Below are 57671 nucleotides of genomic sequence, written 5' to 3'. Positions count from 1 at the left end.
CAGATTGCAATAGTTTTTCTGTTTCTAAAATAGCTTCAGTCTCAGATAAATCAAGTTTAGGCATATTATAAAAATCTATAGCATCCCAATACTTTTTCACTACTAGTTTTTGAGTTTTAAAATTAAGTTCAGCATAATGTCCAGCTTTCAGTTTGAAGGTGTTTTTAAAAATACTATAAGGTTCAGGAATATATCCTAACTGCAAAAATCTAGCAACACTATCTAAATCTATTTCTTTCTTAAAACACTGATGTTCATGAAAACTTTTCAATTCACTCGCAAACATAATTAACCCATCATTAGAGTAATAATAAAAAGGTTTTACTCCAGCACGATCTCTTAATAAGATTAACTTTTCATATTTTTTATCATAAATAACTATTGAAAACATACCATTAAACTTATCAACTGCTTTTATACCCCACTTATGATAAGCTTTTAATAATACCTCTGTATCACTATATGAATCAAAAACGTAACCATCTTTTTTAAGTTCCTCTGCAACCTCATTAAAATTATATACTTCACCATTAAAAATAATTTCCAAATCCTGGAAACTCATAGGTTGATGTCCATGAGCAGAGAGATCTAATATAGAAAGCCTTCTATGTCCTAGACCCAAATTAGTAATTTCACTTTTATAAAAACTATATCCGCTATCATCAGGTCCTCTATGATGAAGAGCATCCGTCATTTTAACTAATGTTTCAAAATCTGACCTTTTACTAAAGTCACAAAAACCAGCAATACCACACATCACAAATTCCCTAAAATACTAAAATATGACAACATTAATACTAGGATCGAAATAAATAATAAATATTTAAAGCTATAACCAAAATGATGTAATTTTTCAGAATACTTCATATGAATATAAGTTCTTATTATACCTGCTACTAATGTTCCTAGTATTACACCAGCCAACCCAATCTTCAATCCTAAAATAACACTTAATATAAAGTTAATAATCAAACTTAAAAATGTAACATAAGCTATAATATGTGTTTTTCTTTTAACAGTGAAACCAAACCCTCCACATTGGGTACCATTAACAAATAGAACAGAAGTAACCGCTATTGGCAATAAATATGCAGATAACAAATACTTTTTCCCTGTAAAGATTAAAATAAGATAATCAGATAAGAAATAACAAGATAAGAATAATAATGGAATTAAACTAATATATGAGTGAAACAGACTCCTAATTAATCTCACTCCTTTTTCACTTGTATAATTGTTATACATCACAGGCAAAAATCCTCCCGTTATCGTTGTTAGAATAAACTGGGGTATTTGCGCAAACCTCATTAAGGCTGCATATAAACCTAATTCATACTTTCCAAAAAACATGAGAATCACTACTCTATCTGACATTTGCATCAAATTATTACCTATATAATTTGGAACAAAAGGTAGAGACAATTTGAATAGGTCCTTTAATAAAACTTTTGAATTATCTAATATCTTGAAAGCTCTTATATATTCTTTTGATATGATAAGAGCTATTAAACTGCCTAAAAAGCCACCTATTATCAAACCATAAATATATGAAGTTACTTCTTTCTTAAAAAACAATAATATAACACCAATGACTGCCCCTGAAATATATGTAAATAGATTTAAAAAAGCCGCACTTCTAGCCTTTGTTTGCCACCTTAAAAAATTGAACGTATGATATGTAATTATACAAAATAATACATAGATACCTATCAGTAACCACATCTGCTGATTTAATGAAAAAAACTTATCAGAGAAAAAAAATACACTATTTACACCAAGCATTAATACTAATAAAAATAGTATACTAATAATAAGAGTAGAAACATAATAAAATGAAAGTCTGAGGAAATCATTTTTTGATTCTGCCATTAGTATTGCAATACCACTATCAATTCCTAAAGTAACTAAAATCTGAATAAACCCTGAAATAACTAAAAATAAATCGTAATTAGCAAAATCTTCAATACTTACATTTCTAGCTAATAAAGGTATAACTAAAAACCCTAAAGCTTTACTCCCTAAATTTGCTATCATATAATATTTACTATCACTAAGACCTTTCTTCAATAGATCATTAGCAAAAATATTTCTAATCTTATTTTTCAAATAAACTCCTCACTTCAATATCATTTTGAGTAAGTTTTCTGTTCTTAACTAATAATTTAATAAGCTTTACATACTTTTTAGCCAAACCCACTCCTAAATTCTCTTCAAACCACTCTTTTGAAACTTGACTCATTTTTTTATACTTTTGCGGACTGCTTTCATAATCAAGAAAAATCTTTAAGATATCATTATCTGATAATGCGTGTATCATAGGGGAATTAAAGAATTTATGCTCAGGGTTTTCAATAGCTTCAATACAATTATTAAGATTTAAAGTTCCAGCAGCTAGTGATTCATAACATACTCCTCCTATATCTGTTTTACTCTCCCTGAAAGCATTTGAAGAAAAAGTAGCCTTTGATAAACCATACATAGTATTCTTGCGATCCATAACAGGCATCCATACGACATATTTACTTATATCGAGTTTGTTAACCAATTTTTTTGAACTTTCCACATCAGGACCATATTCAAATAAAACCAATATTGGATTTGAAAAAGCTGTAATTTTAATAAACCTGGCAAATGCTTTAATTAATTTATCATTCCTTTTTGCTCCACCATACTTACTAAAGTCGTCCAACTCATCAATATTACTACACCAATATTGCCTAGAGTGATTAAAAACTATAAAATCATACTTATCTAAAAAAGACCAAATCTTCATATTCTCATCTGAGTCTAAATCTTCCTTACTATAAAGCATAGGAATACCTAGGTTAAGTGCCCGCAAATTTAAATCTATTAATGCATTTCTATAAAGTTCATATCCATTATCAGTTATCAATACTCTACTATTTTCATATGCCTTAATTTGATATCTCGCCTGAGAAAATAAAAATAAACTTCTTATAAAAGATAAAGATAATGAAAATTTGATCTTCTTAAATGGTATCATATACAAATCTGAACCATAAGGAATTATAATATCTGACTTTAGCCCAGCCCTTTCTAAATAAGCACTACTAAGACCACATGAAATTATAAGATCATAATCTGCAAATTCATCAATTATCTTTTCTTTTTCAAAAAAGAGCCAGTTTTTATTATTAATATCAACTGGAAATTTTTTAATCCAGTTTATTTTCTTTACATCATAAAATGTATCAGACTGAGAACTAAAATGATTCATAGAAGAATTTGGAATTTCATATACAACTGCATTTAACCCTGAGTCTCTTAAATATCTTGCAAAAGCAAAAAAATTATTATTCATATTGTCTATTAATGCAATTTTCATTTCTCTTTTGGAACATAAAGTTCCGCTTCTCCATCTATCACTATTTTATTTTTTACTTTACAAGTTGTTCTAAAAAACACTCTTCTTTTATCTAAATCTACTTTTGTAACTGTTACAGTTGCCACTACTGTATCTCCAAGATATACAGGTCTTTTGAACTGTAAACTTTGAGCAACATACACACAACCTTCCCCTGGTATTTTAGTACCAAATAATGCTGAGAAAAATGAAGCGGAAAGCATCCCATGAGCTATTCGTTTTTTAAATCTTGAGTTCCCAGCATACTCTTCATCCATATGCACAGGATTTCTATCGCCAGAGATTCCTGCAAAAGCTTTTACATCTGCATCGGTGATCGTCTGACTATAGCTAACCTCCATTCCCTCTTGAATCTCTTCTATAAGTATTTTATTCACCATTTAAAACCTTTAATTTTTTAATATAATCTCTTTTCTCAAAAGCTTCAAAAGGTACAATAGTACTTCTATCATTCACATCACTTCTTACAATAGCACCCATTCCAATGACGGCATTATGACCTATTGAAATGCCATCAATTATTGATACATTTGGTCCTATATAAACATCATCACCTATAGATGTACTTCCACTGATTTCTGCTTTTGCTACAATTAAACAATTTTTACCAATTTTTACATTATGAGAAATATGACATAAATTATCAATTTTTGTATTCTCACCTATGACAGTATCTGACAAAGCTCCTTTATCTATACAACTATTTGAGCCTATCTCGACATTATCTTTTATTATTACTTTTCCAATATGAGGAAATTGTATATATTTCCCATCTAAATCTTTGATATATCCAAATCCTTCCTGACCTATTTTAGCACCTGCATTAATAATTACATTTGAACCAATAACAGTATTTGGATAAATTACACAATTAGGATAAATATAAGTATTATCTCCTATGATGCAATTTTTGCCAATTACTACATTATCTCCTATGTTTATATTTTTCCCTAATTTAGCTGTTTTATCTATCGATGCTTTTTCACTTATTGTATTCAGCACCTTATCTGAAAAAAAGCTATTAACTACATAAACTATTGCTAGCTGTGGATTTATTGTATAAATAAGACTCTTTTCATTTGATACATCTTTAAAATCAATTGGAACTAAAACAATACTACTTTTTAACAATGATAAATCATAGCTGGATTTTCTTATAAAATTTATGGATGTGTTCGTAGTATTCTCCAAATCTGTAAGCATATTACAATTACTTATGACTTTATTATCTCTTACATATAAATTCTTATCTATAAGTAATTCGATTATCTTTGATGATTCAATCGTTATATTATTCATAGATGTAGCCCTCATACCAACTTTCAGGATGTGTTAAAATGTGTAATACTTTTGGTTTATCTTCAATTATATGCTCGCTAGGTGTTCTTCTATCATTTCCTAGCAACCTGCCATTTTCATAAGCTTTCCATCTCGTCCACTCACTATCACTGACATATCTGCAATTATTCCATAGTTGTTTATCATAAGCTTCATATAATAGTCCAAAATCGCTATAACTATGAGTTTTCCAGAAATCAAGATTATTATAGTGTGTCATATCACCATGTGACGCTGTACCGTAAACTTTTATATCAAATAAAGTTTCAAACAACTTTATTTCTTGTTTTAATAACTTTACTTTATTTATATTGCAATATCCTCCTATATCCTCTAATTCTGTATGAAGTCCTATTTCACATCCAATAGAGATCAATTCTTGCATTATTTTAATATTCCCAATAGATAATAAGTTATAATTTGGTGCATGTAGCCTTACATATACACTAGCTTTCAGATTCAATTCTTTAAATATTTTATAAATAGTTTTAAGTCGATCTATCTTAACGTCTACATCTATCCTATTTACAACTATTTTTTTATTTTTATCATATTCTTCACTAAAAAATTCCTTTAGTGTTATAACTTGATAATCACTATCTAATGCTGTTTGAAAAATTTTTTTATAATAATCAAAAGTAAAATCACTCATTATTTTATACTCTCTTCTAATTCTTTCCTATCAGGAAAGTTAACTAAAACACCCATTCCTTTCTTTTGATAAACAACCATACTACCAACAGCACATGCTGAAGCATTACCTCTTTTTACAACTTCACCTATGTGTTCAACTTTTCCACATCCACCATTTGCTATTACTGGTACTTGTACACTTTCTGTTATGCTCTTAATAAGTTTTACATCATACCCCTCCCAGCTTCCTTCTCTCTCTACTGATGTAATCAGAAGTTCCCCAACTCCAGCATTTTCAAGTCTTTTTGCCCATTCAATAATGCCAACATTTTGTTTTTTTTTCCCATGACAAGAATAAACTTTTTCATTTCCAAAAAAAGATTTCTTCACATCGATTGAACCTACTATACTTTGATTTCCAAAGTATTGAGCAATATCTTTTATAAGTTTTAGGTTATTAAAAGCATTGGAATTAATCACAACTTTCTCAAAACCTATTTCAAAGATTTTCTTAGCATCTTTTAAACTTTTAATATTACCACCATAACTAAGTGGCATAAAACATTCATTGGCGATATCCGCCAATATTTTAAAATTAATCGGTCTATTTTCTTTTGAAGCAAATATATCTAAAAACATTAACTCATCAACTTCTAGTTCATTAAATATCCTAACTGTATTAATAGGGTCACCAATATAATTATATTCTTTAAACTTAACTGTCTTCACAAGACTTTCATTTTTTAATAATAAAGAAGGAATTACTCTAGTTCTTAACATATTATATCCTTGAGAAATTCTCAAATAACTTCATACCAAATTTATGGCTCTTTTCAGGGTGGAACTGTGCACCAAAAATATTTTCTTTTTGAATTGCACAATCAAACTCACAACCGTAATTCGCCTTTAAAATTGAGTTATTTTCATTTTTTACTTTGACAAAATAAGAATGTACGAAATAAAACCTAGTCTCATCAAATTCTTCGAAACCATGAGTAAGCAAACTATCATTAGATTGCTCAACCACATTCCAGCCCATATGTGGAACTCTATATTTTTTATCAATTTTATTTTTAAAACTAATTGTTTCTGCATCTATCCAACCAAGTCCAGATAAACTACCCTCCTCACTAGAGTTTGTCAAAAGTTGCATTCCTAAACAGATACCAAGGACGGGAATTTGTTCTTTCAAGGCTTTTTCATTCAACACTTCCTTTAGATCGCTTTCATTAATCTTTTTCATCGCAGTATCGAAAGATCCAACACCAGGAAGTAGTATTCTCGACGCATTTTTAATCTTGTCAAGATCATTCTCTATTACTGATTCAACACCTATATATTTAAACATGTTTTTTATTGAGCCTAAATTTCCCATTCCATAATCAACTATTGTAATCATTTTTTATCATCCTTTTTTATAGGAAAACAATATTTAAGATAAAAACTCATAGGTACTAAATTTGCCTTTGCTAATATTTTAAATAACGGTCTAAGAGATTCGAATCTTTTTTTATAGGTTGGATATTCAAACCAACTTTTAGGTTTTCTTGACATCACTATCTTATATTCTTCATCAGTTAGATCAAGCCTCTTTTTAAAATACTCTAATAAATCTTTTTCTACCTTAGGTTCTTTAGAGTACTCATCCCATGCTTCAAGCCTGTCTTTTTTACCATTTCTTACTAATGCAGATAATGTATTATTTCTAAAATCTGTATTAAATTTATGAGGAGCATAAATACCATGAAAGAAAGCAGTCATCCTATTCTCTAAATGATGCCCACCATAATACTTCCAATCATATTCCTTTTCTAAGAAAGATCTTGCTTCTTCTTTATTATAATTTATATACCAAAAAGGTCTAATTTTTTTTATTTGAGCAAACATACTCCAAAATAAAAATCTATTAAAAGTCATTAAAGGGTAAGATTTCATAGGCAACTTACCAAACTTTCTATGAATAAATTTGATATATCTGCCATCAAAGTAGTTTCTTCCTACTGGTGTAATACCTTCAGTAATAAATGAATGTCCCTCCAACACATATTTCACTTTGTATTTCCATGCAGCCCTATACATTACTTCTGCAAGAGCTAAATCAGTCGCAGCTTCTATTTCTGCCACATCTGCATAAAAAAAAGATTTAAAAATGTCATCAGACTCTTTATTATCGATTACATGAGTATATAAATCAACATCAAGAGCTGTTAATACTTTACGGATATTCTCTGTTGCAATTGCTGTATTCCAAGTATTATCATAATGAACTGCAAGTGGTCTTAGGCCCCATTTTTTAGCAAGATGAATCATGTAAGAAGAATCTGTTCCTCCACTTACCCCAATAATACAGTCATATTTTTTATTCTCACCTGCTTTTTTTATTTTATCAACAATTTTAAAAAACTCTTTCTCCCCTTTTTCTTGTCCAGTCCCATACTCATCAGATAATCTATCTACTTGATGACAGTAGTTGCATACGCCTTCCTTATCAAACTTTATAGATGCAACTCTTTCATCATAAATGCATCTAGAGCAAACTTGTATATTATCTATCTTCAATTACTCCTCCTTTTATTTCTATAGGAGTACCAAATGCTTTTGAATTAGCTGGAATATCTTTATTCACTAAACTGTTTGCTCCAATAATTGAACCTCTTCCTATTTTTATACCTTTTTGAATAATTACGTTTGGTCCAATATAACAATTATCTTCAATAACTGTTTTAGCATATTTGTAGTTTTTTACTCCACCACTTATTGCCCAACTTAAACTATCATGTGAATATATCTGCACTCCTGCAGAAATAGAACAATTAGAGCCAACCTCTAAGCAGCCACTACCATCCAAAATAACATTAGGCCCGATCCAAGTATTTTCTCCAACTGTTACATCACCGATAACCACTGCACTGTCATAAATACTACTCCCCTTTCCAAACCCTAGATATCGAGCCTTCTCCCATCTATCACTAATATATTCACAAAATGGTAATACCCTATTAAATTTAAGCTTAATAATCTCCCTCTTTTTAAAGAAAAATTTTAACATTTTCTTATGCATAAATACTACTCCACTCTTCGAAATTCAAAAGGCTCCAAATAAATAGTCTTCTATTCTCTTCACCACTTAAATGTTCGTTTATAAGTTTTTGGGTAGCATCTTTATCCATATATTTATAAATATTTGCATCATTGTTTAATAGTTTAGCTTTTACAAACTCTATACTTTCTCCTTTGAACCAACTACTATCAGGAGAACTAAACCCTTGTTTTACTGCTTTGTGTATGTCTTCTGGTATATGCTTACTCATAGCTTTTCGCAAGATTAGTTTGCCATCACTTGTTTTTTGCATTTTACCTATTTCATTTTCATTCATCTTGATTACCTTATGTAGATCACCTAATTTATATTTTGCAGGTATTTTTTGAGCAAAATCCACCAAATCATTATCAAGAAATGGTACTCTTGTCTCAAGACTATGAGCCATGGAAAGTTTATCTTCAACAACTAGAAGTCCATGAAGAAATGTCTTTGCTTCAAAATATAATGAATGATTTATATACTCTTCTGGTGTTTGATTTTTTACAGGTATTTTAAATACATTAGCAAAAATATCTCTTGTCCATACATTTTGTGTATCTCCTATAATAGGAGCAAATACACTATGTATCTCTTTATTTGGAATTAATCTTTTCCAAAAGCTATAATATTTATCTATATAATTATCAAAACTATCATTATTTACAGCCCTATAATATCTCCATGGATAGCCCGCAAATAGCTCATCTCCACCAGCACCGCTGAGCACCACCTTGACAAACTTACTTGCAAGTTTAGCAGCATAGTAATTTGGATAACTCTGACCTACTCTAGGCTCCTCTAAATGATAAGCAAATTTAGTCATACATCTTTCCATATCACCAGATTTAAGTACCATCTCATAATGCTCTGTCTTAAATTTATATGACATGTATTCCGCTTTTGCTCTCTCATCAAAGCTTCTTTCTAAACCACTAGCACTACTCAAGTCAAATCCAACAGTAAAGGTATTAATATATGGCAATTTACTCGCCGCTATTGCAGATATAGAACCACTATCCATTCCACCACTTAGATAACTACCAACCGGTACATCTGCTACTAGCTGACGATTAACTGCTTGACTAAATAATCTATCTAACTCTTCTACATACGCTTTTTCATCTTTTATAGACTCTTCTTCTGAAAAATCAAAATCCCAGTATTGTATTTTATTATAATCTTTGATTTTTAAATCAATCTCTATGTAATGTCCAGCTTCAAGTATTTGAATATTTTTATGAAGAGTTTTATTTGTAAATATATTTTGAAATGTAAAGTATTCTAAAAGTGCTTCTTTATCTACTTCTGTTTCATAATCTCTGTACTCTAAAATAGACTTTATTTCACTAGCATATATAATTGTATTATCTGGTGTTAAGTGATAGTACAGTGGTTTAATACCATATCGATCTCTGACAAGATAAAATTTCTTAATATTATTATCATATAAAGAGAAAGCAAACATACCATTAAATTTATGGATACTCTCTATGCCCCATTCTATATAAGAATATATTATTACTTCTGTATCAGTATGACTCTTAAATCGATGTCCTAACTTTTCAAGCTCAACTCTAATTTCTTTAAAATTATATATTTCACCATTATAAGCTATCCAAATATTTCTGGATAAATCACTCATAGGCTGATGCCCTGCATAACTTACATCTAAGATAGATAACCTTCTATGCCCCATATATAAGTCATAATCGTGAGAATGTAACTCCCTTTGGGCTGAGTGTGAATCAATAGTTGGAAGCATATCATCTACATTAGCAAACTGAGTATCTGTTAAACTCTGATAAAAAGAGACTTTCTTACTATGCCTCTCACCTGTATGAAAAAACAAATATCCAGCATCATCAGGTCCCCTATGAGCTATCTTATCAGCCATAGGTTTTGCATAATTTACATTTATACATGGATTATTTAGCGAAAGTGCACCGACTATCCCACACATATTCTAACTTAAAGCCTCTTTAATACTTGAAATTACATACTCAAACTCATCATCTGTCATCCCCGCATATAATGGTAAGGCAATTGATAATCGATCCGCAGCATAACTCATAAGGAAATCACTATCATTAAAATTATTCTTATCTTTATAATAACTCAAAGTATGTACTGCATGAGTTCCCTGCCTAGTAGCTATACCTTTAGCTTCTAGCTTTTCCATAAATTCATTTCTCTTAATATTTATTCTATCTATTTGCTTTTTAGTAAGCTTTGTAATATCTTCTCCATGGGTAAAAATACAAACATAAGATTGATAGCCATGCTTATAACCTTCTGGCACATGTGGAGTTATTAATTGTTGTATCCCCTCAAGTCTTTGATCATATCTATTGGCAACTTCTCGACGACCATTCATAATATAATCTTTCCTATTCATCTGACAAACCCCAAGTGCTCCTTGCATGTCTGTCATACGATAATTATAACCTCTCATAGCGAAGTCAGGAAGTAATGACCCTCCTCTCTCCTTATGCCTTTGAAGGTCTGACTTACTAGCACCGTGATCTTTCATCTGAGAAACTTTATTAGCAATATCATGATCATCAGTAATTAACATTCCACCTTCACCTGTACATATGGATTTCCTTGGATGAAAAGAAAAACATCCACAATCACCAAATGTTCCTGAATGCTTGTTACCTATCCAACCATCAAAACCACAAGCACTATCTTCAATAACTCTTAGATTATATTTTTTTGATAATCTCATGATTTCTGGCATATTTGCACACAAACCGAATAGATTAACAGGCATAATAGCTTTAATATTAGAGTCTTGACTTACTATAGCTTCAAGTTGCTTTACATCTATATTAAATGTACTTAAATCAATATCACAAAAAACCACCTCTGCTCCCGTATATTCAACTGCATTTGCGCTAGCAATATAAGTAAAAGAAGGAACCACAACCTTATCATTCCTTGTAACACCCATTGCTTCAAGGCCAAGATGTAACGCTGTAGTACAATTACTTGATGCATGAGCAAATCTAGATCCTGTAAATTCCGCGAACATATCTTGAAACTTAGATACATTTGGGCCTTGAACAACCCACCCAGTATCTAAAGGTTCAACAATTGCATTTTTTTCTTCAATACCAAAAATTGTTTTTGTAATAGGAATATTCATATAATCTCTAACCTTTTATCTCATTATCTAAACGCCAATCAATTAACTTTTGTAATCCATCTCTAAGAGAATACTTATATTTAAAGTTCAACTCTTTCTCAGCTTTTTCTCTCGAACCAATTCTATTTTGCACGAGCTGTCTAGCATCATCCGCACTATAAGGAATATATTTAATATTTAAGTTAGATTTTTTAAGCTCCAACATTACTTGGCAAAGCTCTCTTATAGATGTTTGAACCTCGGTACCAACATTATAATATCCAAATTTAGTATCAGATTCAGCAGCTGCAATATTACATCTAGCAACATCTTCAACATAAATAAAGTCATATGCTTGAGATCCATCGCCATTTACTGATGGCTGTTCATTCCTATCAATCTTATTTAATACTATAGGTACTACACCACTATACACTGCATGCTGGTCTTGACCAGGGCCATACACATTCATATATCTCAACCCAATCACTTCTAAACCATATCTATCATGATATGCTGTACACATAGCCTCACCAGAAATTTTAGTCGCTCCATAAAAGTTCTTATTATTAAATGGGTGATCTTCTTTCATCGGTACCTCTACAGCATCACCATATACGGATGCTGAAGAACTATATATTAACTTTCTAACTTTATGTTTAACACAAGCCTCAAGTACATTAAATGTGCCCGCTATATTCACATCGAAAGCAGTTCTGGGAAAATCTTTACAGTGCAATAACCACATAGCAGCTAGATGAAATACATAATCAACGCCTTCCATAGCCTTATCTAAAATATCTACCTCTCTTATATCTCCTCCATAGGGAAATATATAACATCTAGGATCATCCAAGCACTCTGATATATTTTCTATTTTACCGCGAGCAAAGTTATCATAAATAATAATCTCTTTAGCTTCCGTTTTTAAAAGTTCTTTGACAACAAAGCCTCCTATGAATCCTGCTGCACCAATAACCAAAACTCTTGAACCTTTTAATTTACTCATTTTGAATCGCCTAATTCCTTATTTTCTATTTTATCAACTAAATATTTAGCAAAAGCAAAGCTACATGTGAAAGCTGGACTAACTGCATTAAGAATATGCAAAGAGTCTTTTGTACTTTCTATGACAAAATCCTGCACTAGTTCGAGAGTCTTTGTATCTAACAACTGCGCCCTTATTCCTGCCGGCATAGATTTAAACTGTGACTTAAAGTCTACAACCATAACTCTAGCTTTATTTTGAAAGTACTTTCTATTATAGTTTTTTAATTCTTCCAAAGCTAACTTTCTAAACCCAAACTTATTCTTTAGAAATAATTTTAACATATAATATGATATTTCAAAGAACTCAGTTAACTTAAACCTTTTAAACCCTGAATATCCCTCTCTCCAAAATACTGGTGTAGCCGTCGGACCTATTTTCACATCACTAGAGCTAGTGATTGTATAATGAACACCTAAAAAAGGGTTATTTAAATTAGGAACTGGATATATATTAGTTCCAACAGTTGGACTATCTCCTATAAATTTAAAATATCGACCTTTAAAAGGTATTAAAACATAATTTTTTGCAAGACCAAAACTCTTAGCAATCTTATCAGCATACAGACCAGCCGCATTAATTAGAAATCGATATTTACAATTGACATTAGGAAACTCAACATTAAACCTAAAATTAACGCCTTTTTCTATCAAATCCTGTTTAAGTGTAAAACATACTAATTTAGGATCTACAGAAGCAGTATTTGGAGACCATAAAGCATACTTATATGTATTAACATTTGGCTCTATAGATTTTGCTTCATTATCTGTTATAAGTGATAGATCAACTCTATTTATATCACCTCGTTTTTTTAACTCCTTTAAACCTTCAACTTCTTTTGAATTATTAGCAACGACTAATTTCCCCACATTGTTAATAGGAACATTACGCTCATTGCAAAACTTTTTCATAAGCTTATTACCTTCAACAGTAAATTTAGCTTTGTAACTATCAGCTGTATAGTAAAAACCCGCATGTAAAACTCCACTATTTCTTCCACTAGCATGAAAGCCCACATCAGACTCTTTATCTACTATCAAGATATTATAGCTTTTGTTTCTCTGTAACAATTCATAAGCCACGGTCATCCCAATAATCCCCGCACCAACAATTAAATAATCAAATTTATCATCACTATACATAAAACACATTTAATACAAATTAATAGGCAAACTCAAAACAGTATCACACAAATTTTGAGAACCTGTAAAACAATCCAACTCTATCAATTTATTTTTAAAAGCTCCTTGCTTATGCATCGGCTTATTATAATAAATCATAGTTGGTACATCTTTATTAGCATACTCTTTCTGTAAATTATCTCTAGCCTCTTTTGAATCTAACCTAATAGTATATTGGGCAAAACTAGAAATATATCCTTGTGGAATATATGGTAGCTGATAACCTTTACCCTTTAACTCTAAATCATATTTTTTTGCTACTTTATTTACTACATCTAATTCACGATCTTTGAAAGCCTTTAACTTAACTCGTAAAATAGCTGCTTGAATGCTATCTAATCTAGAATTTACTCCGATACGAATATTATCATACTTATCATCACCATTTTTACCATGAACAACATAAGATCGAATAAATTTAGCCATTTCATCATTATTAGTAAATATAGCCCCACCATCACCATAACAGCCTAAAGGTTTAGCTGGAAAAAATGAAGTTGTAGCTATATCACCAAAGCTACAAGCTTTCTGACCATTAATACTACCACCGAAACCTTGAGCAGCATCTTCTATTATCAGCAGATTATATTTATCTGCTATTTTTTGTATTTCTGGATAATTTGCAGGTAACCCAAATAAATCAACTGTCATTATAGCTTTTATTTGACTTGCATAACCTTTTTGTTGTAACTCTAAAATAGTTTCCTCAGTTTTCTGTGGACAAATATTATATGTCTGCTCATCAACATCCACAAATACTGGCCTAGCCCCTACAAAAGCTATAGATTCAGCAGATGCAAAAAATGTAAAATCAGGCACTAGAACAATATCATCTTTGCCAATACCTAACGCTGTAAGAGAAATAATCAAAGCATCCGTACCATTAGCACATGTTATACAATGCTTAACCCCGACATATTCAGCTAGTTCTTTCTCCAGCTCTTTAACCTCAATTCCGCCAATATATTGTCCTGACTCTAAAACTTTAAAAATAGCAATATCAATTTCTTTTTTTAAAGCCCTATATTGTGCATTTAAGTCTCTAAATTCCATTATATTTGTACCAGCTTATTATCTTCTATTTTATACTTTCTATTACAATTATCACATTTATTTATGTTTTTAAGTACACTACCACATTCACAAACCCAGCCTATCTGCTTAGCAGGTATCCCTGCAACTAAAGCATAGTCAACAACATCTTTGGTCACAACTGCTCCAGAAGCTATCATAGCCCATCTACCTACAGTATTACCACAGACTATGGTTGCATTTGCTCCTATTGATGCTCCATATTTTACCAATGTCTTCTTATATGCTTCTTTACCTTTAGGGTATTTTGCCCTAGGAGTTAAGTCATTAGTAAAAACCATCGATGGCCCACAAAATACATAATCCTCAAGTTCGACACCTTCATATACAGAAACATTATTTTGTATCTTAACACCATTACCAATTTTAACGTTATTACCAACATTTACATTTTGTCCTAGTGAACATTTAGACCCAATATTAGCACCTGAATGAATATGACAGAAATGCCAAACTTTAGTACCCTCGCCTATAAATACATTATCATCGATGTAGCTTGATTCATGAACAAACTTATTAGACATCTAATTCCTCATATACTCTTTTATTAAATCCCTAGAAAATTTAGTAAACGGTTTTTTGATAGCTTTATCACAATATGGATGATAATCTCCTTTTAAACCAATAGCTTCAGTATGTCTAATTTTAAAAACAGTTTCTATTGCAGCCCGTGCATCTGACACCCTATAACCCTTCCCAGCTAATATACCTTGATATGTCATAGTATGTAAATCTGTAAAACCTCCACTGAATTCCACTTCTTCATTATTGACTGTTATAGAGCGATAAGTCCTTTGCCCTTTAACTTTAACCTCTTCTGGCAACATTTCGTAGTCAATACTTAAGAACCATCTTACTCTTGCATTCTCAAGCTCTAGATAGCCCGCCATTTTGTCATCTTCACGGATATGAACAACATTATGTTTAACTTCACCAAATATCCAATATAGCATGTCAAAAAAATGTACCCCAATATTGCTAGCTAAACCACCAGACTTTTCAACATCTGACTTCCAAGTTGTATAATACCAATTCCCCCGACTTGTAAGATAAGTCAAATCCACATCATAGACTTTTCCTTTTGGTGCGTTAGCAACTTTCTCTTTTAAAGCAATAATACTTGGATGAACCCTTAGCTGAAGTATATTATATACATTTCTGCCCATTTCTTTCTCTGCAAGCTCCAAAGCATCTAATGTCCAAGGATTTAAAACTAAGGGCTTCTCTGATATGGCATGCATGCCGTTTCTAAGAGCAAACCGGATATGGCTATCATGTAAATAATTTGGGGAACATATAGACACATAATCTAGTTTACTATTACTATGCTGTAACTTATTAACATGCCTTTCAAACCTCTCAAACTCTTTAAAAAAACTTGCCTCTGGAAAATAACTATCTATAACCCCCACAGAATCAAAAGGATCTAAGGCAGCCAAAAGATTATTTTTCGTTTCTTTTATTGCTTTCATATGTCTGGGAGCAATATAACCAGCAGCTCCTATTAATGCAAATCTCTTCATACTTTACCATTTGTTAATTAAAATCTCTAAATATTCATCGCAGCAACATTCACTAATCTCTCTACTTTTACTAGAGTAACTGAACCGAATGATCTATTTTACTCACTCCATACAAGTTTTATATTAAGTATTCAATCAAACCTCTAATACCTGATTCAAAATCATAATCAGGATTGTAACCAAGCATCTTCTTAGCCTTGGAAATATCTGCATTACTATGCTTTATATCACCAACTCTATCAGGACCAAATATAGGCTCAATACTTTTATTTAAACATTTACAAAGTACATTATAAAGATCTATCAAATATTCCCTACCTCCATAAGCAATATTAAACACTTCTCCAGCACACTTACTACTAGCCAAACATGCTTTTAAGTTAGCTTCAATTACATTTTCTATATATGTAAAATCTCTCGAGTGTTTACCATCACCATTTATTATTGGAGCCTCATCATTCAGTAGTTGCTTTATAAATTTTGGTATAACTGCAGCATAAGCACCATTTGGATCTTGCCTACGACCGAAAACATTAAAGTATCTCATGCCATAAGTATCTAAACCATATAACATGGTATATAGCTTAGCCCACTCCTCATTAGCTTTCTTTGTAAGTGCATAAGGGGATAAAACACTTCCCTCTCTACCTTCTACTTTAGGTAGATTTGGTTCATCTCCATATACTGATGAACTAGAAGCATAAACAAATTTTTTAACATTGTTTCTCTTAGCAGCTTCTAACATATTAAGAGTTCCTTTAATATTTATATCTTCATATATCCAAGGCATCTCAACACTTCTTGGCACACTTCCCCAAGCAGCTTGATGCAAAACATAATCTACTCCTTTACAAGCTTTTTCACAATCTTCTAGCTCGCGAATATCACCTTTTACAAACTCATAATTAGGATTATCTAATAATATTTCGATATTACGGTAATGCCCAGTAGATAAATTATCAAGACATCTCACCTTAACACCCTTCAATAAAAGTGCCTCACAAAGGTTAGAACCGATAAAACCAGCCCCACCTGTTACTAAAAACAAGCTTTCTTCAGGAAAGTTAACATTCTTGTATGACATTATAATCTCCAGTATATATAATCTTCCTCAAACTCTAGCCTATTTAGACTACCTTTAATATCAAAGATAATTTTTTTAGTATTTTTTGCATACAATTTATCTAACTCTTGCTTAGATAAAGATTTAAACTCTTCATGCCTAACTGCAACTATAATAGCATCTAAATTTGAGACGTCTTTTAAGTTATCAAACTCTAATCCATACTCATGCTTAGCTTCTTCTTTATCTGCTACTGGATCAATAATATAAGGGGTTATTCCATATTCATTAAGCTCATCTACCATATCTATCACACGAGTATTTCTTGTATCAGGACAATCTTCTTTAAATGTAAATCCAAAAATAGCAACCTTAGCCTTTTTAACAGGAATATCGGCTGATATTATCTTTTTAACTAAATTTTCTATTACAAATTTACCCATACCGTCATTTATTCTACGCCCCGATAATATAACCTGAGAATGATATCCAAGCTCAGCAGCTTTATATGTCAGATAATAAGGATCCACACCTATACAATGCCCTCCTACAAGACCTGGCTTAAAATTTAAGAAATTCCATTTAGTTCCTGCTGCCTCTAAAACATCTAAAGTATCTATCCCCATTTCATTAAAAATAATTGATAATTCATTTACAAAAGCTATATTGACATCTCTTTGAGAGTTCTCTATAACTTTTGCAGCCTCAGCTACTTTTATACTATTTGCTCTATGCACACCTGCATCAACTACTAGCTCATACACTTTTGCAATAAGCTCTAAGGACTCATCATCCATACCAGAGACAACCTTTATAATTGTCTCTAACCTATGCACTTTATCACCTGGGTTAATTCTCTCTGGTGAGTAACCAACCTTAAAATCAATCCCACACTTAAGTCCAGACTCACTCTCTAGTATTGGTACACATATATCCTCTGTGACCCCTGGATAAACAGTCGACTCATATACAACATAAGCACCTCTTACAAGATTTCTACCTAAAGTCCTACTAGCATTTATTATAGGTGTTAAATCTGGAGTTTTATCAGCTCGTACTGGAGTAGGCACTGCCACAATATGGAACTTACATTTTTTTAATTCAGCCTCATCACAAGTAAACTTCATTGTAGTATTTTTAACCGCATCATTGCCAACTTCCTTTGTTGGATCAAAACCATCCTTATATTGTTGAACCTTTACCTTACAAATATCGAAACCAATAACATCAACTTTTTTTGCGAAAGATATAGCAATAGGTAAACCGACATATCCAAGCCCTACTAAAGATATTTTCTCTTTTTTATTTAAAATAGATTCATATAAATTCATAATAACTACCTCTTAATACCGCAAAAATCAATAATCTGCCTATCATATATATCAATTTCATTAAACTCCCGATGTCCAACCAAAAACACAATAATATCAGCCTTTTTTATAGCTAATTTATAATCTACTAATTCTATCTCTCTACTAGTTTGCAAATTTGGCTCAACAGCTAAAATATTTAATCCATCTTTTATAAGTTCTCTTACAATATAAAGAGCAGGAGACTCTCTTAAATCATCTATATCCGGTTTAAATGATAACCCCATACACGCAACCACAGGCTTCCTACCTTTTGCAATTTCGAAAGACAAAGTTGCACTCTTGATTTTTTCAATAACCCATTTTGTTTTGTAATTATTTACTTCTCTAGACGTTCTAATTAATTTTGCAGTATCTTTACCAGCATGAACTATAAACCAAGGATCAACAGCTATACAATGTCCGCCCACACCTGGACCAGGGCTTAAAATACTCACACGAGGATGCTTATTTGCTAAATTTATAAGTTCCCATACATCTATATCAAACTTATCACAAAGCATACTTAGTTCATTAGCAAAAGCTATATTTGTATCTCTAAAAGAATTCTCAGTTAATTTAGCCATCTCAGCAGTTCTTGCGTCTGTCTCTAAAACATCTCCTTCTATAAACTCTCTATAAAATTTACTAGCAACCTTTGTAGCCTGCTTTGTCAACCCTCCAACAATCCTGTCATTTTCTACCAACTCCCTAATTATATGACCGGGCAATACTCTTTCTGGACAATGAGCTATATTCAACACAGAAGTGTCAACACCCTCCTCAATTAATTCTTTTTCTACTAACTCAGTTGTACCTACGGGAGATGTTGACTCAAGTATTATTAAATCATTTTTTTTCACATATCCTGAAATAGCTTTAGTTGCAGACTTAACATAATCTAAATTTGGAACATAGTCATCATGAAAGGGGGTTGGTACAGCTATTATGAAAACATCTGCTACCACAGGAGTTAAAGAAGCTTTTAATTTACCACTTTTAACCGCTGCACTTACAAATGTATCAAGTTCTGGTTCAACTATATGTATATTCCCTTTATTAATAGTATCAACAACATTTTCAGATATATCAACACCATGGACATAATAACCCCTATTAGCTAACAAAGCCGCAGTTGGCAAACCAATATATCCTAATCCCAAAACGCACACTGTTTTTTCACTTATCATTTAATCAATGCCTTTTATAAAATTAACAATTCTAACTGAAGAGTAGCCATCTCCATATGGATTAGAGGCTGATGACATCTTATCATATTCTGATTTATTACTTAAGAGTTTCTGAACCTGTTCAAAAATAGTAATTGAAGAAGTTCCAACAAGTTTTACAGTTCCCGTTGCTACAGCTTCAGGTCTTTCTGTATTATTCCTCATAACTAAGACAGGTTTTCCTAGAGATGGTGCTTCCTCTTGAACACCTCCACTATCTGTCAAAATTAAATATGATTGCTTCATCATATATATAAAACATTCATATTGCAGTGGATTTATTAGAAATACATTAGTTAAGCCTGAAAGAATTTCTCTTACTGGAGTTTGAACATTTGGATTCAAATGGACCGGATAGACAATATCCACTTCAGGGTTCTCTAATGCTATCTTTTTTATGGCTTTACATATATTTAAGAAGCCTTCTCCAAAATTTTCTCGTCTATGCCCCGTTACCAATATTATTTTCTTATTCCCCTGGAATTTATATTCCTGCTCTATTGACTTTACTATACTATTCCTCAACCTACTATCATCTTGAATTTTCTTTAGTGTTAAAAATAAGGCATCTATGACTGTATTACCAGTAACAATAATACTATCTTCTTTTTTATTTTCTTTTATTAAGTTTTGCTTAGAAAGCTCAGTAGGTGCAAAATGATAATTTGCTAAAACACCAGTTATTTGTCTATTAGCTTCTTCTGGCCATGGAGAATACAAATCATTAGTTCTTAACCCAGCTTCTACGTGTGCCACCTTTACTCTTTCATAAAAAGCAGCAAGGCTTGCAGCAGCAGTTGTAGTTGTATCACCATGAACGACCATTACATCTGCTCTAAATTTTTTTAAAACTTCTCTCATCCCCATAATCACTTTTGTAGTAACATCAAATAAGTCTTGACCTGGACTCATTATATTTAAATCATATTCTGGAACAATATTAAATATATCTAAAACCTGATCCAACATTTCTCTATGCTGTGATGTAACACAAACTCTAGCATCAAACTCTTTATCATTTTTAAACGCTTTAACCAAGGGAGTCATTTTAATAGCTTCTGGGCGTGTACCAAAGACTAAAAGTATTTTTTTCATTTATTTTTCCTGTTTAAACATTAATTAACAACCCATCTAACAAAATCGGACGATAGCTTATTTCTATCAAACTTATTTGCTAACTCACGTGAATTAATTGACATCTTTTTAAGCTCAGCTCTATTTTCTGACATATTTATCAATATATCTGAAAATTCTTTAAAGTTATCAGGTGGCACAACATAACCACAATCATTTTCTTCTATGAGATCTGCAACCCATCCAGGATAGTTATTAATCACAGGTAAACCCGCAGATATATAATCAAAAAATTTATTGGGTGATGTACCAAAATAAAAAGCCGGAATATTTTTTAATATTTGCAAACCAACATTAGCTCTTTTATATAGTTTTGCTAATTTTTGTTTATCTACTGGATCATGAAATAGAATATTATCTAACTTATATTTAGCTGCCTTAATCTGTAAATCTTTTTTTAGCATACCATCACCAACCAATATAATTTTTACATTATTAGATGGTCTACCTTTTAACTCTATCGCAACATTAATCAAAGTTTCTAACCCATTAGCTATACCATGAGTCCCAGAAAAAATAGCTAGAAAATCATCATTCTTTATACCATCTGGTATATACTGAGTGTTTTGAGGATTAGAAAAAATATCTAAATCGCACCCATTAGGTATTAATTTTATATTATCTCTAGAGACTCCTCGTTTAGCTATACCATCAACAATACCAGGAGAAAGTCCTATTAATTTATCAGCACACCTATATGAGCACCACTCAAGTATAGACATTAAAAACAATAATAAACGATTATTTATAACTCCCATAGCTCTAGGTAATTCTGGCCACAAATCTCTAACTTCAAAGACAAATTTCTTTCCTCTGAAAATCTTTGCAAAAATCCCTGGAATTCCTGCAGTTAAAGGAGTTGTTGTTGCAAACACAATATCATAATCGTCCTTTAACGCAACCTTTATAGACTTAATGACAAAGCTAAGAAATACCTTAATACGACCATAAAAAGATAGCTTATTTGAGTAAGGTAAACAAAACTCAATAATATTGATGCCTTCCACCTCTCCTTTACGTATACCCTTAATAAACTCTTCATTAAGACCAGTCTCACCCATATTCATAGACCCACATACCATGGTAACATCATGCCCTTCTTTCACTAATGCTTTTGCCATAGCATATGAACGAATTCCAGTAGAACCTTTTGGTGTAGAAAAATGCTGATGAAAATATAAAACCTTCAAATCAATCTCCAAATTTAATAGTCGTTAATACTTCTGCTTGCTCAGAAACTACCACTTTTAATAAATGCTGTTTATCTTTTTTGTAATAATATCTTGATTCTTCTCCAGATAAAATCTCTAAAGAAGTCTTAGCATCTGAATAAATTTCTAAAGAAAATAGCGCTGTAGTTAACTTACTCCCTTCAAGCTTATAATCAACTAATGGCAAATGCCAGTATATAACGGCCTCACTTTCAAAACCAGAAACATCATCTATGACTTCGATCATATTATCTTTATTTTTAAAATTAATTTCTCTAGTATGGTTACACCCTTTATAATCTTCATATCCACATTTTACGGAGTTTTCAGAATATTCAAGCAATGAAACCTTAGGCCATGCTCCAAAAAGAAAACGACCTAGTCTAGGCATCTGATCACGATGATCAAAGCATACTGTATTATGTCCTCTAACACCACCAAAGTATCTCATATCTTCAGGACTTGAGTTATAACTATAAGTTCCTGAATCTCTTAAAATATTCACTCCTTTGACCCATAAGTCGAGATGTAAAATATCGCTTTGACTTGGTCTAAACCTAAAATTCGGAACTTTAAGTAATGCAAATACTTTATTTGTTCTGAAAATAGCAAGCCCACTATCCTCTAAAATAAAGTTGCTTTGCAAATCCTTACAACAGATATTCTCCGAGACATCTAAATTAAGGTATTCAGCAAGAACCGAATTATCTCCGAGGGTACTTTTCTTAAAAACTAAACTAGAAAGATATAATGAGGGCCTAAAATCTCGATAGTCCACATTAGGCAAAGAAAACAACATTGCACCATCATTAGCACCCAAATTAGGAACATCTCCATCCTCCTGAATTACCACATGCAACCAATCAGTGGCTGCTGCCATTTTCTTATAAAAATTTTCCGAAAATGGCTCTAAATCAAGCTTTAATCTCATAATCTCTGCAAAACTAATAGCGTCAAGCATAAGTCTATGATAATTAATAGAATACTGACTAAATCCACCATCTTTGAAGATCAATCTATTAACCCTATTCTCTAGTAGTTGACGTCCTTTTTTTGACCACTTATTATACTCTTTACTCTTAGGTGAATATATTTTCAACAGCTCTGACCCTATATATAATGCCACAGCCTCAGATGTTCCATGGTTATTATCCTGAGCTTTTGCATAGCTAAGTGTTGGGTAAATTCTTTTAAGATGTAACTCAAGAAAATTAATCATTTCTGAACCACATGTCCGAATCTGACTCAATGCCATTAAAGCTCCAATCAAATGAATCACCCTAATAGATGCTTCTTGACCACATTTCCAGTTAGGGCCTTTATAAGCTAAATTATTACTATACCAATCACGAATCCAATCATTTATCTTTAAAATAAAAAAATTTGATTTGTGATTTTTAGCAAGATACGAAAACTTAATTACCCAACTAAATCTAGAAGCTTCCCAGATTCCTTTTATGTCTCCATTAGAACTAAAGTCTGGAATATCGAACCAATCTTTATTAATATCTAAGAACCTTTTATTCGTATACACATTGTAAAACCAGTCTGGTTTATCATCAACAATCCTTAAATCAGTGCAGCACTCCAGCAAAAATGAATTAAATTTCTTGTTATATTTTGAATTATTCGAAAAGCTTTTATCAAGATTAAACACATTATCCACAGTAACTTTCTGAGGTTTCAAACTTTGAACTGGATGCATGCTTATTTTCAACAACAGCCTATAATTTAGCACTCTTAAGATATTAACTATACCAATTAATAAAGCTGTCCTAATTTTCAAAAAAAACATTAATCTTTGTGTCCTTTTAATAAACTATCCGCTCTTATAGTGATTTTGGCTACTTCAAATATTTCCTCTACAGGAATAGGACTTTCTAGACCGTTACGAATACTATCAATAAATGCTTGTGCACAAGCATTCTGTCCCTTATCTTGTTTAAACAGTTTATGTTTTTTAAATTCTTTCCACCCGTAACCCGTCATAATTCTAAAATTATCAAGTTGAATTGTCTTACCTGCGGCAAACACTTCGACTCTTTCTTTAGGGAAATTACTAGCACCATTAGCAAGATAAAAAATAGTCCCAAAAGAACCATCTTCAAACTTTAAAGTTATAGCAGCACTATCTCTTTCAACCGTGCCTATACTTTTATTTTCGATACATACAGCATTCACTGAAGATATTTTGCTATCTGCCAAAAATCTCATAAGATCTATAAAGTGACAAGCTTCACCAATAATCCTTCCGCCACCTATATCATCTTGTTGAGTCCAATGATCAGTGGGAATACTTCCGGCATTCATAGTCATTATAAAACTTTTAGGGCTTCTTATAGTATCGAGCAATGTTTTCATTTTTTGAATATGTGGAGAAAATCTTCTATTAAAACCTACCATTAACCTAGGAGCTTCATTACTCTTTCGCTTTTTATAATAAATACTTTCAATATCTTCAACATCCGAGATTGTTAATGCCAATGGCTTTTCAACAAATATATCTTTTCCCGTTTCTATAGCTCTTTTAACAAATTTTGCATGAGTATTATGTCTAGTAGCAATAACCACTGTATTTATTTCATCTGATTCAAAAACACTACTTGAGTTACTAGATGCTACTTTAAAACCCATTTTATTTCCATGTATTACAGCATTGGTTCCGCCTGACGCAACTATCTCATGAAGATTAGCATTTGCCTTTTTAAATGCTGGAATCAAAACTCTTGAAGCATAATTGCCTGCGCCTATAAATCCAACGCAAGGCTCCTTCGATTTACATGTCACATAAACATCTTTAGAAGCTTCAAGAAGTACACTACTACTAATTCTAGACTCAATAGAAGATGAGTAGTTCAATATCACCCCAAGACTATTATGCTCTGTAGTTAACACATCATACGCATTAATAGCATCCTCAAATTCAAACCTATGAGTAATTAAAGGCTTAATATTTAGTTGCTTTTTACTTAACATCTCCAAAACAGCTTCAAAATTACGCTGTTCTGTCCATCTTACATAGCCTATAGGGTAATCATTACCTTTGTCTTCATAATTAGAGTCATATCTACCTGGGCCATAAGAGCACGACACTTGAAAGCTCAATTCTTTCTCATAGAAGTCAGATCTATTCAACTCCAAACCCGTGACTCCAACAAGCACAATACGTCCTCTTTTTCTTGACATCTTTGCAGCCTGAGCAACAGGTTCAGACTCTTTTGTAGAAGCAGTAATTATAACCCCATCAACTCCAAATCCTTTACTAAAATCATTTGCTATGACAACTGGGTCCTCACCTTTAGAAGGATTACATATTTCCGCACCAAATTCTTTAGCAAGGTTCAGTTTATTCTCATTAAAATCAATTGCTAAGACACTACAACCGTTAGCTATTAACATCTGTACGGTTAATAAACCTATTAACCCTGCTCCAACTACTACAATTTTTTCTCCAAGTGTCGGCTGAACCAGCCTAATACCTTGCAAACCTATACTTGCAACGACTGTAAAAGACGCTTCTTCATCTGTAACTGAATCAGGCACCTTAGCACAAAGGTTTTTGGGTACATTAACAACATCCGAATGGCTACCGTTTGAAACCACCCTGTCTCCTTTAACGAACTCCGACACACCAGCGCCAACTTCTCTTACAACTCCAACATTACAATAACCCAAAGGTATAGGTTGGTTTAATTTTGATTTTACAGCGGAATATGTAGTCATGATTCCATCAGTTTTAACCTTATCCAAAACCATTTTTACTTTTTCGGGTTGCTGCCTAGCTTTATCAATTAAAGAAGACTTACCAAAGTTAACCAACATCCTTTCTGTACCTGCTGAAATTAATGATTTACTAGTTAAAATAAGTAAACCACCTTTTGCTACATTCGGACTAGGAGCCTCTACTATTGATGTATTACCACTAGACATATCCTGTAATATTTGCTTCATTATGCATTCATCCCTATCTTAAAACTATAAACAACTATTTTATAATACTTTTATAAGTACCCTTATTATTAATATCAGAAACAACTACTGAGCCTGCACCAACAACTACATCAGCACAAATATTTATATTATTTATAACAGTTGATCCAGCACCAATCCAAGTATTCTGGGCCATATTAACTGTTCCACATATAGTTGCATTAGGTGATATATGACAAAAATCACCAATGCTACTATCATGCTCAATAACACTAGCTGTATTTACTATAACACCATCTCCTATTTTAGCATCAGCATTCACCACAACGCCTGACATTATAATTGTACCCTTACCAATTTTAGCACTATCAGAAATAATTGCAGTTGGATGAATTATGGTTTCTAATTTATCTCTGACCACCCTAGACTGAACTTTTTTTCTAACTGCATTAGAGCCTACAGCAACTATGAAAGAGCATTCTTCTTTATACTTATCAACATCCAAACTGGAACCAATAATCTCGCTCTTATAAAAAGCACCTGTCGCAGCATCGTCCAAAAAACATATCTCATCAAATCTTTTTGTACTTTCAGCAATATCGTAAACAACCTTACCATGTCCTCCAGCACCAATAATCAGAAGTTTATTCATTGCCTTCAAACTTCTCCATAGTTACACTATCACTAGAGCTAACACCACTTCTTTTAAAAACTTTTACAAAAGTTTTTAAAATTATTTTAGTATCAAGTGCAAAGCTTACATTTGATACATAGTAAATATCATTCTCAAACCTTGCTTGCCATGTAGTCGCATTTCTACCATTGATCTGAGCCCACCCTGTCAAACCAGGTCTTACAATATGCCTTTTTCTTTGCTTATAACTATATAACTCCAGATACTCAACAAGCAAAGGCCTAGGACCAACTATACTCATATCACCCTTTAAAATATTTATTAGACTTGGCAGTTCATCTAAAGAGGTGCTTCTTATAAATTTACCAAACTTTGTAAGCCTCGCTGAATCTGGGAGTAGGTTACCATCAGCATCTCTCGCATCAGTCATTGTCCTAAACTTATAGAGATTAAATATTTTCTCATCTTTTCCAGGTCTCGCCTGCTTAAACAGAACCGGAGAACCAAGCTTGAATCTTATCAACATAGCTAAAACCAAAATAACTGGTGATAATATAATCAATGCCATCAAAGATAAAACAATATCTAAAAATCTTTTAAAGAATAAGGTATATAATGTCTTCTTAGGCATCACATACCTCTTTTATTATACTTACAACTTTTAATAAATCATTATCAGTCATTTTTGAATCACTCGGCAAACATAACCCTAGCTCAAACAGCTTTTCTGCCACGTCTACTCCAACAAAATCACAATCCTTGAAAAATGGTTGCATATGCATTGGCTTCCACAGGTGTCTAGCCTCGATATTTTCACTAGCAAGTTTTTCAATAATCTTCTTTTTTCTCTCAGCGGAATCAACAAGTATACAACTAAGCCAATAGTTTGGAGAATCTCCGATTAAAGGGCTCACAAACTTAATAAAAGAAATCTCAGATAATTCAGTTTTATAAAAGTTATAAATATATGTTTTCTTAGAAACCCTATCACTCAAAACCTTTAGCTGACCTCTACCAATTCCTGCACAGACATTACTCATCCTATAGTTAAACCCAAGCTCTTTATGCTCATAGTACGGCTTATTTTCTCTTGATTGTGTTGCGTAGAATCTTGCTTTATCTGCCCATTCTTTATTTTTAGTAACAAGCATACCACCACCTGATGTTGTAATAATCTTATTACCATTAAATGAATATATACCTATATCTCCGTAAGTTCCGGTAGCTTTACTCTTATAAAAACTACCTAGACTTTCAGCTGCATCCTCTACCAAGAAGACATTATATTTTTCACAGAGCTTCTTTATTTTATCCAGTTCTGCTGCCACTCCATATAAATTAACCGCTACAACCGCTTTAGTATTAGGATATTTCTTCAATGCCTCCTCTAATGCTAGTGGACAAATATTCCAAGTATTCTGTTCACTATCTATAAATACAGGTGTAGCATTTTGATAAATAATTGGGTTTGCACTAGCAGAGAATGTAATAGACTGACATAAAACAATATCTCCTTTTGAAATACCTAATATCTTAAGTGCCAAATGTAAGGCAGCTGTACCAGAGCTTAAAGCAGCAGCATAACCACAACCAGTATATTCAGCCAACTCTTTTTCAAAGTTATCAACATTTTTTCCTAATGGTGCTATCCAATTTGTTTCAAAAGCCTCATTAACAAATTTTTTTTCATAACCTTCTTCTGACATGTGAGGCGATGACAAATAAATACGATCACTCATAACTAACTATTCAACCTATGTTCAAATTCTGGCACAATATGCCTTAATGCTTTTATTTTATCAAATTCTTTTATCAACAAAAATATATCTGAATTTAACTTATCAATATCATAAAACGTCTTTCTACCAATAAAAATATCCTTGTACGCTGTAGAAATATCATCTTCATTAATTAAAAGCTCTTCATAGAGCTTCTCTCCAGGCCTTAAGCCAGTTATCTCAATTTCAACATCATCTCGACCTGAGAGTTTTTTAAACTGTTTTGCTAAGTCTAATATTTTAACAGGCTTACCCATATTCAGAACAAATACTTCTGAGTTTTTTGCTATTGCTCCTGCCTGAAGAACTAACTCACAAGCCTCAGGAATTAACATAAAATATCTAGTGATTTCAGGATGAGTAACAGTTAATGGACCTCCTTTTTTAAGCTGCTCTTCAAATTTAGGAATCACACTACCACTACTACCTAAAACATTCCCAAAACGAACTGCTGCTAGCTTAGTATTTCCGGGTTCAGCATTTTGCAAGTATAGCTCACATACACGCTTTGTTGCGCCCATAACATTCGTTGGACGCACAGCTTTATCTGTTGAGATAAGAATAAATGACTCTACTTTTGCCTCAATAGCTAAATCAATAACATTCTTAGTACCTAATATATTATTTTTTATTGCTCTTGATATATTATCTTCAACTAAAGGGACATGCTTATAAGCTGCTGCATGAAATACGATATTTGGAGAATATTTATCAAAAACATCTTGTAATGCCTCGACATCACAAACAGAACATAAAACGCTTTTTATATTATAAAATGAGCACTCTTCTGAGATCTTGTATAAATTAAACTCACTATGATCAAGTAAAACTAATTGCTTAGCTTCATACTTTATACACTGCCTAACAATTTCAGAACCAATACTACCACCAGCACCAGTAATAAGAACAGACTTTCCTTTGATAAAATTTGAAATAGATTCTTTATCCAAACTTTTTGAGTCTCTAGCAAGCAAATCATATAATGAAACAGGTTTAAGCTGTGACATGAAACTTTCATCTTGCAAAACATTCTCAAGAGAAGGCATTATCTTAATCTGATCAAAATCTTTCTCATATTCTTTACAAATATCTCTAACTGTACTCTCATATGCTCTAGGCAACGCAATAATAAGCAAGTCAAATTTAGAAGATAATAGAAGCTTTCTCAACTGATCTCTTGATAGTACTTTCCTACCATTAACGCTTCTTTTTTGAAGAGATACATCATCATCAACAAAATACTTAACTTTATATTCTGTATAGAGTAATTCTTGAGCTATTTTTGTCCCAGCGGCCCCCGCTCCGTAAATAATAGCTTCTTTTGTTTTCATCATAGGGCTCTTATTGGTCTTATACCAATACAAATATACACTTAAGTTGATCAGAAAAACATAAAACAAAAACTCAGAAAATATTAGAGAAAACTCAACTCTACCGTGGAAAATAAAAACCACAATTACAAAAACGGGGATATTTATAAATATTTTCCTAAGAAAAGTTTTCTGCGTAGATTTCCGCCAACTAGCCATATAATCTCTTAATAGCAAGAATGATAATAAACATCTAAGCACAACTACTGTTATTAGAAAGTAAACATTCATATGCTGCTTAAAAACATAAAACGTCCAGCTTACAGTTAAAAAGCTTAAAAATATTATTACATAAAAGTTTAAAGCTCTTTTATCCCAAAGAAATGACATGTAATACAAAACCTAAGATACGGTCATTTGATTATAGCAAAAGCATTACTCATCTTCTATAGCTCTGTAATTTGATATTGAATTTTTTTCTGTGAAACCGACTCTATAGTTTTAATATTTTGCAAATACCATGAAATCCAAAGCTCTCTAATTAGGGAATTAATCTTTATAATCTCACTATCTTTGCTATTTAGGTGCTTAGCCTTAATTTTTTTCTCTAATTTTAATCTAAGCTCATCAACCTCTATTTGATATCCTTTATCTCTTTGTAAGTTAAACTTAGCCTTTTCTAATCTATTCTCTAAGGCTTGAATATAGTATTTATAACGCTGTAGAAATTTAATTGGTTGAGACAGGTAGTTATTAGTAAAAAGCTCACTCAACTCACTCTTAAGATCTGTATAAAGCTGAATAAAATTAAAAGGTATCTTTTTAACATTAAGTTTTTTCTCAAGTTGATTTTTATATCTAATTATTTCTGAAACTAACGATTCAACTTTAGATCTATTTAAATCAAAATTTCCCAATCCATTACAATAAAGTTTTTCAAATCTAGCTTTTGTGTAAGGAAGCTCAACATTTTCAAAAAAACTTAAATCTATCGCCTTATCAATAATATCATCTTTTGAGTTACTCAGTTTTAGTGACATTGATAAACTCGCCAAATCATTACTTTTAATATTTTTTGACAAATGATTTTGCAAACGTAACTTAATTAATTTCTTTAATGCTCTCTGCATACAAGCTTTAGCTTCTTGCTCAGTTGCTTTGTAAGAAACCCTTACACCACCTTTATACTCTTCAAGGCAATTATATACTTTTACACTTATTCCATATTCTTTGATTTGACTTGTATATTCAAAATCGCTAAATTCCCAGTCATAATAAGTCCTATCATCTACGGTTTGCTTTGGCTTTTGTACTAAACCTTGAAGCTTCTGTTTTAAAGTATTTATATCTTTATCTATAGCTAATGCTTTACCATTCTCATCAACCACCTTAATATTCAATATTAAATGTTTTTCTAAGTTTTCATCCTGCCAAACAGTTTCATCAACTATAAAACCAACTATTCTTGTAATATGTTTTGCAATAACTGACTTTAATGGTTTATACCTATCTGTATCAAAATCTATTGACTCAAATATGGCTTGAGCATAAGTTGGTACTGGCACACAATTTTTACGGATATTTTTGGGTAAAGCTCTTAACAACGCAACAACCTTATCATATAAAAAACCATACACACCCCACTCTAATACATTAGGGCCTATATCGTTTAGAAAAACAATTGGTACTGTAACTGTTGCACCATCCTTTTCATCCAGTGGATCAAAGTGATACTCTAACGGTAAATGCATTTCCCCAATAGCTAAAACATCTGGAAACTTTTGTTGCGTAACATCTTTAGCATCATGTTGCATCAAATTATCTAAATCAAAAACTAGTTTTTGCTGTTCATCTTTTGATATAGTTTTTAACCATTTATCAAAAGTTACACCACTACAAACATCTTCTGGGATAAGCTTATCATAATGTTCATACATCACTTGCTCATCTACTAAAATATCTTTCCTACGCGATTTATTCTCAAGCTCTTCTACTTGTTCTATTAGTTTTAAGTTTTGCTGATAAAAATATGCATTAGACTCAAAATCGCCATTTACTAAAGCCTCCTTAATAAATATATCTCGTGCATCTTGAGGGTTTATTCTTGAATATTGAACAGATCTTTTTGAAACTATCTCTAAGCCGTAGAGTGTAACTCTTTCATTTACGACTACAGATCTTCGCTTTTTACTCCAAGTGGGCTCATCATAGTGCTTTTTAACAAGATGTTTAGCTAAAGCCTCCAACCATTCAGGCTCTATTTTTGCAACATTGCGTGCATAGGTTTTTGTTGTCTCAACAATCTCGGAAGATAGCAACCACTTTGGCTTTTTCTTAAATTGCGAAGATGCTGGGAATATAAAAAACTTAAGTCCTCTGGCTCCTAAATACTCCGCGTTTTCATAGTTAAAACCAATATTACTTAAAAAACCACTTGCTATAGCTTTGTGTAGATTTTCATATTTAATTTCATCACCACTATCACTTAACTTCCAACCAAATCCATGAATAACTTCAACAATCTGCCTATAAATATCATTCCACTCATTAAACCGAACTGGCGATATAAAGCTCTTTTTAAAATACTCTTTTTTATCTTTATTTGATAAACCTTTTAACTCAGCGCTTAACCTGTTTGCTAAATTTAAAATAGCAATAAAATCAGAAGACTTATCTTTATCAACAGCATGCTTTTCATCTGCTTTTTGCTGAAAATTTAAAGGTCTCTCACGCGGATCTTGTACACTTAAAAAACTAACAATTGAAACTATTTCTTTTAGAACATTTTGCCTATGGCCTTCGATAACTATCTTTGCTAATTTTGGATCTAAAGGCATAATAGCCATTTTCATCCCATCAGCTGTGATTTTTGGTTTTGAATAGTTAAGTTCTGATATAGCTTGTAATTCAAACAGAAGCTTAAAGCCATCTTTAACAAACCTTGAGTCTGGAGGATCTATGAATGGAAATTCTTGAATACTACCTAACTTTAAAAATAACATCTGTAAGATAACTGATGCTAAATTTGTACGCAAAATTTCAGGGTCTGTATACTCTTTACGCTTATTAAAATCCTCTTCACTATAAAGTCGTATACACACACCTGCTGATAATCTTCCACAACGTCCAGCTCTTTGATTTGCGCTAGCTTGAGATATTTTTTCTATAGGTAAACGCTGCACTTTAGTACGATAACTATATCTACTAACTCTAGCTAAGCCAGAATCAATCACATATTTTATTCGTGGAACAGTTAAAGAAGTCTCAGCAACATTAGTAGCTAGAATAATTCTTCGAGTCGAGCCTTCTGGATTGAATATCTTATTTTGATCCTTATTTGACAACCTTGAAAATAAAGGTAAGACTTCTGTAAATCTAAGATCTTGCTTATTCAAATATGCTAAAGTCTCATGAATATCTCTTTCTGTTGGTAAAAATACTAAAATATCTCCCCTGCCTAACTCATCAATTGCATATAAAATTCTTTCTTGCATTGAAAACTCATCAAAATCTTCATCATCTTGATAACGAATCTCTACAGGATATGTTCTACCACTAACTGCAATTTCTTTAGAATTTTGAAAGTAACTTGTAAACTTTTGATGATCTATCGTCGCTGAAGTAATAATAACTTTTAAATCAGGCCTAAATGGTAAAATTTTCTTTATACAACCTAAAAGAAAATCGATATTCAAACTTCTTTCATGTGCCTCATCAATTATAACAACTTCATATTGAGATAAAAATCTATCGTTTTTAATTTCAGACAACAACACACCGTCTGTCATTACCTTTATTAAAGTATTTTCAGATGTTTGATCAGAAAAACGTATTTTGAAAGAGACTTTTGATTGATCCCCTATCTCACTAGCAACTCTATTTGCTATAGATCTAGCTGCTATTCTTCTTGGTTGAGTATGCCCTATTAAACCTCGTTTACCCAGACCTAAGTCTAAGCAAATTTTAGGTAGCTGTGTTGACTTACCCGAACCTGTTTCACCAGCGACAACTATTACCTGATTCTCCTGAATAAGCTCTTTTATATCTTCAACTTTTTCAGCAACTGGTAAGTCAGGGTATGTTATTTTAGGTAATATTTTTTGATCAGTTTGCTTAGCTAAATCATTTAATTCTTTCACTAGGTTAAAATCTATATTCCCTCTCTTTAGCAATGATATATATTTACCACGCAATTTAGTTGGAATTTGATTAAGATAATCCGCATACTTTTTCTTATCTACAGTCATAAGCTATTGCATTAAACGCTTTTTTATACCTGTCTTTTTTAGAATTGCATTAATTATTCTCATAAAGAACATAATACATTTACTAACCAACACAAAAATAGCTAAAAAGAATAAAATGAAAATATCTAAAAATATATTCCAGAAAAGCTCTGCCAAAGAGAACAATGTTTTTATTTTCATAAAATTTGAGTAGACTTCTATACTTAAAAGTTAAGTATAGCATAATTTAAGAATGATTTTTGACTAAAGGAATTAAAGCTTTGCTATGATACTATTTAAAGTTTTGCTAGGACGCATTACATTACTTAATTTAGCTTTTTCTGGATAGTAATAACCACCAATATCAACCTTTTTACCTTGAACATTTGCTAGCTCTTTAACAATTTTATCTTCATTAGCTTTTAACTCTGCATAGATTGGTTCAAACTTAGCTTTTAGCTCAGTATCACTTGTCTGCTCAGCCAGAGCTTTCACCCAATAAAAAGCTAAATAAAAATGGCTACCACGAGTATCAAGCTCACCAACTTTACGTTTTGGTGACTTATCATTATCTAAAAACTCTTGATTTGCTTGAGCTAAAGCTTCAGCTAAAACTTTAATTTTAGCATCTCTAGTTTTGATAGCTAAATCTTCTAATGATGCGCCCAAAGCTAAAAACTCACCTAAAGAATCCCATCTTAGATGATTCTCATTGATAAGTTGCTCAACATGCTTAGGAGCAGACCCACCTGCTCCAGTTTCAAACAACCCACCACCAGCTAAAAGAGGTACTATTGAAAGCATCTTAGCAGAAGTTCCAAGTTCTAAAATTGGGAAAAGATCTGTTAAATAATCTCTTAAAACATTACCTGTAACAGAGATAGTATCTTTACCTTCTTTCATCCTCTTTAATGAATACTTAGTTGCTTCAATTGGAGATAAAATTTGAATATCTAAGCCAGTAGTATCATGATGAGTTAAATATTCATTTACCTTAGCAATTAGATTTCTATCATGTGCTCTATTTGAATCTAACCAGAAAATAGCAGGATTTTGTGTAATTCTAGCTCTATTTACTGCTAATTTCACCCAATCTTTTACAGCGATATCTTTTGTTTGGCACGCTCTCCAAATATCACCTTTTTCAACCTGATGTTCAAATATTACATTTCCTTCAGCATCAATTACTTCTACTTTACCTTCAGCTTGGATTTCAAATGTTTTATCGTGAGAGCCATATTCTTCTGCTTTTTTAGCCATTAGCCCTACATTTGAAACATCTCCCATAGTAGCAACATCAAAAGCACCATTTTCTTTACAGAAGTCAATAGTCGCAGCATACACGCCAGCATAGCATCTATCTGGGATCATTGCTTTCATATCTTGAAGCTCGCCAGCCTTGTTCCACATCTTACCAGATGAACGGATAGCTGCAGGCATAGATGCATCAATAATTACATCGCTTGGTACATTCAGGTTTGTAATCCCTTTATCAGAATTAACCATAGCAATATCAGGTTGCTTAGCAAAAACTTTCTCGATATCAGCATTAATCTTGTCTTGAACATCTTGAGATAACTGTTTAATTTTCTCAACAGCATCACCCCAACCATTACGAGGATTAACACCTAGTTCTTTAAATTCTTTAGCATATTTCTTGAAAACATCTTCAAAAAATATTTCTACTGCATGACCAAATAATATTGGATCAGAGACTTTCATCATTGTAGCTTTTAGATGAAGTGAAAGTAGTGTTCCTTCTTTTTTAGCCTTTGCAATTTCAGCTTTATAAAACTCTCTTAGAGCTTTTACAGAGATTTTAGTAGCATCAAGAATCTCTTTTTCTTCTAAAGCAAGACCTTCTTTAAGAACAGTTTGAGCCCCTTTAGGACAAGTATGTACAATTTTTACAGTAGTTGCTTTTGGTACAATATAAGACTTCTCATTAGCATAAAAATCATTATCAGACATACTAGTCACATGTGACTTTGAGTCTTTTGTCCACTCTCCCATTGAATGAGGATGCTTTTCAGCATATTTCTTAACAGCTTCAGCAACTCTACGATCCGAGTTACCTTCTCTTAACACAGGATTAACCGCACTCCCTAGAACTTTTGCGTAGCGTGCTTTAACTTCTTGCTCTTTATCATCTTTTGGTTCAAATGGATAATCAGGAATTTTATATCCTTTTAATTGAAGCTCTTTAATCGCTGCAGTTAATTGAGGTATTGACGCACTAATATTAGGAAGCTTAATAATATTAGCATCAGGAGTTTTTGCTAGATCTCCTAATATAGCTAAATCATCAGAACATTTTTGCTCATTTGAGAGGTAATCACTAAAATTAGCTAATATACGCGCTGCTAGAGATATATCTTTAGTTTCTAATTCTATATCTGCAGTTTTTGTAAAACTCTCAACTATTGGTAAAAAAGATCCAGTTGCTAAAGCAGGTGCTTCATCTGTGAATGTGTAAAATATTTTATGCATAAAAAAATCTCCTGTAAATAGAATTTAATCTTTGAAATACTAGCACAAAACTAGTAAGTATTTAATATTTCTGTAATTTTATCATCAGACCTTGCTACTACTGCAAAGTCATTATGCTCAATTATTGGTCGCTCTAAAAGTTTAGGATTCTTAGCAACTATTTCAATAAGCTGGCTATCAGTAAACTCTTTACCCTTAAAATTTTCTTTCCAAATATCTTCTTTGGTACGAATGATATCCTTTATAGAAAGTTTTAATTTTTTAAGCAAAGATACTAAGTCTTTCTCCGATAAAGGATCATCTAAATACAAATGCGTTTCATAGTTTGTATTACTTTGATCTAAGGCTTGCTTAGCTTGTCGGGACTTCGAACATTTTGGATTATGATAAATTTTCATAACAATACTAAATACCCTATTTCTTGTTAATATCCATAATTATAAATGAATTGAAAAAGAAATGATAAAAAAAGTTTCACCACAATAGTTACACGAGATAACAGAAACACTAACATTAAAATAATTTAACTATTTAGATAACCAAATTTGTAAAAAAGATTTGCTGGTGGGATTAAATATCTAATATAATGAAATCATAAGAAATATTTTAAAGTACAAAGCCACAATACAGGAGAATTAAATAGAGGGTTAATAAAAATTCAGTAAGTAATAGGAGATTTAAAATGCCTAAACCATGGAAAGAAAACTACCCTAAAGAAGTAAATCCTAACATAAGCATACCTAATATCACTCTAAATGATATGCTTAAAGAAACCACTGAAAAATTTTCCTCAAAAGATGCTCTTACCTGTCACGGTGAAAAACTAACTTTTAAAGAAATTGATAATTACTCTGATCAATTTGCTGGATTTCTACAAAATAAATGGAATATCAAAAAAGGTGACCATATAGCAATTATGTTACCCAACATATTGCAATTCCCTATCATCATATTTTCTCTAATTAAGTTAGGTTGTATCTTTATTAATATAAACCCTTTATATACAAGTAGAGAAGTCAAAGGAATACTTAGAGATTCAAAAGCAAAAGCAATAATTGTCCTTTCTTCATTAGCTCATAATGTTGAAGCTATTGCCGATGAATGTGAAGATCTACAACACAAAATGGTCACAGGCATTGCTGATCTATACCCATCACCTAAGAAACAGCTGATTTCTTTTATTATCAAGTATATCAAAGGTATGAAAGATAAATTCTCAAAAGATAAGTTCGATACTTTTGAAAACGCTATAAGCTCAGATGACAAGCCTGATTACTCTAAGATTAAAATCAGCCCTGATGATATTACAGCCTTACAATACTCTAGTGGTACTACAGGGACACCTAAAGGAACAATCTTACTCCATAAAAACATCGTTGCTAATATTTATCAGATAAAAGCTTGGACTGAAGGGTTTTCAATAAATCTTAGTGAACAAATTGTTATAAATGCTCTACCTATCTATCATATTTTTAGCCTTACAGGAAACCTATTTCTTTTTTACTTTTCTGGGGCATTCCAAGTGTTAGTTCCGAACCCTAGAGATATAAAATCATTAGTTAGTGAAATGAGAAAAAATAACTTCTCCACTATCTTTGGTGTAAATACTCTTTATATAGCATTATTGCATAATAAAAAATTCAAAAATAGTAAATTCCCTAACTTCCAGCTTTCCATAAGTGGCGGGATGTCAACTACTGAAGCTGTAGCAAATGAATGGAAAAAAGTAACAGGAGTAAATATTAAAGAAGGATATGGTCTATCTGAAATGTCTCCTGTAGTTACAGTTAACTCATTAGAAGATGAGCCTTTTAATGGTACTGTTGGCTTTCCTTTACCAGGTACAGATATAAAGATCTACGATGATAATGGTAAAGAATTACCTCAAGGTGAAACTGGTGAAATTTGGGTTACAGGTCCACAAAAATCTCCTGGATTCTGGAGCCTCCCTGAAATAAACAAAGAGCATTTCACTGATGATGGCTGGCTTAAAACTGGAGATATGGGCTACTTAGATGAGCTTGGTCGCCTAGTAATCTCAGGGCGTATAAAACATATGATTATTGTATCTGGTTTTAATGTATTCCCTAAAGAAGTCGAACTTGTACTTATTGAGAAAGATGAAATAGAAGATGCTGCTGTTATCAAAGGACACTCTAAAGAAACTGGTGAGATGCCAGTAGCTTTTATAGTTCTAAAACCAGATGCAAAAATATCCAAAAAACAAATATTCAAATATTGCGAAAGCAAACTAGCTCACTATAAACTCCCAAGAAAAATAATTTTTATTGATGAGCTACCTAAAAATACGGTAGGAAAAATTGATGTAAATGCCTTACAAAAAGAATATGCTGAGAAATATGAACAATAATAATTAACTCACTGCTTAAGGAGCTAAAAATGTTCAACAAGATTTACAAAATAGCAAAGAAATCGACCCCAAAAATTTCAAAAACTGAACAAACTGCCCTTAATGCAGGTGATAACTGGTTTGAGCAAGACTTATTCCAAGGAAAGCCAGATTTTGATAAACTTCATAGCCTTAAGAAGTTTGAACTATCTACTGAAGAAAAGTCTTTTCTAGATAATGAAACTACTGAACTTTGCACCATGATTGATGACTGGAAAATTAATTATGAAGATAAGGATTTAACAGTAGAAACCTGGGATTTTATTCGCAAAAAAGGTTTTTTAGGCTTAGTAATCGGTAAAGAGTATGGTGGCAAAGGCTTTTCTGCAGCAGCTCACTCAGAGATAGTAATGAAACTAGCAACAAAAAGTGTCACCGCAGCAATTACTGTAATGGTTCCAAACTCTTTAGGCCCTGGTGAGCTTTTAGTTCATTATGGTACAGATCATCAAAAAGACTATTATCTACCACGATTAGCTTCTGGGGAGGAAATACCTTGTTTTGCATTAACAGGACCTACTGCTGGATCTGATGCAACCTCTTTACCTGATAAAGGTATTGTATGCTATGAAGAGTACAACGGTAAGAAAACTCTAGGAATTAAACTAAAGAATATCAACAAACGCTATATCACTTTAGCTCCTATTGCAACACTTGTGGGCTTAGCATTTCAGCTACAAGATCCTGATGGATTATTAGAAGATACAGGCTCAGAAGGTATTACATGTGCTTTACTCCCTCATGATCATAAAGGTCTAGAGATAGGTAAGCGAGGTTTTCCTTTAGGACAAGCATTTATGAATGGTTATATAAAGGCTAGGGATGTTTTTATACCTATGGACTGGGTCATAGGTGGTCAGAAAATGGCTGGGGAAGGTTGGCGTATGCTAGTTGAGTGCTTATCTATAGGTAGAGCAATATCATTACCAGCATGTGGCACAGCAAATACTTTAATGTCTACTGTTATTACATCGGCATATGCAAGTGTCCGTGAGCAGTTTAAAGTTCCGATTGCTCAGTTTGAAGGTGTTCAAGAAAAACTAGCTCAAACGGCAGGTCTTGCGTATATAGCTAATGCAACTCGCCAATTTACAGTAGCTGCTGTTGATAGTGATATTCGCCCTTCTGTTGCTTCAGCAATTGCAAAATATCATCTAACTGAAATGGGACGTACAACTATCAATAACTCAATGGATATTCATGGTGGTCGAGCAATTATTATGGGACCAAATAACTATCTTGCTATTCCATATATGGCAACACCAATTGGCATAACTGTTGAAGGTGCAAATATTATGACGCGTAACTTAATGATATTTGGCCAAGGTGCTATGAAATGTCACCCATACATACGCAAAGAAATAGAAAGTTTAATGAATGATGATGAAAAAAGTTTTACCGATAACTTTAAAAGTCACTTTAAATATATGGCTCTTAATGGCTCTCGTACCTTATGGTATGGCCTAAGCGGAGGCTTTACCGCTACTAGCTATAACTCAAAATTCAAACGCTACTATAGATATATTTCTCATATGAGTACCGCATATTCTTATGTTAATGATATATCTGTTACAGTTTTGGGAGCTGGTATAAAACGTAAAGAAAGATTATCAGCACGTCTTGGTGATATTATGAGCTATCTATATATGGCTTGTGCTGTTCTAAAATACTATAAAGATGCCGATGAACCAATGAGTGATGATATTTTTGTTGATTGGAGTATTCAGCATTGCTTATACCAAGCCCAACAAGCGATGTTAGATCTATTCAGAAACTTCCCAAATAGAATATTTGGTACAAAAATGAAACTCTTTGTGTTCCCTTATGGTAAGAAATTCAGAAGACCCTCAGATAAACTTGAAGCACAAATATGCAAGGCTTTAAGTACAAACTGTGAAACCAGAGAAGCTATGAAAGCTTACTGCTATGTACCAAATAATGATAATGATCCAACTGGTAGGGTTGAAAATGCATACCTAGCAGCTCTAAAAGTTACAAACATCAAGAAAAAAATTATCGATGCTATTAAAGCTGAAAAGTTACCTAAAGTGAACTGGTCAGCCTGCATTGAAGAAGCTTTGGAAAATAATATCATATCTGAAGAAGAGGCTCAAAACGCTAAAGAGATGTTAACTAAGGTTAATAATATCATCCAAACAGATGAGTTTGATGACTATGCACTAGGCCCTAAAAATGCTCACCCAGAATGGCAAGCTAAAGGAGAAATTTAGATAAAAATACTCTGTTAAATGTTTATACAAAAAAATCGATAGTGATATCGACCTCAAGGAGGAAAAATGACTGAGTTAGAAAAAAAATTTGAAGAAATGCTTGTAGCTGTCCGCGATGCAACTATTGATTTCAAGCCGGATAATAGTCAAAAGCTCAAATTGTATGCCTTCTATAAACAAGTTAAAGAAGGCGATAATAATACCAAAAAGCCTTCTGCATTGAAAATGGTCGAGAAAGCTAAGTGGATGGCTTGGGACGCTATTAAAGGTATGTCAAAAGAAGATGCCATGCGCGGTTATTTGAAAGTTTTTGGCGATGAATATCTTCCTGATAGCGAGAGTAATAACTCACAATCAAATATTGCAAAAAAACTAGAACCTGTAGATCGTAAACCACAGCGCCAAGATATCGATAAAATAGCAGTACTTGGTGCTGGAACAATGGGAGCTCAAATAGCTGCTCATTTTGCAAATGCAAGATTTCCAGTTATTCTTTTTGACCTAAAATCACAAGATGGGCAACCAAATAAAATCATAGAAGACTCGTTACAAAAGCTCACAAAACTTAATCCTGCTCCTTTTGGCTCAAAAGAATCAATTAAATATATTACTCCAGCCAACTATGAAGATAATCTAGAGCTACTTCAAGACTGTGATTTTGTTATTGAAGCTGTAGCTGAGCGTTTGGACATAAAAGAGAGTTTATATACAAATATTACAAGTCATTTAAAAGAAAACGCTATATTAGCATCTAACACATCTGGACTTAGCATCACAACACTTGCTGAAGTTCTACCTGAAAATTTAAAAATAAACTTCTGTGGTGTGCACTTTTTTAACCCTCCTAGATATATGCCGTTAGTTGAGTTAATCCCTCATAAAGATACTAATCTTGAAATTATTGATAAATTGGAAACTTTCTTAGTAGAAAAACTTGGTAAAAGCATAATAAGAGCAAAAGATACACCAAACTTTATAGCTAACCGCTTAGGTGTGTTTTCTATGCTTGTAACTTGTCACTATACCGAGAAAATGAATATCCCATTAGAAATAGTTGATGAGCTTACAGGTAAAAAGTTAGGACGTGCTAAAAGTGCTACCTATAGAACTGCTGACTTGGTTGGACTAGATGTATTATCACATGTAGTAGAAACAATGAAAGATAACCTAGAAGATGGCTGGCAGGATTTATATAAAACTCCTAGTTGGATCCAAAACCTTATTGATAATGGCTCTCTTGGGCAAAAGACCAAAAAAGGCTTATATATAAAAGAGTCTGATGGTATTAAAGTGCTCGACTTAGATTCTAAAGAATATCGTCCATCGGATAAAAAAGCAGACAAAGAAGTTTTAAAAATTTTATCTGATAAAGATTGGAGCAACAAGCTTGAAGGCTTACGAAATAGTGATAACACCCAAGCTCAATTTATTTGGGCAACGTTTAGAGAAATGTTCCTATATGCAGCCCATCTTGTTGGAGATATATCAAACTTCCCTAAAGATATGGATCTAGCAATTCGTTGGGGATTTGGTTGGAAACAAGGAATCTTTGAAATCTGGCAATTAGCTGGCTGGCACAAAGTTACTAAATGGTTAAAAGAAGATATTTCCGCAGGTAAAGCTCTATCACAAAACAAACTTCCTGACTGGGTAGATGATTTAGATATTGGTGTTTATCAAAATAACAAAGAATTTAGTTTTAATGATAAAGAACTTATATCTCGCGATAAATTAAACGTCTATGCTAGACAACTTTTCGCAGATACTGTTATTCAACATTCAAGTGAAGTTAATACTGAAACACTCTATGAAAATGATGGTGTCAAACTATGGCAAATAGATGACTATAAAGGTATCGGCATATTATCATTTAAGAGTAAAATGTGCTCTATTGGCGATGATGTACTAGATGGCATTTCTGAAGCCATAAATTACGCTGAAGAAAACTTAGATGGCATGGTTATATGGCAACAACAAGATATCTTCTCAGTTGGCGCAAATCTAGAAGAGTTCGGTATCAAATTTACCATGAATGGTGAAGCTGCAATAGAAGAAGTCATTCGCAAAGGCCATCAAATCATTACCCAAAAACTTCGTTATAGCAAGATACCTGTGGTTGCAGCTGTTAAGGGATTTGCCTTTGGTGGTGGTTGTGAAACTATCTTGCATTGTGATGCTGCAGTTGCTGCACATGAAAGTTATATTGGTCTAGTTGAGGCAGGTGTAGGGATTATACCTGGTTGGGGAGGCTCAAAAGAAATGGCTCTACGAGCTTCTAAAGCGCAAGATCCATGGAAAGACTTTGAAAAACGCTATAAGAATTTAGCTTTAGCACAAGTAGCTAAAAGTGGTTATGAAGCCAAAGAAATGGGCTTCTTGCGTGAAAGTGATACTATCGTCATGAATAGTAAAGAAATACTTACTGTTGCTCTTAAAAAAGCTCAACTACTAGCATTTAGTCAATACCAACCTCCTCTTAAGCAAAAAATTCAAGTATTTGGTGAGACTGGTATCGCAACAGTCAAAGCTTTGCTTGTAAATATGCGTGATGGTAATCAAATATCTGAACATGATTATAAAATTGCGGTAAATCTTGCAGATACGATGTGTGGCGGAGAAATTGAAAAAGATACTGAAGTTTCAGAAGACTGGATCCTTGGAAGAGAACTTAAAAACTTCAAGGAGCTTGCTATGTCTGAGAAAACTGAAGCTCGAATGAAACATATGCTAGAAACAGGCAAACCACTAAGAAACTAAGGGAGTACTGTCCATGAGTGAAAATGTATATATAATCGCTGCAAAACGCTCTGCGGTTACAAAAGGCAAAAAAGGTGGTTTTGCAAAAAAACGTCCGGATGAGCTACTAGCAGATGTATTGAGAAAGACTGTTACTGAGTCAAATATTAATCCTGATGATATCGGTGATATAGTTGTTGGCTGTGCTATGCCAGAAGCTGAACAAGGTCTAAATGTTGCTAGAATATCATCTCTTCTTGCTGGTTTACCAAATACTGTTCCAGCTTTTACTATTAACCGTTACTGTAGCTCTGGGCTACAATCAATCGCCATTGCAGCAAATGAGATTGCTCAAGGTAATATGGATGTAGCTATAGGTGCTGGTATAGAAAGTATGAGCATGATCCCTTTTGGTGGTAATAAAATGTCTTTTAGCAAAGAGGTATTTGAAAAAGATGAAAATATTGCCATAGCTTACGGTATGGGTATCACTGCTGAAAATGTTGCTAAAGACTGGAATATATCTCGTCAAGATCAAGACGCTTTTGCTCTTGATAGTCACAAAAAAGCTGTTAATGCTATTGAAAATGACTACTTTAAAGATGAAATACTACCAATAAATGTTGATCATCGTAAACCAGATGAGCAAAGTGGTGAAATCATCAATCATAAGAAGACTATAGCTACTGATGAAGGTGCACGTAAAGATACATCAGCTGAAGCTCTAGCTAAGTTAAAACCTGCTTTTGCAAATGGTGGTTCTGTTACCGCTGGTAATAGCTCACAAGTATCAGATGGAGCTGGTGCTGTAATTCTTGTAAGTGAGAAATATCTTAAAGAACATAATCTAAAACCTTTAGGCAAGTTTTTAGGCTTCTCAGTAGCTGGTGTTGATCCACGTATTATGGGTATAGGCCCTGTTGCTGCCGTACCTAAGATACTTAAACAAACAAACCTAACAATCGATGATATTGATTGGATCGAGCTAAATGAAGCTTTTGCAGCACAATCACTAGCTGTAATACATGATCTTAAACTTAATCCAGAAAAAGTTAATCCTTGCGGGGGAGCTATTGCCTTAGGTCACCCTCTTGGTGCTACTGGTACAATATTAACCGTTAAAGCACTACACGGACTAAGACGTACTGGTAAAAAATATGCTATGATTACAATGTGTATTGGTACTGGAATGGGTGCGGCAGGTATTATCGAAGCATGCTAAGAGTTTCATAACCTTCTCTAGTATTAAATATTTTTAAGCTAAACTACAAACACAAACTTATAAAAAATAATATATTTTAAAACTGTTGATTTGACGTGTAGTCAAGAGATCCCCGTTTCAAGCACGAGGATGATAATGGGCTTATATGACACCCTCCTACTTATAAGGTCTTGGTTAGAGTATTAGAGTATCACCAAATAAACAGTCTTTAAATTTATTTATGTAATAATTTGATAGGTATAAAAAATGATAAATTTAGATAACCACAAACCAATTGATTTCCCTTGGGATTTTACCTGTTTTAGTAATACAAAAAGAAACCCTTTAGGGATTAAACTTCCGCTATATCATATTGGCGAGCATATGTATACTAAGTTTAAATGCTTACCTAACCATGTAGGTTGGGATAATGTCATCCATGGAGGCATTATTGCTTTAATATGTGATGATATTCTTGGTAAGCATGTTTTAAGTGTTAGTAAGTCATTTTGTATGACTCGTAACCTAAACATTAAATATCTTAAGCCAACTTATAGCAAGGTCTCTCATATTTTTAAAACTAGTATTATTAGAAAAGGTCGCACAACAGTTTGGATAAAAGTTGATATTTACAATGAAAAAGGTGATCTATGTGCTTATGCAGATGCTGATTTTGCCCTTCTAGAAGAACATCATGCAAAACAAAAAGATATAGCTAGTTACGATTTAAAAGATCTAACTGCACATCTAAAGTAACTCGTCTAAAGAAGTTCCTTATTTGTCATTTCTGGCAAAAATTTATAAACTACTACTATAAATACAACTATGCAAACTCCCATAAAATATAGTATAGGTGCATAACCATAATCATTAATAAGATCTAAAAAGCTCGAAATAAACATACTCTCAATTAGAGCCTTAGAAACAAGAGCAATAGATATACCCGTTGCTCTTATATGTACAGGTAAAACCTCTGATAAAACCAACCATATACAAACACCAGGACCAACTGCTCCACCAAACACAACAATCACAAGCATAAATAATGCCATATTATCAGAGCTACCAGTTATAAACAGAACTGTCATAAATATTGATAGGAAAGATATAATTAACCCTCCTATAATAAGTTTTCTTCTACCAACAACATCAACTAAAAATAAACCAACTACAGTAGCTATTAGGTTAACTAAAGTCATAGCTGAGCCATAATAAGTTGGATCGCAACTAGAGCAATTCGTAAGCTGACCAAAAATAGTTGGACCATAGCTGATAAAAACATTTATACCAACAAACCCATTTAGAACAGCCATCAAACTAATTAATGCTATAGAAAGATAATACTTTTGCTTAATAACAATCTTTATAAATTCGATAAATCCTATTTTATTTTTTTCCTTCAATGATAATTGAATTTTTAAATCTAGTTGCTCACCTATAGTTAATGCCTGATTATTTCTACCTTTTAACACAAGCCATGATGGTGAAAATGGTGCTAAGAGACTAACTATAAATAAAGCTATCGAAAATGGAATAGCACAACCAAAAATAAACCTCCAACCAAAATCATTAACAAATATACTAGCAAACAAATTAGCTAAAAATATTCCTGAAACTAATGATAGCTGGAATATTGCCATAGCCCTACCTCTAAATCTTGCAATACTTGTTTCAGAAATATATATAGGAACTACTGTTAGTAAAAAACCAACTGAAATGCCTTGAAGAAGCCTTGATAACATAAGAGTTACAAAAGTATTTGAAAGCATCATTAATACCATTGATATCGTAAATAGCAATGCTCCAAAAGCTATAACATTTTTTCTACTCAAAAAATCCATTAATGGACCAGATATCAACTTTGATAATAAGGCACCGAAAAACACCATCCCCGCTATCTGTGATAACTGACTGAAATTTAGAGATAGCTCATCTTTTATAACAGGTAAAGTTCCTGATATAACACCTATATCAAACCCAGAACAAACTCCTGTAAGAACAATTAAACTAATCACTAATTTTTGATATTTTGTTACTAGCATTACTAATCCTTAATACATATCAATACTATGTTCTCTTAGATAAATTACATCTTTTGAAACCATTTTGTCATCCTCTCCGGTCCACTGAACGGAGTCAAAGTGTGACCATAGTATATACTCACTATGAGTCTTAAATTAGATTCTACGATCAAAGCCTGTGCTGGACTTGATTCAGTATCGTAGAATGACATGTTTTTTTCGTCTTAATTTTAGAATAACATGTATTTATAATAAATGAATATATAAAAAAGATACTAGCTAACAAAAGTTAACCGTACAAAAATTAAATTTATGAGAAAGTTTAAGAGATTATTATAAGAATGAATATGAGATATTAAGATCTTAATGCTTTGTAGATTAAATCTTTAGTTTCTAAACGTTGCTTTTTAAGATTCTCTAACTCAGTATCCTCAAATTTACCAGTGCTTTCAAGGTTAAATATCTTCTTATCTAACTCTTCATAATGCTTCATTTGCTTACTGATATGATGATCTTCTTTAATATTGTGAATTTGCTCTTTAAGTTCAGGGAACTCTTTTACTAATGGATGATGTTCTAACATGATTATTTCCTTATTTTTTTATTAGTATACTAACAATATCATTTATGTAACTATAAAATCAATATTTTATTATATATTACGAATCTCTTCTAAGCTTTGCTCAAAAAGTATTTTTCCATCTTCATAATATGTCTTTAGTTGACTTTCAGGATGATACTCTCCTAAAGCATAACTTTGGTCTAATTTAATTGTTTTATAGTCACCATTTTGATCTTTTATAAGATCAAGACGCCCTTCTTTTGATCTTTTAGAAAGATCAGTAACAGGCTCCTTTTTAACTCCAAAAATTGTATCGGCTCTTCTAATAGCAGAACATTTTATTGCAAATTTAAAACTATCTCTATTAATAGATGATTCAAAATTTCCTTGTAGTAGTGCTCCACCCATACCAAATGCGATATTCTCAGCTGAGAAACCATTCTCTTTCATTGCATTTAAAATATTCTTCGCTAAATGGATGCTCACTCCATCACCTTGAATCAAAGCGACTTTCTCTAACACTTTATAGCCTTTTGAATTAGTTATGCTACCATAAGCTTTCTCAAGTTCTTTTAATGCATAGATAATATTATCCACAGCATCACCAGAGTCAGGACGAATAACTAAGTTAGCCTTTTTTGCTTTAACCTTCTCTTTTAAATCAATCCAAGTTTGAATAGCTTTTTTAAAGTCCCAACTATCAGATACACAAGCATATAAAACACTATTATCACCAAACTGCTCGATCATGTTCTCGAAAGCTTGCCTCTCACACTCTGATCCAACTCCCCAACTAGTTATTGTTGAGTGCTCACTTGCAGGAATTGAAAAGCCAGCAATATCTTCATTATAATACTCTTTACAAAAACGTAGTGTTGCTAAAGTATCCGTTCCTAAAAAATTAGTTAAATGAGCAGCGCCACCAATTGCAGCTGACTCTTCTGAGGAGACTCCCCTATAACCAAAGTCATGTAGCATAAAGCCAAGTTTATCAAGGCTATCTGCGGTTTCTAGGAGATATTCTTTAATAACCTTTTTAATATTAAAACTAATAGTCGCTACAGTTGTTGGATACCATACTTTTAAAAGTAATGTTTCTAGCATACCAGGTAACCAAGCTAACTCAGGATCCGTACTTTCAATAGTCATTAAAGTATTCTTTAATGGAACCATACTTCCTTCAGCAACAGCTCTTATTCTAACTGGTAAGAAACCATTATGTTTTTCTACAATTCTTTCAAAGCCTGACCTATAAAATGTTAGACCATGGGCTTTTACAATACTCTCAGCTTCATCTATCATTTGATATGTTAATGGTTTAGAAAGATATTTTTTAATATAATACTGTAGGCCAAAAAACCGTGTATAAGAGCCAAGAACAGAATTTGCCGCGCCACGGCTTTCTAGATAAAAGTGAAGATAATTAGTATCATCCGGATATTGAAAAGGATGAGAATGCTTATAACTATCTGTCATCAAAAGAATATTGCTATCACAATTCATTAGGATGATAATTTTTTAGAGACTTAGTAAGTATTTATATTAACAGAAGTTTTGTATATAAACTATTTTTGTGGAAGATTTTTTACACTACTCTCAACTAATCTTAGCAGTTTTGTCATATAGTTTAGAGATACTTTAGTTTTGTCAATTAAAGGATTATACTCAGCAACCTCAAAACAGACTAAACTGTGGAAATTGATTTTTTCGATAGTCTTATAAAATACTTGTGGATCTATACCATTCTCAACAGGTGTTCCTACAGCATCAAGATTAGTTGGGTCTAATCCATCTAAATCAAAACTAATACCAACATTACCTTCTGTTGCTCTCTCTAGACGTTCAAACTCTTGTAAAAATAAATCTTCAAAATTTCTATCTGTCAAATCTGACTGATAATAAACTTTAACTCCTAATTTTTCTAAAAACTCTCTTTCAGGTTGCTCATAAGAACGAATCCCAAAAAATACAATATTCTCAGGCTTTAATTTAGGATTTTTATTAAGAATACTTTTTAGCTCCTCATAACCATAGCCTAAAAGATGAGCAACAGGCATTCCATGAATGTTCCCTGTATCAGAAGTATCTGGTCTATGACTATCCATATGAGCATCTATCCAAATTAAGCCTAAATCTTTGTTTTGGTCTTTTAGGTAATCATATACACCACTCCATGTTGCTATCGCACATGAATGATCTCCACCAAGAGCTAAAGGGAATTTACCCTCATTAAGAATTTCAGAGACTTTTTTTGCAACATTAGTAAAGTATTTACTCATTGTCTCAACTTCTGCTCTACCACCGATATAATTATAAATTTGAGCATCTATTCTTCTATCTCTAAGCTCATTTAAAAGAGCATAAGGAGCTCTACCACACCCTATTTCTCTACCTGCATTACCAATTCCAATACCAATAGCTTCTACTTTCTTCATAAGAATCTCCTTTAAAAACCTAAACTTATAACACCGAAAATAAATTTTTTGGATCCTTGATTGGTGGCACCATATCCATTTGGCTACCAATATTATATTTTTCAGCTAAATCTAAAGTTAGGCGTAAAGCTGAAAAATCTTCTACTGCAAAACCAACCGAGTCATAGATAGTGATTTCATCATCGCTCTCACGACCCTTTTTCTTACCTGTTAAGATTTCCCAGACTTCTGCATGTAAAACCTCTTCGACTTCTTGAGGAGATAGGTTTTGTATTTCACCTTCGATCATTGACTGCTCTTTGTATTCAACAACTACCTTTCCTCTAAAGAGTATATTCATATCCAGTTCTGTCTTACCTGGGCAATCCCCACCTAAACCACTAATATGTACACCTTCTTTAACCCAATCATTTTCAATAACGATTGCATGAAGCTTACAAGCTGTACATACAACAATAATATCAGCATCTTGACAAGCTTCTTTAGCACTATCACATGCTATAAATTCAAGATCTACATCTTTCATATTATTCGCATATTTTTTCATAGCTTCAGGATCTGTATCATAATATTTAACAGTCTCTATCGGACGTATTAACTTATGAGCTAAAGTTTGAAATTCACTTTGTGCTCCTGTTCCTATTAACGCCATAGTTTTACTATCTTTACGAGCTAAATAATCCGTTGCTAAAACTGTAGCTGCCGCTGTTCTTAGAGCAGTGAGAACTGTCATTTCAGATATTAACAAAGGATAGCCATATTTAATCTCATTTAACTGGCCAGTTGCTACAACAGTCTGCTTACCCTCAAAAGGATTTGCTGGATGTCCGTTAACGCATTTGTAAGTAAAAAGCTTATTATCAGCTGTTGGCATAAGTTCTAGCACTCCACCTGGAACATGCGCTGCATACCTAGGAGATTTATCAAACTCATTCCACCTAATAAAATCTTCTTTTGTATAATTCACAAGATCTTTTATAAAATTATTAAACCCATGCTTCTCAACTATTTTAGCCATATCTTGGACTGATAAAATTCTCATATTTTTCTCCAAAAATATTTATTTAATTATAATTACTTAAATTTTAGAAAGTTTAATTTGCAAATCATTAGACTACTATATTTAATCAATAAAATAGTCTAAAATCCATCACAAATTACAGCTTTAAATAAGAACTAAGCTTATAACTTTCTCATTTCGAATAAGGAAATAATGTTTAACTTTATTATACTTATAAGACAATTTAAAGGTAAAATTAAAAAATAATACTATTTAATTAAAACTTTTCTAACGAAAACAATCTACAAGACACCTTTAAATAAAACCTTCTCAAACCTTTGTTCCTTAACAACCCAGACTAAAGTTATTCTCTGTGGTTCAATAGAAACCTTCTGGATTTTATTATTGACTCTTATATTATATTGACCTTGATCTAGATCTGTTGAATAAAGATCAACATTTCGCGGTAAAAGATTCCAACTTCTTTGATCTGCTTGAGTAGTAGCTAAATTATATATTGATGTCCCAATAGCTGCTAAAGCTCCATAATCCCCTGATGCTTTTATAGCAGCAACAGACATTGTTGTCTTTGCTATCAATCGTAGTATTTCACGAGTAACAATTATAGCATACCTATCAGATAAGGATTTTGCAGCCATTGCAGTTGTATCTACCAATAACTCCGTCTGACCTTGAGCAACTTCTTCATTGTTTTTATATACTGCCACATTAGCAGGAGCCCCTAAACTATAAGGTGCATAATATGGTAGTGAAATCTTTTGAATCCCTGCATATTGAACAAATATAATAATTGGTAAATCAAATTTTTGGATTGGTTCAACCCAGCCATTTTCATATATTACAACAAGCTTACCTTGCCCCTTCTTATAAACGTCTCCCCCCTGATTAAACGCTTGATGTATTTGCTCATAATCTCTTTGTACATAAGGATTATTTGGAATAACTCGCAATGCATTTTTCATTGAAAGATTAGCATTATTTAAATTTGTATCATATGATTGATAGATAATAGCTGCTAAATAGTAACCAAAACCATTCTCATAAGAATTACTAACCTTATTAGCTATATTATATAGCTGTCTATATTGCCTTGTTCTAGATAAGTCAGAATAGACTTTGCTTGAATTAACTTGATTATAATTACTTAAATTAGCATTTCTTGATAAATTTTTTGACTCAAAAGTTGCGTATTGGGCATATGAAAGATTTCTAATACTTACTGCAGCATTTTCAAGATCATGCTTCATTAAATAATTAAGAGCTTGATAAGCATACAAGAAAGTTACTTCATAATCAGGTATATAATAATATCTTTCTCTATCACTCGTTAATGTTGCCTGGGCATCTTTTAAGATATTTCTAACTCTAATTTTTGCTTCAAATTCTGATTTAGAAACATAATCTGTAGCTTTTGAATATTTATATAAAGATAAACGATCATTTTTTAGTAATTGCTCAAACCTACCAGTTTCTAAATAGTCTAAAGACTCATTTATACCACTAGTATCAAAATTCTCTAAAAAACTTGCCTCTATCATTCTTGGATGATTTTCATCGATACTTTGTTTTACTTTAGCCATTTGATGCGGATGACTACCGCTAAAAGTAGCACAGCTAGATATCACAAAACATATAGCAACTATTAAAGAAAGTTTAAGCTTCATTTTCTTATTTTGTTAAATATGCGCGTAAGCCTTTGTGGATTTTTGTTAAACTGCCATCAATTACAACACCTATAGAATATTTAGGCATTATATCTGTGATTCTTACTTTAGCTAAAACTTTACCATCAAGTACTATGTGCTGACCTGTAGCTGGATCTATAGTAACACCACCATCTTGACGAACTTCATAGACATTACCTTTGATAACTCTATCTCCACCTTGATTGAAATACACTTCTCCATCATCTACTTTTAAAACCTGTAAAGGATAGATAGCTCCAACAACCTGATCAGATATAATTTTACCAAATCTCTTGCCTAGATAGTGTAGTAGCTCAGAGTAATTACCATTATTTGATTCAACATACTGGTTAGCAATATTTGCAGGAACATTTATAGTAACGACATTGGACCATTTAACTTCCATTGTCGCTAACTCCACTACTCGATAAGCAACACTTGCCGATACATGATATGAGGTAAACTTCTGACCATAATATGTAGTATTCTTCTTAGATATATTTAGACCTAATATATCTCCAGTAAGTATGAAATCTGCACCTATTTTCTTGTTAAGTTTATTCTTCTCATTATCTGTATCAGAGTTGATTATCCGCTGAGTTTCTCTCTCATAAGCTTCTTGATCTTTTGCATCACGGTTAGAAACTCTGAATTTACGCGACTGAGTAATTTGTGCAATTATAATATTATTCAAACCATCTTGTAATTGTCTTACACCCATATTAGCTCTTATCTTAGCATTATGAGCATCAAACGGTAGAATCGCGATTTTAAACATATCTAAATTACTACGCTCATCAACTCCCTTATATTTAGCAGAACTACCAGAGACAATACTAGTACTGCCTGAGCTCACAATAGAACTTCCAGAACTGATCATTGAGCTTCCAGAAGAACTAGCTGTTGCAAAAGCTAATGATGAATATAAAAAAACAGATAATGTTATAATAGAAATTAAAGTTTTTTTCATTTTAAAACCTTAATACTGATTTAGATATTTGTTATCGTCACTTTGTCTAATAATTACTTTTCCATTTAAAGAGCTATTAGAACTAGACGATGATTTTGTGTTTTGTTTACGATACTCATCATAGTTAAAGTTTTTGATTTTGTTAGCTGTTGCAACTTGTTTAGGGTCCCACTTAAGAACAACACCATAAACTGTATTTTTTGTACTTGGTAATTGATAGCGCCATCTTTTAACTGTTTTAAGCCCAACAATATCTAAGTTCGCTTTAGTTTTATAGTAAGTAGATAGAGTCTTCTCAATATCTGTAGCATCTATTCTACGAGTCTGCTCTGTTTTAGTATTTTTTGCTAAAGTGCTCGAAATATTCTCGGACATTGTTAAAGCTTCTTTTGTCGACATTTGCCCTGCTATCAAAGTAACAAGGTTTGCTCTTGCCATAATAGCTGCTTGCTTATAACCATAATCACCAGATGATACACCTTGAATACTAGGGCCATTATATGAACCTTGGCCATAAGATAGAATGTATGGCTTATTATCTTTACCAAAGCCTACTCTAATACCATAATCACCCATCATATCTTCACCAGTTTTATCTTTATATAAAACTGATGGTGACTCACCACCCTTACCAACTATTAATGGCTCATTACCATGTTTAATATCTTCGAACATTCCTTTAATTTTCGCTGAGTAAATAACAACTACACCAATAGCAGCATTACCATTTTTCTCAACAACAAAAGTTTTAATAGGAAGTAGACCTGATAGGTTACCAAAACCTGTTGTTAAGCTTTTTATTGTCATTTCTTGATTTAAAAGAGCTTTTTTCTTTTCTGAGACTGATGTGAAACTATTAGGATCTAAGCCCTGTTCCTTAAGCTGTTTATTTAATTGCGCCTCTTCAAGAGCTTTTTTCTTAGCATCAATTGCTGCTTGAGTACCCTCTTTAGGCTTATCTGAATCAGTATTTATCTCATTAGCTCCAGAGCCTTGCGTACTATCAACACTAAAACTCTTATCAACTTTAGTATTTGCAGAGATAAATGATATATAATCTGCTTGTGCTTTTATCAACGCTTTTTCAAAAGCCATTTGCGCACTATCAACATAGTTTGAATTTGTTTGATTTACAGATGCTACACCTATAGCTGAGCCTACATACTCAAACTTATCTCTTAAATTATTTTCATCTATATAACCTTCCATTACATCACTTAATATTTGCTCAGCTGATCTGTTATCAACATCAGCATTCTTTGCAGCAACAGGAGCAGCACTAGAAGAAATACCATTATTTAATGTAGCTATATCTGTGGTCATATTAGTTTTTGACTGCTGCTGATCGGAAGAGTCTTTAGCTACGGAAATATTTTGTGATGATCCAGAGCTTTGAGTATTAGAATTTGGCACACTAGAATCTTCAGCAAATAAAGGACTAACTATTAATGATGAAGCTATTAATGAAGCTATAATTTTCTTTTTCATATATGATTTCTCCTATTATTCAAAAACTACCAACCAAACATTGATCTTGTCTGAGATTTAAGAATTTGTTTCTCACCTTGCCATACAATTAAATTTGTTTTTAAGTCTAACATCTTCAAGGTAGCTAAGAAGTATTTAGATCTTCTATCTTTATCTACACTTACATTATTAATATCCTGGATACTTCCATACACCATATATCTAGCACCAATATTATGTCCGATTCTTGTAGCTGTACTTTGATCAACCATACCACTATTAGCCTGATAACCTAATTGCTCACGAATATTTTTAATCTGGGTCATATCTGTTACTTGGAACAATCCAGAATTGACAATTTGAGTTTGGACAGTGTTTGATAGCATTGTCGTATTAATGTGTTCATTTGTTTCATTACGGATGTTACTAAAGAATAGAGTTGGCGTATCCATAGCTGTAATCTTCTTAACCCCACGTGAGTTAAGCATATCATCAGCCATTTTTTTAGTAATTGCTTGTAAGTCGGTAGAACTAAAGTCTATTGATGTTGTATCAACACTATCTGGATTCTCATATGCTACTTTTGTGCTACATGAATTAAGACTGAGTAATGCACCCGTACAGGCGATAGCTATTAAAAATTTCCTTTTCATATACTTTTATTAAAAATCACTTATATAGCGATTATAACAAAAATAATTAGGAATGTTATTTATTATAAACTATAAAAAATTGGTATATTAAAAATTTGGGGCTGTCCTAGATAACTAAGTTATGTTAGGATGGTTTTGATGAGGAAAAGTAGATTAAGTACATACAAGCAAGACAAATTAATAGAGTTATTTATAGCAGGAAGTACAGCACGAACTGCATCAGAATTAGTATCAGTAAATAAAACCACAGCCAGCTATTATTTTCATAGATTAAGATTATTAATTTATGAAAATAGTGAGCATTTAGAAATGTTTACAGGAGAGATTGAAGTAGATGAAAGCTATTTTGGAGGAACTCGTAAAGGGAAACGAGGTAGAGGAGCTGGTGGTAAAGTTCCTGTATTTGGCTTACTTAAACGTAATGGTAAGGTATATACAGTAATCATTCCAAATGCTAAGAGTGATACTCTATTACCAATAATTAGAGAAAAAGTTAAACCTGATTGTATCGTTTACACTGATACTTTTAGGAGTTATAATGCCTTAGATGTTTCAGAGTTTAAACATTATAGAATTAACCATAGTAAGCTGTTTGCAAAGAAGTATAATCATATAAACGGTATAGAAAACTTCTGGAATCAAGCTAAGAGACATTTGAGAAAATTTAATGGTATTCCTAGAGACCATTTTTACTTGTTTTTGAAGGAATGTGAGTGGAGATTTAATCACAGTGATTCTAAGGAACAGCTAAAGCTAATTAAACACTGGGTTAGAGAGAGTTTAAAGTAAACTTATCTAGGACAGCCCCAAAAATTTTTTTTAAGAGCTAGCAATTAGATTAATGTAGAAATCTTTTAGATCTAAAAGATTATTTTATTTAAGATGATTGACTTACTTTATTAGTTGTTGCTTTAGTAGAGGCATCTTGCTTATCTGAACTAAATATATCTTTTCTTCTATCTACACGACGCTCTAATCTATTTTTTCTTAATGGTGATATAAACTCGCGAGATGTTCTAGCATTTCCTTTTTGAGCTGTACTAGTAGCTTCACTTGCTTTAGCTGATTGAGCTACTGCTGCATTACTGTTTGTTGCTGCTGGTGTTTGATCACTAGTATCTGCAAAAGATACTCCACATACTAATACTGATGCTAAACCCACTGCAGTTAGTTTTTTTAAAATACTCATGATTTTTCTCCTTTAAACTATTCTCTAAATTTAATCTCTATTTTTCTTGTTTTTTTTTGATTCTTTTTGTTGTTAAATTTTAACAACATATTAATTATACTATGAATTTTCAAAATATACAAAATAGTTTATGAAATACTATAACTAAATAAAGTAGTGCGCCATACCATAGGTTTAACCACAGAATCTACTTATTAATACTTGTTTAACCAAGTACTACATTTAAACATGCATAAAATGCTATACTCAGACTCATAATAGAATTTTTTTTTGGCTCATTAATGTAAAATATTAAGGCTTTTAGATAAAATATTTAATTATTTGATT

At 32.4% G+C, this 57671-nt stretch carries 48 protein-coding genes (2 of these 48 cut by a window edge); 6 read left to right on the top strand and 42 right to left on the bottom strand.

Translation table 11 applies throughout. From position 1 onward, the window contains the following. From asnB (FIP56_RS02840) to FIP56_RS02690, 31 genes are all read right to left on the bottom strand, one after another. A protein-coding gene (gene asnB / locus FIP56_RS02840; RefSeq protein WP_192577458.1) for an asparagine synthase (glutamine-hydrolyzing) crosses the window boundary here: on the bottom strand, positions 1 to 757 show its start. 1124 nt of this gene lie to the left of the window's left edge; only the first 757 of its 1881 coding nucleotides appear in the window; the start codon lies at positions 755 to 757; its stop codon lies beyond the left edge, outside the window. After that, positions 757 to 2106: an oligosaccharide flippase family protein gene (locus FIP56_RS02835; protein WP_192577457.1), complete on the bottom strand. Its 1350-nt coding sequence runs from the start codon at positions 2104 to 2106 to the stop codon at positions 757 to 759. Before FIP56_RS02835 ends, asnB (FIP56_RS02840) begins: the two co-directional genes overlap by 1 nt. Further along, on the bottom strand, positions 2096 to 3346 hold the full coding sequence (locus tag FIP56_RS02830; RefSeq protein ID WP_192577456.1) for a hypothetical protein: 1251 nt from the start codon (positions 3344 to 3346) through the stop codon (positions 2096 to 2098). The genes FIP56_RS02835 and FIP56_RS02830 overlap by 11 nt, the downstream gene beginning before the upstream one ends. Continuing rightward, entirely contained in the window at positions 3343 to 3765 is a 423-nt protein-coding gene (locus FIP56_RS02825) for a MaoC family dehydratase (protein ID WP_192577455.1), read from the bottom strand. Before FIP56_RS02825 ends, FIP56_RS02830 begins: the two co-directional genes overlap by 4 nt. Beyond that, complete coding sequence (locus FIP56_RS02820) at positions 3755 to 4684, bottom strand: UDP-3-O-(3-hydroxymyristoyl)glucosamine N-acyltransferase (protein ID WP_192577454.1); 930 nt, start codon at positions 4682 to 4684, stop codon at positions 3755 to 3757. Before FIP56_RS02820 ends, FIP56_RS02825 begins: the two co-directional genes overlap by 11 nt. After that, positions 4677 to 5375, bottom strand: a complete 699-nt coding sequence (locus FIP56_RS02815; RefSeq protein WP_192577453.1) for a hypothetical protein — start codon at positions 5373 to 5375, stop codon at positions 4677 to 4679. Before FIP56_RS02815 ends, FIP56_RS02820 begins: the two co-directional genes overlap by 8 nt. Beyond that, positions 5375 to 6136, bottom strand: coding sequence for an AglZ/HisF2 family acetamidino modification protein (locus FIP56_RS02810; protein WP_192577452.1), 762 nt, complete (start codon positions 6134 to 6136; stop codon positions 5375 to 5377). The genes FIP56_RS02815 and FIP56_RS02810 overlap by 1 nt, the downstream gene beginning before the upstream one ends. 1 nt (position 6137) lies before the next feature. Beyond that, entirely contained in the window at positions 6138 to 6755 is a 618-nt protein-coding gene (gene hisH / locus FIP56_RS02805; RefSeq protein WP_192577451.1) for an imidazole glycerol phosphate synthase subunit HisH, read from the bottom strand. Beyond that, the gene (locus tag FIP56_RS02800; protein ID WP_209451855.1) at positions 6752 to 7915 is read right to left on the bottom strand and encodes an N-acetyl sugar amidotransferase; all 1164 of its coding nucleotides are present in this window, start codon (positions 7913 to 7915) and stop codon (positions 6752 to 6754) included. Before FIP56_RS02800 ends, hisH begins: the two co-directional genes overlap by 4 nt. After that, a complete protein-coding gene (locus FIP56_RS10395) occupies positions 7902 to 8417 on the bottom strand; it encodes an acyltransferase (protein ID WP_192577450.1) in 516 nt (171 codons plus the stop codon). The genes FIP56_RS02800 and FIP56_RS10395 overlap by 14 nt, the downstream gene beginning before the upstream one ends. After that, positions 8410 to 10398 (bottom strand): asparagine synthase (glutamine-hydrolyzing), encoded by a 1989-nt coding sequence (asnB, locus tag FIP56_RS02790; RefSeq protein WP_192577449.1) that lies wholly within the window; start codon positions 10396 to 10398, stop codon positions 8410 to 8412. Before asnB (FIP56_RS02790) ends, FIP56_RS10395 begins: the two co-directional genes overlap by 8 nt. A gap of 3 nt (positions 10399 to 10401) precedes the next feature. Continuing rightward, positions 10402 to 11586, bottom strand: a complete 1185-nt coding sequence (locus FIP56_RS02785; protein WP_192577448.1) for a DegT/DnrJ/EryC1/StrS family aminotransferase — start codon at positions 11584 to 11586, stop codon at positions 10402 to 10404. Positions 11587 to 11593: 7 nt separating this feature from the next. After that, positions 11594 to 12574 (bottom strand): NAD-dependent epimerase/dehydratase family protein, encoded by a 981-nt coding sequence (locus FIP56_RS02780; protein WP_192577447.1) that lies wholly within the window; start codon positions 12572 to 12574, stop codon positions 11594 to 11596. Continuing rightward, a complete protein-coding gene (locus tag FIP56_RS02775; RefSeq protein ID WP_209451854.1) occupies positions 12571 to 13764 on the bottom strand; it encodes an FAD-dependent oxidoreductase in 1194 nt (397 codons plus the stop codon). Before FIP56_RS02775 ends, FIP56_RS02780 begins: the two co-directional genes overlap by 4 nt. Then, entirely contained in the window at positions 13765 to 14847 is a 1083-nt protein-coding gene (locus tag FIP56_RS02770) for a DegT/DnrJ/EryC1/StrS family aminotransferase (protein WP_192577446.1), read from the bottom strand. Continuing rightward, positions 14847 to 15410: an acyltransferase gene (locus tag FIP56_RS02765; protein ID WP_192577445.1), complete on the bottom strand. Its 564-nt coding sequence runs from the start codon at positions 15408 to 15410 to the stop codon at positions 14847 to 14849. The genes FIP56_RS02770 and FIP56_RS02765 overlap by 1 nt, the downstream gene beginning before the upstream one ends. Then, entirely contained in the window at positions 15411 to 16409 is a 999-nt protein-coding gene (locus FIP56_RS02760) for a Gfo/Idh/MocA family oxidoreductase (protein ID WP_192577444.1), read from the bottom strand. It abuts the gene before it with no gap. A 118-nt stretch (positions 16410 to 16527) separates the two neighbouring features. Continuing rightward, complete coding sequence (locus tag FIP56_RS02755) at positions 16528 to 17493, bottom strand: SDR family oxidoreductase (RefSeq protein WP_192577443.1); 966 nt, start codon at positions 17491 to 17493, stop codon at positions 16528 to 16530. Beyond that, the gene (locus FIP56_RS02750; protein ID WP_192577442.1) at positions 17493 to 18803 is read right to left on the bottom strand and encodes a nucleotide sugar dehydrogenase; all 1311 of its coding nucleotides are present in this window, start codon (positions 18801 to 18803) and stop codon (positions 17493 to 17495) included. Before FIP56_RS02750 ends, FIP56_RS02755 begins: the two co-directional genes overlap by 1 nt. Before the next feature lie 5 nt (positions 18804 to 18808). Then, a complete protein-coding gene (gene wecC / locus FIP56_RS02745; RefSeq protein WP_192577441.1) occupies positions 18809 to 20011 on the bottom strand; it encodes a UDP-N-acetyl-D-mannosamine dehydrogenase in 1203 nt (400 codons plus the stop codon). After that, the gene (wecB, locus tag FIP56_RS02740) at positions 20012 to 21145 is read right to left on the bottom strand and encodes a UDP-N-acetylglucosamine 2-epimerase (non-hydrolyzing) (RefSeq protein ID WP_192577440.1); all 1134 of its coding nucleotides are present in this window, start codon (positions 21143 to 21145) and stop codon (positions 20012 to 20014) included. It abuts the gene before it with no gap. A gap of 20 nt (positions 21146 to 21165) precedes the next feature. After that, positions 21166 to 22374: a glycosyltransferase family 4 protein gene (locus FIP56_RS02735; RefSeq protein ID WP_192577439.1), complete on the bottom strand. Its 1209-nt coding sequence runs from the start codon at positions 22372 to 22374 to the stop codon at positions 21166 to 21168. 1 nt (position 22375) lies between these two features. Continuing rightward, a complete protein-coding gene (locus FIP56_RS02730; protein WP_192577438.1) occupies positions 22376 to 24190 on the bottom strand; it encodes an alginate lyase family protein in 1815 nt (604 codons plus the stop codon). Next, the gene (locus tag FIP56_RS02725) at positions 24190 to 26346 is read right to left on the bottom strand and encodes a bi-domain-containing oxidoreductase (RefSeq protein WP_192577437.1); all 2157 of its coding nucleotides are present in this window, start codon (positions 26344 to 26346) and stop codon (positions 24190 to 24192) included. Before FIP56_RS02725 ends, FIP56_RS02730 begins: the two co-directional genes overlap by 1 nt. A 34-nt stretch (positions 26347 to 26380) precedes the next feature. Beyond that, complete coding sequence (locus FIP56_RS02720; protein WP_192578839.1) at positions 26381 to 26977, bottom strand: acetyltransferase; 597 nt, start codon at positions 26975 to 26977, stop codon at positions 26381 to 26383. Then, positions 26970 to 27590, bottom strand: coding sequence for a sugar transferase (locus tag FIP56_RS02715; protein ID WP_192577436.1), 621 nt, complete (start codon positions 27588 to 27590; stop codon positions 26970 to 26972). Before FIP56_RS02715 ends, FIP56_RS02720 begins: the two co-directional genes overlap by 8 nt. After that, positions 27583 to 28698, bottom strand: a complete 1116-nt coding sequence (locus FIP56_RS02710; protein ID WP_192577435.1) for an aminotransferase class I/II-fold pyridoxal phosphate-dependent enzyme — start codon at positions 28696 to 28698, stop codon at positions 27583 to 27585. Before FIP56_RS02710 ends, FIP56_RS02715 begins: the two co-directional genes overlap by 8 nt. Positions 28699 to 28700: 2 nt before the next feature. Continuing rightward, the gene (locus FIP56_RS02705; RefSeq protein ID WP_192577434.1) at positions 28701 to 30437 is read right to left on the bottom strand and encodes a nucleoside-diphosphate sugar epimerase/dehydratase; all 1737 of its coding nucleotides are present in this window, start codon (positions 30435 to 30437) and stop codon (positions 28701 to 28703) included. Positions 30438 to 30493: 56 nt separating this feature from the next. After that, the gene (gene hrpA / locus FIP56_RS02700) at positions 30494 to 34294 is read right to left on the bottom strand and encodes an ATP-dependent RNA helicase HrpA (protein ID WP_192577433.1); all 3801 of its coding nucleotides are present in this window, start codon (positions 34292 to 34294) and stop codon (positions 30494 to 30496) included. A gap of 252 nt (positions 34295 to 34546) precedes the next feature. After that, positions 34547 to 36763 carry an NADP-dependent isocitrate dehydrogenase gene (locus tag FIP56_RS02695; protein ID WP_192577432.1) on the bottom strand — a complete coding sequence of 739 codons (2217 nt, stop codon included), beginning with the start codon at positions 36761 to 36763 and terminating at the stop codon, positions 34547 to 34549. Between the two features lie 50 nt (positions 36764 to 36813). Further along, entirely contained in the window at positions 36814 to 37161 is a 348-nt protein-coding gene (locus FIP56_RS02690) for an ArsC/Spx/MgsR family protein (protein WP_192577431.1), read from the bottom strand. 284 nt (positions 37162 to 37445) lie between these two features. On the opposite strand from FIP56_RS02690, the gene FIP56_RS02685 reads away from it, so the two are divergent. The 5 genes from FIP56_RS02685 to FIP56_RS02665 all read left to right on the top strand — a co-directional run bounded on the left by FIP56_RS02685 (position 37446) and on the right by FIP56_RS02665 (position 46097). After that, positions 37446 to 39134, top strand: a complete 1689-nt coding sequence (locus FIP56_RS02685; protein ID WP_192577430.1) for a long-chain fatty acid--CoA ligase — start codon at positions 37446 to 37448, stop codon at positions 39132 to 39134. A gap of 29 nt (positions 39135 to 39163) precedes the next feature. Then, on the top strand, positions 39164 to 41404 hold the full coding sequence (locus FIP56_RS02680; RefSeq protein ID WP_192577429.1) for an acyl-CoA dehydrogenase: 2241 nt from the start codon (positions 39164 to 39166) through the stop codon (positions 41402 to 41404). A gap of 66 nt (positions 41405 to 41470) precedes the next feature. Then, entirely contained in the window at positions 41471 to 44161 is a 2691-nt protein-coding gene (locus FIP56_RS02675; protein WP_192577428.1) for an acyl-CoA-binding protein, read from the top strand. A 13-nt stretch (positions 44162 to 44174) separates the two neighbouring features. Further along, positions 44175 to 45362: an acetyl-CoA C-acyltransferase gene (locus tag FIP56_RS02670; protein ID WP_192577427.1), complete on the top strand. Its 1188-nt coding sequence runs from the start codon at positions 44175 to 44177 to the stop codon at positions 45360 to 45362. A 246-nt stretch (positions 45363 to 45608) separates the two neighbouring features. Next, a complete protein-coding gene (locus FIP56_RS02665; RefSeq protein ID WP_192577426.1) occupies positions 45609 to 46097 on the top strand; it encodes a PaaI family thioesterase in 489 nt (162 codons plus the stop codon). Between the two features lie 5 nt (positions 46098 to 46102). On the opposite strand, the gene FIP56_RS02660 is transcribed toward FIP56_RS02665, so the two are convergent. From FIP56_RS02660 to lpoB, 9 genes are all read right to left on the bottom strand, one after another. After that, the gene (locus FIP56_RS02660) at positions 46103 to 47383 is read right to left on the bottom strand and encodes an MFS transporter (protein ID WP_192577425.1); all 1281 of its coding nucleotides are present in this window, start codon (positions 47381 to 47383) and stop codon (positions 46103 to 46105) included. Between the two features lie 334 nt (positions 47384 to 47717). Next, positions 47718 to 47945, bottom strand: a complete 228-nt coding sequence (locus FIP56_RS02655) for a DUF465 domain-containing protein (RefSeq protein ID WP_192577424.1) — start codon at positions 47943 to 47945, stop codon at positions 47718 to 47720. Between the two features lie 69 nt (positions 47946 to 48014). Continuing rightward, the gene (locus FIP56_RS02650; protein WP_192577423.1) at positions 48015 to 49427 is read right to left on the bottom strand and encodes a nicotinate phosphoribosyltransferase; all 1413 of its coding nucleotides are present in this window, start codon (positions 49425 to 49427) and stop codon (positions 48015 to 48017) included. 62 nt (positions 49428 to 49489) lie between these two features. After that, a complete protein-coding gene (locus FIP56_RS02645; protein ID WP_192577422.1) occupies positions 49490 to 50359 on the bottom strand; it encodes an arginase in 870 nt (289 codons plus the stop codon). A 25-nt stretch (positions 50360 to 50384) separates the two neighbouring features. Then, positions 50385 to 51401, bottom strand: a complete 1017-nt coding sequence (locus FIP56_RS02640; protein WP_192577421.1) for an ornithine cyclodeaminase — start codon at positions 51399 to 51401, stop codon at positions 50385 to 50387. Between the two features lie 260 nt (positions 51402 to 51661). Further along, positions 51662 to 53044 carry a hypothetical protein gene (locus tag FIP56_RS02635; protein ID WP_192577420.1) on the bottom strand — a complete coding sequence of 461 codons (1383 nt, stop codon included), beginning with the start codon at positions 53042 to 53044 and terminating at the stop codon, positions 51662 to 51664. A 4-nt stretch (positions 53045 to 53048) separates the two neighbouring features. Next, the gene (locus FIP56_RS02630) at positions 53049 to 54035 is read right to left on the bottom strand and encodes a CsgG/HfaB family protein (RefSeq protein WP_192577419.1); all 987 of its coding nucleotides are present in this window, start codon (positions 54033 to 54035) and stop codon (positions 53049 to 53051) included. 9 nt (positions 54036 to 54044) lie between these two features. Next, the gene (locus FIP56_RS02625) at positions 54045 to 55523 is read right to left on the bottom strand and encodes a DUF6844 domain-containing protein (RefSeq protein WP_192577418.1); all 1479 of its coding nucleotides are present in this window, start codon (positions 55521 to 55523) and stop codon (positions 54045 to 54047) included. Between the two features lie 26 nt (positions 55524 to 55549). Further along, a complete protein-coding gene (lpoB, locus tag FIP56_RS02620; protein ID WP_192577417.1) occupies positions 55550 to 56155 on the bottom strand; it encodes a penicillin-binding protein activator LpoB in 606 nt (201 codons plus the stop codon). A 138-nt stretch (positions 56156 to 56293) separates the two neighbouring features. Here lpoB and FIP56_RS02615 point away from each other — a divergent pair, with 138 nt between their 5' ends. Continuing rightward, positions 56294 to 56944 carry an IS1595 family transposase gene (locus FIP56_RS02615; protein ID WP_192577416.1) on the top strand — a complete coding sequence of 217 codons (651 nt, stop codon included), beginning with the start codon at positions 56294 to 56296 and terminating at the stop codon, positions 56942 to 56944. A gap of 88 nt (positions 56945 to 57032) precedes the next feature. On the opposite strand, the gene FIP56_RS02610 is transcribed toward FIP56_RS02615, so the two are convergent. After that, positions 57033 to 57344 carry a hypothetical protein gene (locus tag FIP56_RS02610; protein WP_192577415.1) on the bottom strand — a complete coding sequence of 104 codons (312 nt, stop codon included), beginning with the start codon at positions 57342 to 57344 and terminating at the stop codon, positions 57033 to 57035. Between the two features lie 317 nt (positions 57345 to 57661). Further along, positions 57662 to 57671 carry the final stretch of a methyltransferase gene (locus FIP56_RS02605; protein WP_192577414.1) on the bottom strand. It continues 638 nt past the right edge of the window, so the window shows 10 of its 648 coding nt (coding positions 639-648); its start codon lies beyond the right edge, outside the window; its stop codon occupies positions 57662 to 57664.

Source organism: Francisella sp. LA112445 (genome assembly GCF_012224145.1).
In the GTDB taxonomy this organism is placed as follows: domain Bacteria; phylum Pseudomonadota; class Gammaproteobacteria; order Francisellales; family Francisellaceae; genus Francisella.
The sequence above is the reverse complement of the archived record's forward strand: the minus strand, read 5'-3'. Positions and strand labels throughout refer to the sequence as shown.

Coding starts and splice junctions, on each gene's coding strand:
- FIP56_RS02830 (WP_192577456.1), bottom strand. CDS start 3,346: ATGAAAATTGCATTAATAGACAATATGAATAATAATTTTTTTGCTTTT.
- FIP56_RS02825 (WP_192577455.1), bottom strand. CDS start 3,765: ATGGTGAATAAAATACTTATAGAAGAGATTCAAGAGGGAATGGAGGTT.
- FIP56_RS02820 (WP_192577454.1), bottom strand. CDS start 4,684: ATGAATAATATAACGATTGAATCATCAAAGATAATCGAATTACTTATA.
- FIP56_RS02815 (WP_192577453.1), bottom strand. CDS start 5,375: ATGAGTGATTTTACTTTTGATTATTATAAAAAAATTTTTCAAACAGCA.
- FIP56_RS02810 (WP_192577452.1), bottom strand. CDS start 6,136: ATGTTAAGAACTAGAGTAATTCCTTCTTTATTATTAAAAAATGAAAGT.
- hisH (WP_192577451.1), bottom strand. CDS start 6,755: ATGATTACAATAGTTGATTATGGAATGGGAAATTTAGGCTCAATAAAA.
- FIP56_RS10395 (WP_192577450.1), bottom strand. CDS start 8,417: ATGCATAAGAAAATGTTAAAATTTTTCTTTAAAAAGAGGGAGATTATT.
- asnB (WP_192577449.1), bottom strand. CDS start 10,398: ATGTGTGGGATAGTCGGTGCACTTTCGCTAAATAATCCATGTATAAAT.
- FIP56_RS02785 (WP_192577448.1), bottom strand. CDS start 11,586: ATGAATATTCCTATTACAAAAACAATTTTTGGTATTGAAGAAAAAAAT.
- FIP56_RS02780 (WP_192577447.1), bottom strand. CDS start 12,574: ATGAGTAAATTAAAAGGTTCAAGAGTTTTGGTTATTGGTGCAGCAGGA.
- FIP56_RS02775 (WP_209451854.1), bottom strand. CDS start 13,764: ATGTGTTTTATGTATAGTGATGATAAATTTGATTATTTAATTGTTGGT.
- FIP56_RS02770 (WP_192577446.1), bottom strand. CDS start 14,847: ATGGAATTTAGAGACTTAAATGCACAATATAGGGCTTTAAAAAAAGAA.
- FIP56_RS02765 (WP_192577445.1), bottom strand. CDS start 15,410: ATGTCTAATAAGTTTGTTCATGAATCAAGCTACATCGATGATAATGTA.
- FIP56_RS02760 (WP_192577444.1), bottom strand. CDS start 16,409: ATGAAGAGATTTGCATTAATAGGAGCTGCTGGTTATATTGCTCCCAGA.
- FIP56_RS02755 (WP_192577443.1), bottom strand. CDS start 17,493: ATGTCATACAAGAATGTTAACTTTCCTGAAGAAAGCTTGTTTTTAGTA.
- FIP56_RS02750 (WP_192577442.1), bottom strand. CDS start 18,803: ATGAATTTATATGAATCTATTTTAAATAAAAAAGAGAAAATATCTTTA.
- wecC (WP_192577441.1), bottom strand. CDS start 20,011: ATGATAAGTGAAAAAACAGTGTGCGTTTTGGGATTAGGATATATTGGT.
- wecB (WP_192577440.1), bottom strand. CDS start 21,145: ATGAAAAAAATACTTTTAGTCTTTGGTACACGCCCAGAAGCTATTAAA.
- FIP56_RS02730 (WP_192577438.1), bottom strand. CDS start 24,190: ATGTTTTTTTTGAAAATTAGGACAGCTTTATTAATTGGTATAGTTAAT.
- FIP56_RS02725 (WP_192577437.1), bottom strand. CDS start 26,346: ATGAAGCAAATATTACAGGATATGTCTAGTGGTAATACATCAATAGTA.
- FIP56_RS02720 (WP_192578839.1), bottom strand. CDS start 26,977: ATGAATAAACTTCTGATTATTGGTGCTGGAGGACATGGTAAGGTTGTT.
- FIP56_RS02715 (WP_192577436.1), bottom strand. CDS start 27,590: ATGCCTAAGAAGACATTATATACCTTATTCTTTAAAAGATTTTTAGAT.
- FIP56_RS02710 (WP_192577435.1), bottom strand. CDS start 28,698: ATGAGTGATCGTATTTATTTGTCATCGCCTCACATGTCAGAAGAAGGT.
- FIP56_RS02705 (WP_192577434.1), bottom strand. CDS start 30,437: ATGTCATTTCTTTGGGATAAAAGAGCTTTAAACTTTTATGTAATAATA.
- hrpA (WP_192577433.1), bottom strand. CDS start 34,294: ATGACTGTAGATAAGAAAAAGTATGCGGATTATCTTAATCAAATTCCA.
- FIP56_RS02695 (WP_192577432.1), bottom strand. CDS start 36,763: ATGCATAAAATATTTTACACATTCACAGATGAAGCACCTGCTTTAGCA.
- FIP56_RS02690 (WP_192577431.1), bottom strand. CDS start 37,161: ATGAAAATTTATCATAATCCAAAATGTTCGAAGTCCCGACAAGCTAAG.
- FIP56_RS02685 (WP_192577430.1), top strand. CDS start 37,446: ATGCCTAAACCATGGAAAGAAAACTACCCTAAAGAAGTAAATCCTAAC.
- FIP56_RS02680 (WP_192577429.1), top strand. CDS start 39,164: ATGTTCAACAAGATTTACAAAATAGCAAAGAAATCGACCCCAAAAATT.
- FIP56_RS02675 (WP_192577428.1), top strand. CDS start 41,471: ATGACTGAGTTAGAAAAAAAATTTGAAGAAATGCTTGTAGCTGTCCGC.
- FIP56_RS02670 (WP_192577427.1), top strand. CDS start 44,175: ATGAGTGAAAATGTATATATAATCGCTGCAAAACGCTCTGCGGTTACA.
- FIP56_RS02665 (WP_192577426.1), top strand. CDS start 45,609: ATGATAAATTTAGATAACCACAAACCAATTGATTTCCCTTGGGATTTT.
- FIP56_RS02660 (WP_192577425.1), bottom strand. CDS start 47,383: ATGCTAGTAACAAAATATCAAAAATTAGTGATTAGTTTAATTGTTCTT.
- FIP56_RS02655 (WP_192577424.1), bottom strand. CDS start 47,945: ATGTTAGAACATCATCCATTAGTAAAAGAGTTCCCTGAACTTAAAGAG.
- FIP56_RS02650 (WP_192577423.1), bottom strand. CDS start 49,427: ATGAATTGTGATAGCAATATTCTTTTGATGACAGATAGTTATAAGCAT.
- FIP56_RS02645 (WP_192577422.1), bottom strand. CDS start 50,359: ATGAAGAAAGTAGAAGCTATTGGTATTGGAATTGGTAATGCAGGTAGA.
- FIP56_RS02640 (WP_192577421.1), bottom strand. CDS start 51,401: ATGAGAATTTTATCAGTCCAAGATATGGCTAAAATAGTTGAGAAGCAT.
- FIP56_RS02635 (WP_192577420.1), bottom strand. CDS start 53,044: ATGAAGCTTAAACTTTCTTTAATAGTTGCTATATGTTTTGTGATATCT.
- FIP56_RS02630 (WP_192577419.1), bottom strand. CDS start 54,035: ATGAAAAAAACTTTAATTTCTATTATAACATTATCTGTTTTTTTATAT.
- FIP56_RS02625 (WP_192577418.1), bottom strand. CDS start 55,523: ATGAAAAAGAAAATTATAGCTTCATTAATAGCTTCATCATTAATAGTT.
- lpoB (WP_192577417.1), bottom strand. CDS start 56,155: ATGAAAAGGAAATTTTTAATAGCTATCGCCTGTACGGGTGCATTACTC.
- FIP56_RS02615 (WP_192577416.1), top strand. CDS start 56,294: ATGAGGAAAAGTAGATTAAGTACATACAAGCAAGACAAATTAATAGAG.
- FIP56_RS02610 (WP_192577415.1), bottom strand. CDS start 57,344: ATGAGTATTTTAAAAAAACTAACTGCAGTGGGTTTAGCATCAGTATTA.